This is a genomic window from Streptomyces sp. NPDC046349 (assembly GCF_055587885.1).
The window spans coordinates 1-48,344 of sequence record NZ_JBVJFK010000008.1; the positions used below are offsets into that span (position 1 = coordinate 1).

Sequence of the window (48,344 nt, forward strand, 5' to 3'; positions counted from 1 at the left end):
ATCTCCGATGGGTGGGGGGGGGGGGGGGTTTTTTTTTTTGTTGGTTTTTTTGGGGGGGGGGGGGGGGGGGGGGGGGGGGGGGGGGGTGGGGTCTCCCCCCCCCCCCCACCACCGTTTCGCACGCTGCTACTCCGCGTCCTCCGCACCGAGGCCCAGGCCCGGGAGAAGGCCCGGGAGCAGGGGCGGGAGGGTGATCTCCGGCTTCGGGTCCTCCGCTGTGCCGGCGGAGGGTTGCGGCGACTGTCCCGTGGGCGGGTTGAGCAGGTCGCCCGTACCGCCGAGGAGACCCCCGTCGGCCGGTGGCCGGGTGCTGCCCGAGGGGGACGGCGCCGGGCTGCTGCCGGACGGTGTGCCCGCGGCGGGGGCGGACTGCTTGGCACCGCCTGGCGCGTCCGGCTTGGCGGGCGACCCCGACGAGCCGGTGCCGCGGGACTGCTCGGGCGGCTTGGGGAGCAGGCTCTGCAGCGGCGCCACGTCTTCGTCTATGGCCTGGAAGACCGAGTCCACTTCCCCGCCGACGTCGGTGAGCTGCACGGGGAGCTTCTCGCGCAGCTTGCCCCACGCGTCGCGGTGGGAGCGGGAGAACGACGACAGCGTCTGGATCGGGCCGAGGGAACCGTCCCGGTCGAACGCCGCCTGGAGGAGGCGGTGGCCCTCTTCCGCGTCGTGTTTGACGCCCGAGAGCGCCCGCCGGATCGCGCCCAGGGACTCGTGGTCCAGGGTGCCCGTCCGGCCCCGCTCCATCAGCCTTCGGGCTTCCGACAGACGGTTGGACGCGCGGTCCAGATAGACCTCTCCGCGCTCCGCGTCGTCGTCGGCCATCCCCAGCTTCAGGTCCTCCATGCCCCGTTTCACGGGGTAGAGGTGGTCACCGGGTAGGGCGTCGGAACTGGCAGCGGCCACTCCGCTGAAGGCCCCTGCGGCCACACCCACCGTGAGGCCGCCCGCTGCGATGCCCTTGGACCAGCGGGAGCGGGGCCGCAATTTCCGGAGCGGGGTCGCCCGGTGGGCGCCGCGGCCGGTCCGCTGCTCGGGCACCTGAGGGTCCGAGGCGGCACCGCCCCCGGCCCTCTCCTCCAGCACCATGGCTTCCATGGCGGCAACGAGCTGTGCTCGCTGCACCACCTTCACCTCGGGGTCCAGCACTGGGCGCGGCATTCGTTCGCCGAGCACGCTCGCCAGGGCCAACAACCGGTCGTGGTCAGCAGGTTCGGCAGGTGCCTCGGACTGCTCGGCCGCCGGGTCCGGTTCCGAAAGGTCGGATGGGTTCCGATCCTCCAGGGCCTGGGCGAAGGCGTTCGCCCGCCGGTGCGGGGTCACGTTCGCGATCACTGGCGGCACCTCCTCTCGTCATGACGATCGACTCCCCAAGGTGTCCGGAAGGTTGCCTTCCTTGAGCACATCCACACTTTCGAGTGGGCGGCTTCGGGCAGGGCGTGTCCACAGGGAGCCTGCATTCCGCACAACGAGCGTCGCGGCAGTTGGGTTACGGACGAAGGATGATCGGACCACAGCGTCATCGAGGGGTCACCGGATGTGAGGTCGAGTTGTGTTGTCTGGACGGTCCGTCAGCGGGCGTCTTCGGGGAGGAGGCGGGCCAGGGTTCGGACCGCCCGGTACTGGAGCGTCTTGATGGCGCCCTCGTTCTTCCCCATCACGCGGGCCGTCTCGGCGACCGAGAGGCCCTGCAGGAAGCGCAGTGTCACGCATTCCTGCTGCTGCGGATTCAGCTTCCGTACGGCTTCCAGGAGGGCCGCGTTGGAAAGGGACTCCAGGACGGAGTCCTCGGGGCTGCGCTCCACCTCGTTGGCGTCGAGCATCTCGCCGGTGGTGACCTCCAGCCTGAAGCGGCTGGACTTGAAGTGGTCCGCCACCAGGTTGCGGGCGATCGTCACGAGCCAGGCGCCGAAGTCGCGGCCCTGCCAGGTGAAGGTGGAGATGCGGCGCAGGGCGCGCAGGAAGGTCTCGCTGGTGAGATCCTCCGCGGTCGCCTTGCCGCCGACGCGGTAGTAGATGTAGCGGTAGACCGTGTCGCTGTACTGGTCGTAGAGGCGGCCGAAGGCCTCGGCCTCTCCGGCCTGGGCGCGCTCGACCAGGTCCATCATGCGGGCCTGATCGCTGTCGGCCAGGGGCCGGCGGGGGGCGGCCTGGGTGCCCGTGCCGGCGTTCGAGCCCCCGGAGGCCGAGCGGCCTCGTCTGCCCACCGTCGCCCCGCCGTCGGTCAGGGCGTAGCAGGGACCGGCCGGGCCGAGGCCGGCAGGAACCGCGGCGGCGAAGGCGGGGGCGGTGTACGCGGTGGGGACGAAGCCGCGCAGGTGGTCGAGGACCGTTGCGCGCAGCTGAGCCAGGCCCGAGGCGTCAACCCCGACAGGTGGGTACACGGGACTCCCAGAGGCAGAGCTTCCATCACGTGCAGTGCGGAACCGTTCACCCGTCGTGGCGACAGATGGCCGGTGGCATGCGTTTGAGGAGAATAACGCTTCGTACAGGCAGCGCTACACCCAGTTGCTCAAATCACCGGTTCCGACACTTCTGTTGCGTGTCGAGGGCATATTCGGTCGCGGTTGGTGATCGATTCTTGATCACTTGGGTACGCGGAATGGACGCTTCCAAAGGGGCCCGCGACCGAGTCGGGCAGGGCGGAGTGCCGCGCCCGGAGCGCGGGTAGAGGTGAGCGAATGCCCGTGGCGGGGCCCGGAGGTCGCGCCGGCGGTCGCGGGCGCGGTGTGGCCTGGGCCTGGGCCGGATCCGCTACTTGCGGCGCCGGTGGAGGGCGATGGCGGCGGCCGCGCCGCCCGCGATCGCGCCGACTCCGGCCGCTGCCGGGACGCCGACCTTCACGGCCTTGCGGCCGGTCCGATAGTCGCGCAGCCGCCAGTCGTTCGTCCGGGCATGCTTGCGCAGTTTTGTGTCGGGATTGATCGCGTACGGATGTCCGACCAGTGACAGCATCGGGATGTCGTTGTGCGAATCGCTGTACGCGGCGCAGCGTTCGAGATCGAGGCCCTCGGCGGCGGCCAGGGCGCGGACCGCCTCGGCCTTGGCGGGTCCGTGCAGCGGCTCGCCGACCAGGCGGCCGGTGTAGACCCCGTCGACCGATTCGGCGACGGTGCCCAGGGCGCCGGTCAGGCCCAGCCTGCGGGCGATGATCGTGGCGGTCTCCACGGGTGCGGCGGTGACGAGCCACACCTTCTGCCCGGCGTCGAGGTGGGCCTGGGCGAGGGCGCGGGTGCCCGGCCAGATCCGCTCGGCCATGTACTCGTCGTAGATCTCCTCGCCGATCGCCATCAGCTCGGAGACCTTGTGGCCCTTGACGATGGACAGCGCGCTGTCGCGGGCGTCCTGCATGTGCTCGGGGTCCTCGACCCCGGCGAGCCGGAACCAGGCCTGCTGCCAGGCGAAGCGGGCGAGTTCGCGGCGCCGGAAGAACTCGCGCTTGTAGAGGCCGCGGCCGAAGTGGAAGATCGCGGCGCCCTGCATGACGGTGTTGTCGAGGTCGAAGAAGGCGGCGGCGAGGTCGTCGCCGGCGACCGGGAAGACGGGCTCCGCGGGCCCCTCGGCAGGTTCGCCGGCTTCGAGGAGGTCGAGGCCGGCTTCGTCCGGCTCGGCTCCGGTGAGCTGGTCGGCTCCGGCCTGCGCGGTCTTGCGGGCGGCTTCGGCCGATGCCTCGCCTGCCAGCACGCTGCGTGCGGTGGCGGAGCGCCTGCGAGTGGGGAGCCATCCGAGAGCGGCCATGACGCGAGCATAGCCACTGTGTTCGGGAGTTCCCGAACCGGTGGGAAACGGAGGCGTTAACTCTTCGGGACGCTGGCGGGCCGTGCGGGCGCGGGAGAATGGGGGCATGAGCCCTTTGTTGCGCCGTAAAGAGAAGAAGAGTCCCGGCGAGCGGATGGTGACGCTCATCGGAAAGCCGGGGTGCCACCTGTGCGACGAGGCCGAGGAGGTCGTCGCCAAGGTCTGCGCCGAGACCGGTGCGCAGTGGGAGAAGAAGGACATCTCGCAGGACGAGGAGCTCTACCGGCTCCACTGGGAGCAGATTCCGGTGGTCCTTGTTGACGGCGAGCAGCACACCTTCTGGAGGGTGAACCCCGAGCGGCTGCGGCGGGCCTTGGGGGGCTGACCCCCTCCCCGGTTGCCCTCTTGGGTGATTTGTGGGGTCTGGGGGTGTATCTGTGAGGAGTGTGCGCGGTTTTGCCCCCTTTGGTATTTGAACGGGTTCGGCGTGCCGTCGGTTCCGGGATTGCGTGCCGATGTCGCGTGACCCCGGTCACTTTGGTCGGACAAAACGGACACAATCTTTGTGCACGCGTTCACAAAGGCATAGCCTGCTGTCGACGGGGCGGTCCTGGGACAAGAGGCCGCCTGCAGCCCCGCTCATCCCGCAGGAGCATCGTGGCAACTGGCCGAACTCACCGACCGGCGACCCGCAGCCGAGGTATTCCCGAGGCCACTGTCGCCCGGCTTCCGCTGTACTTGCGTGCCCTGACCGCGCTCTCGGAGCGATCGGTCCCCACGGTGTCCTCCGAGGAGCTCGCGGCCGCCGCCGGAGTCAACTCCGCCAAGCTGCGCAAGGACTTCTCGTACCTGGGTTCCTACGGCACCCGCGGCGTCGGCTACGACGTCGAGTACCTCGTCTACCAGATCTCCCGCGAGCTCGGCCTGACCCAGGACTGGCCGGTCGTCATCGTCGGCATCGGCAACCTCGGCGCCGCCCTCGCCAACTACGGCGGCTTCTCCGCGCGCGGTTTCCGCGTCGCGGCCCTCATCGACGCCGACCCGGCGATGGCCGGCAAGCCGGTCGCCGGCATGGCCGTGCAGCACACCGACGACCTCGAGAAGATCATCGAGGAGAACGGCGTCTCGATCGGCGTCATCGCGACACCCGCCGGCGCCGCCCAGCAGGTCAGCGAGCGGCTGATCGCGGCCGGCGTCACCTCCATCCTGAACTTCGCGCCGACCGTGCTGTCCGTGCCCGACGGCGTGGACGTGCGCAAGGTCGACCTCTCCATCGAGCTCCAGATCCTGGCCTTCCACGAGCAGCGCAAGGCCGGTGAGGAGGCCGCCGCGGCCGCCGCCGAGCCCGGCTCCGCCGTGGGCGGCGCCGCACCCGCCGCGGCCGTCGTGCCGCCGGCCGGGCGTACCACCGCCGAGGCGCGCAAGGGCGGCCCCGAGGGCGACGTGCCGGCGGTGATGCCGGCATGAGCCTGCTCGTCGTCGGGCTGAGCCACCGCAGCGCACCCGTGAGCGTGTTGGAGCGCGCCTCGCTGTCGGCGGACGCCAAGACCAAGCTGCTGCACGACACCCTCGCCGCCGAGCCGGCGACGGAGGCGACGGTGCTCGCCACGTGCAACCGCATCGAGCTGTACGCGGACGTGGACAAGTTCCACGCCGGCGTCGCCGAGCTGTCCACGCTGCTCGCCCAGCACAGCGGTGTCGCGCTTGAGGAGCTCACCCCGTACCTGTACGTGCACTACGAGGACCGGGCGGTCCACCACCTCTTCTCGGTGGCGTGCGGACTCGACTCCATGGTCGTGGGCGAGGGGCAGATCCTCGGCCAGATCAAGGACGCCCTCGCGCTGGGCCAGGAGCTGCACACCGCGGGCCGGCTGATCAACGACCTGTTCCAGCAGGCCCTGCGGGTCGGCAAGCGGGCCCATTCGGAGACCGGCATCGACCGCGCCGGCCAGTCGCTGGTGACCTTCGGCCTGGAGCAGCTCGCGGTGGGCACGCCCGTGGCCGACTGGGCCCGCGGCAAGCGGGCCCTGGTGATCGGCGCCGGGTCGATGTCCTCGCTGGCCGCCGCCACCCTCGCGCGGGTCGGCGTCGCCGAGATCGCCGTGGCGAACCGGACCGCCGAGCGGGCGGAGCGACTCGCGGAGATTCTGGTTGCCTCGGGCACCGGGGTCGCCGCCGTCGCCATCCCGATGGCGGAGGTCGCCGATGAACTGACACGAGTCGACGTGGTGGTGTCCTGCACAGGCGCCACCGGGCTCGTACTGACCGCCGACGACGTGCTGGCCGCCGTGTCCTGGGGCGCCGCCGGCGGGCTCGCGCCGGCGGAACAGGGAGAGGCCGGGACCGCACCCCGGGCCCACCAGGGGTTCCGCCCCCGCACCCCCGCGCCCCGGACTTCCCCGGCCACCGCCGGCGAGGGCCCCAGGGCGGCGCTGGACGTGGCGGGGCTGGACACCGGTGTGCTCGCTCGGCTGGTCGCCGCCGCCGAGGCCGGCGGGCGGCTCGCCGACGCCGGAGCCGCACGGACCATCAGCGCTCCCGCGGACGCCGAGGCCGACGGGTGCCCCGTGGGCCTCGACGGACGCTCCGCGCTGACCGGGGTCGACGCCAACTCCCTCGAACTGCACGGGACCTGGGCCGACCAGGGCGAGGCCGCCGCACAGCGGCAGCCCCGCAGGAGCACCCGTACACAGGCCCACGCCACCGACGTCCGGCTCGCGCTCCTCGACCTGGCCATGCCCAGGGACATCGACGCTGCCGTGCACCGGATCCCGGGCGTCCGGCTCGTGGACATCGAATCCCTCGCCGAGGCGTCCGCCGACGCCCCGATGGCGGCCGACGTCGACGCCGTACGCGGCATCGTGGCCCAGGAGGTCGCCGCCTTCGGCGCGGCTCAGCGGGCCGCCCACATCACGCCCACCGTCGTCGCCCTGCGTGCCATGGCGGCCGAGGTCGTGGCCATGGAAGTGGCCCGCCTCGACGGGCGGCTCCCCGGCCTCGACGAGCGACAGCGCGCCGAGGTCACCCAGACCGTGCGCCGCGTCGTGGACAAGCTCCTCCACGCGCCGACCGTGCGCGTCAAGCAGCTCGCGAGCGAGCCCGGCGGCGCCGGGTACGCCGAGGCGCTGCGCGAACTCTTCGACCTCGACCCTCAGACGGTGGCATCCGTCAGCCGGGCGGACGCGGCCGATCCGAAGAACGACGACGACCCAGGACGGGCATCATGAACACACGTCCCGACCAGCCGCTGCGGCTCGGTACGCGGCGGAGCAAGCTGGCCATGTCCCAGTCGGGGCACGTCGCCGAGGCGGTCCGGGAGATCACCGGCCGGCCCGTCGAACTCGTGGAGATCACGACGTACGGCGACGTCTCGCGCGAGCACCTCGCCCAGATCGGCGGGACCGGCGTGTTCGTCACCGCCCTGCGCGACGCGCTGCTGCGCGGCGAGGTCGACTTCGCCGTGCACTCGTTGAAGGATCTGCCGACCGCACAGCCCGACGACCTCGTCATCGCGGCCATGCCCCGGCGCGAGGACGTCCGCGACGCGCTCGTCGCCCGCGACGGCCTGACCTTCGAGCAGCTGCCCGACGGCGCCCGCATCGGCACCGGCTCGCCCCGCCGCACCGCCCAGCTCAACCACCTGGCGCGCGCGCTCGGCAAGCGGATCGAGACCGTGCCCATCCGCGGCAACGTCGACACCCGCATCGGATTCGTCCACGACGGCGAACTCGACGCCGTCGTCCTGGCGGCCGCCGGCCTGAACCGGATCGGCCGCGGAGACGAGGCCACGGACCTGCTGTCCGTCGACAGCATCCTCCCCGCCCCCGGCCAGGGAGCCCTGGCCGTGGAGTGCCCCGCGTCCTCCACGGACCTCATCGCCGCGCTCAGCAGGCTCGACGACCCGCACACCCGGGCCGCCGTGACCGCGGAGCGTTCTCTGCTCGCCGCCCTGGAGGCCGGCTGCAGCGCACCCGTGGGCGCGTTCGCCGACCTGCTGGCCGACGGACGGATTGTCAATGAAATGCGCCTGCGCGGCGTCGTCGGAACCCTCGACGGCTCGACGCTGGTGCAGCTGTCCACCACCGGTCCCGTGCCCCAGTCGTACGACGAGGCCATGGCGCTCGGCCGCGAACTCGCGGACGAGATGCTGGCCAAGGGCGCGGCCGGTCTGATGGGGGAGCGATCGCTTTGAACCCCTCAATTCCGACCACCTCCGCCTTTCCGGCCGTCGCCGCCCACGGACGCGTCACCTTCCTCGGTGCCGGCCCGGGCGACCCGGGTCTGCTCACGCTGCGCGCCGTCGAGGCGCTCGCCGCCGCGGACGTCCTGATCGCGGAGCCCGAGGTGCTCGAAGTCGTCCGGACGCATGCGCGCGCGGGTGTCGACACGCCGCAGCTGACGGTAGCTGACGAAGTGTCAGCAGCCGCCGGGGTCCCGGTGATCCGGGACGCCGCCAATCTTGTCATGGAGGCCGCACGCTCCGGCAGGCGGGTCGTGCGAGCCGTCACCGGCGACCCCGGACTCGACGGCAACGCCGCCGACGAGATGCTCGCGTGCGCCAACGAGGGGATCCCCTTCGAGGTGGTGCCCGGCGTCGCGACCGCCGTCGGCGTGCCCGCGTACGCCGGTGTCCCGCTGCGTGACAAGCAGGGCGCGGACGTGCGGTTCGTCGACGCGAAGACCGCGTCGGCGCGCTGCTGGAGCGAGGCCGGTACGAGCGACGGGATCCTGGTCGTCTCCGCGACGCTGGAGACGGCCTCGGCCGCCGCCGCCGAGCTGGTGAGCGCCGGGCGCAAGCCCGACACCCCGCTGACCGTGACGGTCTCCGGCACGACGACGCGGCAGCGGACCTGGTCGGCGACCCTGGGCACGATCGCCCAGGTGTTCAAGCAGGGCAAGGTGCTGCCCTCGCCCGAAGGCGCCCGCCCCGTCATATGCGTGGTCGGCGAGCACGGCGCCGCCGCGCGCCGCGAGGACCTGTCGTGGTTCGAGTCGAAGCCGCTGTTCGGCTGGCGGGTCCTCGTGCCGCGGACGAAGGAGCAGGCCGCTTCGCTCTCCGACCAGCTGCGTTCCTACGGCGCGGTGCCGCACGAGGTGCCCACCATCGCCGTGGAGCCGCCGCGCACCCCGCAGCAGATGGAGCGCGCGGTCAAGGGCCTGGTGACGGGCCGCTACGAGTGGATCGCCTTCACCTCGGTCAACGCCGTCAAGGCCGTCCGCGAGAAGTTCGAGGAGTACGGGCTCGACGCGCGCGCCTTCGCGGGCATCAAGGTCGCCGCGGTGGGCGAGCAGACCGCGGCCGCCCTGGTGGAGTTCGGCGTGAAGCCGGACCTGGTGCCCAGCGGCGAGCAGTCCGCCGCCGGACTGCTGGAGGACTGGCCGCCGTACGACCCGGTCTTCGACCCGATCGACCGCGTCTTCCTGCCGCGCGCCGACATCGCCACGGAGACGCTGGTCGCCGGGCTGATCGAACTCGGCTGGGAGGTCGACGACGTCACCGCCTACCGGACCGTGCGCGCGTCGCCGCCGCCGGCGGACACCCGCGAGGCGATCAAGGGCGGCGGCTTCGACGCCGTTCTCTTCACGTCGTCGTCGACCGTCCGCAACCTGGTCGGCATCGCGGGCAAGCCGCACAACGTGACGGTCATCGCGTGCATCGGGCCGGCGACGGCCAAGACCGCCGAGGAGCACGGCCTGCGGGTCGACGTCCTGTCTCCGGAGCCGTCGGTGTCGAAGCTGGCGGAGGCCCTCGCCGAGTACGGCGCGGCGCGCCGCGAGGCGGCCAAGGCGGCCGGCGAGACGGTGTTCCGGCCGAGCGAACGCCGGCCGGGCGCACGTCGTCGCCGTACGACGTGAGCGGCTTAGGCGGCCGGACACGGCCGACGGTACGGGTGAGGGGCCCGGGTGCGGAGCGATTCCGCGCCCGGGCCCCTCGCGCGTAATCCCCTTGTGCGCCGGGCCCCGGCCCGGAAAGGATCACCGCCGGACGAACGGGACACGGGTGAGCGGATGACGGACCGGGACGCACGCCTGGCGGCGGCGGTACGGGCGGGGGACCTCGGAGAGGTCCACGCCCTGTTGGAGTCGGGGAGCAACCCCGACGCGACCGACGAGGACGGCCTGCCGGTGCTGTGCACGGCGGTGGCGGCCTTCGCGCACGAGGTCGCCGAGGCCCTGGTGGAGGCGGGCGCCAACCCCGACCGGGAGCTGCCCGACGGCACGACCCCGCTCCTGCGGGCGATCGAGGGGGGCTCCCCGGCGGTGTTCGAGGCCACCTTGGGCAGCGAGCCACGGCTACGGCTCGCCCCGGAGCGGCGCGAGGAACTGCTGGCGGCAGCCCGCGGCTGGTACGAGGAGGGACCGGCGGCCCGGCTGCGCCACCTGACGGCGGACCCGGACCGGGTGCGTGCGCAGGCCGTCCGTGAGGGCGAGTACAGCACCCTCACGGAGTACACCCTGGGCGGGCGGCGCGTCCGCGACGGCCACGGCGGGATCCTGACCGGCCTGGAATGGGCCTTCCGGATCCTCACACCGCCCGCGGAACTGGTGGCCCGCGCGGTACGGCACGGCGACCCCGAGCACGCCGACCGGTGGGCGTCCGAGTGGATCCTCTCGCAGCGGCGGAGCGCCGAGACCTGGGCCGAGGTGGTGGCCTTCCACCGGCACCCCGACCCGCTGCCCCGCCTCTTCGTCATCGACGTGCTCGTCATGCACGCGCTGACGGGCGCTTCCACCCAGCACGTCGGCTGGTACGACCGCGAACGCCTGAAGCTGCTGGGCACCTGGGTGGACGTGGAGGACGACGCAGTCGTCCTGGCCCGCCTGCTGCGGGCGCTGGTGGACGAGGGCTTCCCCGAAGCGGAAGCCGAGGCCGTCGGCCTGCGTCACGCGGGGCACGCCGACGCCCGCGTCCGCCGCGAGGTGCCGGGCCTGTTCGACCGGCCCCTGACCCCGAGGGCGGCCGAAGCCGTACGCGCCCTGTGCCGGGACCCCGACGCCGACGTACGGGTGGCTGCCGCCGAGGCCCTGGCCGGGGAGGCGCTGCCGGCGGAGGACCGCCCGCTGCTCCTGGCCCTCCTCGCCGACGCCGACCCGCACGTGGCGCGCCGCGCTGCCCACGGCATCGCCGGGGGCGCGGACCGTTCACCGGAGACCACCGAGGCACTGGTGCGCCTCCTCGACGCCGAGGACCAGGACATCCGGCTCAGCGCCGCCTACGGCCTGGCCCTGCGCGACGACCCGCGCACGGTGGAGGCGTACGCGCGCGTGGGCCGACTGGACCGCCCGGAGTACGAGCACGACCACCGGACGGACGGCCTGTGGCGCTGGAAGCTCAGGAACGCACCCAGCCCGTGAGCCCGGCCCAGGCGGCGGGGGCGAGGGCGAGGACGGGCCCGCCGGCGACCTTGGAGTCCCGGACGTGGACGGTGTCGGCGCAGGAGCAGGTGGCGACCTCGACGCAGGCGCCGCCTTCGCTGCCGCTGTAGGAGGACTTCTGCCAGTCGTAGGCAACTTCCAGGCACTGGCCGCCCTCGCTGCCGCTGTAGCTGGACTTGAACCACTTCAGTGGGGTGCTCATGACTCTCCTAGCAACCGGTCCAACAGGCCCCTTGTCTCGGTGACGTTGAGGGCCTGTGACCGCAGCATCGCATACTTCTGGGAGAGGATGCTGACCTCGTTCGGGTCCCTGACGAGGAAGCTGCCGCGCTGGGTTTCGGAGTAGGCGAGGTGCTGGAACTCGGGGGTTTCCAGCAGGATGAAGGGGCCGTCGAGGCCCGCGTGTGCGGTGATGCCCAGGGGGAGCACCTGGAGGGAGACGGTCGGCCGGTCCGCGCAGGCGCGCAGGTGGTGCAGCTGCTCGCGGTAGACCTCCGTGCCGCCGATGCGGTCCCGCAGGGCCGCCTCCCAGACGATGAAGCTGAGGGTCGGGGGGACCGGGCGGGTGAGGATCTTCTGACGCTGGATGCGGTGGGCCGTCTGCCGCTCTATCTTCTCCTCGCCGACGAAGGGGACGCGGCAGCCGAGCACCGCACGGGCGTAGGCCTCCGTCTGGAGCAGGCCCGGCACGGTGAGGGTGTCGTACCAGGACAGGGCGAGGGCCTCCGCCTCGCGCGCCATGTACTCCTCCGCCCAGGCCGGAACCATGTCCACCTCCGGGAGGCGGTTCGCCGCGACCCCCAGCAGGTCGGGCAGACCGAGGACGCGATCCATCTTCTCGGCCACGTTGGGCATCAGGACGCGCCTGCCCTGCTCGATCGAGGCGACGGTCTCGACGTCGACGTGCAGCGCCTCGGCGAGGGCGCGCTGGGTCATTCCCTTGGCGGTGCGGGCCGCGGCGACCAGTGCGCCGACCATCTTCATCGCCGTCTCGTTGGGCCGTGGCCTCTTGCGTGGTGGCATGCCTGTGAACTCCCCCCGTGCGCATGCGAGATACCCGTACCAACCCGTACTCCTCAAGGAGTACGGGTCGCTCGTCTCGCCCACGCTAGTCACGCAACGCGACGATCACCCCGTGAACGTGGAAATCCATCCGGCCCTGCTGCGTGAGCGGTTCTATCCCCGCAGCCGCCAAACCGTCCGCCCCGCCAGGGAGTTCGCGGCAGAAACACTTCACGCGTGGGGTGTTACATGCCGCCGAGACGACGTGTTGCTCTGCGTGAGCGAGCTGGCGACCAACGCCCTGCTGCACGGGGTCCCGCCCGGCCGGGGCTACCGGCTGCGGATGCTGCTCTTCGACGGCATGGTCCGCGTCGAGGTGGCCGACAGCGGCGGCGGCCGGCCCCGCGTCGGGCGCCGGGACCCTGGCGCCGAGGGCGGTCGCGGGTTGCTGCTGGTGGCGGCGGTCGCGGACCGGTGGGGGACCCTGGCGCGGGTGCCGGGCAAGGTGGTGTGGTGCGAATTCGGCCTCGGACCGGGCGCGGCGGGCGGGCCCGCGCACGGGCTCTAGGCTTGGTGCGACTGCTGTCGATGCTCGAAGAGGCGACTGGAACATGAGCACGTACGGATCCTTCCCCGGCTCGCGGCCCCGGCGGCTGCGCACCACCCCGGCGATGCGGCGGATGGTCGCGGAGAACCGGCTGCACCCCTCGGACCTGATCCTCCCGGCGTTCGTGCGCGAGGGCATCAGCGAGCCCCTCGCCATCTCCGCCATGCCGGGCGTGGTCCAGCACACGCGGGACACGCTGCGGAAGGCGGCCGTGGAGGCGGTCGAGGCGGGCGTCGCGGGCATCATGCTCTTCGGCGTCCCGGCGGACGAGAACAAGGACGCGCTGGGCACGGCCGGCACCGAGCCGGACGGCATCCTGCAGGTCGCGATCCGCGACGTGAAGGCCGAGGTCGGCGACGACCTGGTGATCATGTCGGACCTTTGCCTGGACGAGTACACCGACCACGGCCACTGCGGCGTCCTGGACGAGCACGGGCGCGTCGACAACGACGCGACGCTGGAGCGCTACGCCGAGATGGCGCAGGTCCAGGCGGACGCGGGCGTCCACGTGGTCGGCCCCAGCGGAATGATGGACGGGCAGGTCGGCGTCATCCGCGACGCCCTCGACGAGACCGGCCACGAGGACGTCTCGATCCTCGCCTACACGGCGAAGTACACCTCCGCCTTCTACGGTCCCTTCCGCGAGGCCGTCGCATCCTCCCTCCAGGGCGACCGCAAGACGTACCAGCAGGACCCGGCGAACGCCCGCGAGTCCCTGCGGGAGCTGGCTCTCGACCTGGAGGAGGGCGCGGACATGGTGATGGTCAAGCCGGCCGGCCCCTACCTCGACATCCTGTACCGGGTCGCGCAGGCCGTGGACGTACCGGTGGCGGCGTACCAGATCAGCGGCGAGTTCGCGATGATCGAGGCGGCCGCGGAGAAGGGCTGGATCGAGCGGGACCGGGCCATCATGGAGACCCTGCTGGGCATCAAGCGCGCGGGCGCGGACACGATCCTCACCTACTGGGCGACCGAGGTCGCGGGCTGGCTGCGCGAGGCCCGCTGACACTCCTCCCGCGGGCTCCTACGACGGCCAGTCGACGAGGCCGTGGAAGACGATGAGGTCGAGGACGACGGCGGCCGGGGCGATCACGGCCGGCCACACCCTGGCGGCGGCGTAGCGCCGCCGCCACGGCAGCGCCCACGCGGAGAGCAGCACGACCAGGACCACCACCAGGCCGAACCCGAAGACGGGGAAGGCCAGGTGGTACGAGTCGTCGAACCGGTCGCTCACCTCACCCCCGCAGGAGTCGCAGGCCATCGGCGCGAGCCCCACGAAGAAGAACGCGACGGCCGCCATCGGCAGCGTCAGCAGGGTGGAGACGAGCGGCGCGACGAACGCGCGCGGGTGACGGGCGGTGCCGGTGTCCGGGGGCGGGGTCGTGGTCATGCCTCCAGTGAACTCCGCGCGACGTGCCCGAACATGAGTGCCCGTACTCAGGTATGCGGCTGCGCGGTCTGTGAACCTCTCAGGTGTACGTGCGCACTTGGCACGTCGATGCCGAGAGGTTCTGTATGCAGGCTGAACATCCGCTGCCCGTGGTCGACCAGGTGTCCTGGGAGGCTGCGGTACGACACCTCTACGAGGACGCGTTCACGTTCAGTGCGACTGGTGCGCGCCGGCACGAGGACTGGCAGGTTGACGTGCTCGCCGTCATGGCGCGCGCCGTCCCCGACCCACGCGGCTGGGCCGGACTCGACGACACTGCGAACGACCGCTCTCCGGAGCGCCCGGACTTCCCGTTCTGCCGTCCGGCTTTCAGGGACGATCCGGCACGCCCGCTCACCCCGACCGACCTCGGGGAACGGTTGCACGAGATCAACCGTGCGAGTGCCGAGAACCTGCTCCTCGCGCTCACCGACGGCGGCTGCACCCTGCAGAACCTCAAAAGGTTCACCGAGAGCTTCGACGAGCTGCAGGACATGGCCCGCACCATCCTCGCCCGCTACGGGGACGCGTTCACGTGCTACACCAACATCACCGTCGGGGCACGCAAGGACGACACGCTGGAGTTCGGGGCGTCCCACTGGGGCTACACCCCGATGACCTTCTACTGGGAGGACGTCGGCCTGGTCGTCGTCTCCGACACAGAGGTCGGCCTGTTCTGGACGTTCGACTGCTGAACCCTGGGAGGGGAATCCATGTCGACCCGAGCCATTGATGGCGCCACCTGGGACGGTGCACTGCTGCGGCTTCTGGAGGACGTCTACACCTTCGCCAGGTGCGGGCCTCGGCTGCACGAGGACTGGGCCGAGGACGTCCGCGCCGTAATGGAGCGGTCGGTCGCCGACCCGCGGGGCTGGTCCGCCTTGGAATGGCAGATGGATGAGGAGGGACGTCGGAGCTACGGCCCGTCGTACCCGTTCCGTGCCGTTGGAGCCCGAGACCTCCGCGACGGGGTCCGCCCGATCACGGCCGCCGCGGCCGTTGGGCTGCTCGCGTCTTTCGCGCAGGAGTGGTTCTTCGAGGGCAACCCGGTCCGGCTGAGGGAGGACCGGGACGAGGTGCTCGCGGATGCCCGGACCGTGCTGGACCGCTTCGGCCTCGACGCTAAGTTCTGGACCTCCTCCGAGCTCGCCCGCACCTGCGACGCGCCGGACTTCCTGGCGCGGGACCTCGAGGGCGGCCGCCCTTTCACCGGCTACATGATGGACCTCGGCCTCATCGCGGTGTCCGGGGACGAGGTCGGCGTCTTCTGGTCGTTCAACGCGCTGTGATCAGGGGTGGAGCGCAGCGACATCGCGAAGCGACGCGACGAAGGAGCGCCCTTGAGGGACCGGCCCGAACCGGAGAGACGATGGGAGTGACGGGAAACCCCCAGCACATCCCTGATACCGCCCCACGCAGACCCCGCCCCCGAAGCCACCCCGCGCCTCCCACACCCCGGCCCCGCCCCCGCTTTGCCGCGCTCCGCACTCCTCGCGCTCCGCACTCCTCGCGCTCCGCACCCCCGTGCTCCGACCCCGCCGTGCCCCGGGGTGGGCGGGTCTCGGGGGGTTCCGCGCGGGTGGGCGGTCGTATCTCGGTCCCGCTCGCGCCCGCCGGGGCGTAGGCGCACTCTGGAGGGAACAGGTGACCCTGGAGGTGATGCACCATGGCCACGCTCGTCGGGTGGCATGTGGAGCTCGAATTCACCGAGGAGGGCCACCGCACCAGTGCGGCGGCCCTGGTAAGGCTCGGGGACGGCTCCGAGATCAGGGCGCGGGGCTATGCCTTGCGTCACCCCTCCGACCCGGAGCAGATGAGGGTCGGGGAAGAGATCGCGGGCGCTCGTGCGCTCATGGATCTCGCGCAGCAGATGTTGCAGAAGGCCCACTCGGAGATCGACGAGGCGACGGGCCGTCATTCCTATCCGCTCAACCGCTGAGCGGCGGGCGGACCACCGGCCCGCTGGGCGGCTCCTGACGGAGCCGCTCAGCGGGTCCTGCTGCGGAAGAGGACGGCGGCCAGGGACACGGCCATGGCGGTGATGCCCGCGCACCAGGCCAGGGCCGTCCATGGGGCGCTCCCGGCGGGCTGTGCGAGGAGCAGCGCGCGCAGGGATTCGATCACCGGGGTGAGCGGCTGGTGCTCGGCGAAGCCGTGCAGCCAGCCGGGCATGGTCGCGATCGGGACGAAGGCGCTGGACGGGTAGGGCAGGAACATCATCAGGAAGGTGAAGCCGCCCGCCGCCTCCGGCGTCCTGGCGAGCAGTCCGAGCGCGGCGGCCAGCCAGGAGATCGCCGTGATGTACGCCAGCAGCAGGCCGGCCGCGGCGACGAAGGCGGCCGGGCTCGCCTGGGGCCTGAAGCCGATGACGAGGGCGACGGCGAGGACCAGGGTGGTGGAGAGCAGGTTGCGCAGCACGGAGGCCGTGACGTGGCCGGCCAGGATGGGGACGCCGCCGATGTCGAGGGTGCGGAAGCGGTCGATGACGCCGTTGCGCATGTCGTCGGCGACGCTGACGGCGGTGCCGGCCGCGCCGAAGCCCGCGCAGAGCAGCATGGCGCCGGGGACGACGTACGTCACGTACTCCGTCCCGGTGTCGATGGCCCCGCCGAAGAAGTAGACGAAGATCAGCATCAGCATCACGGGCAGCATCAGGGCGGTGATCAGCGCGTCGGGCTGCCGGCTGCTGATGCGCAGGCTGCGGCCGGCCAGGGCGAGGGCGCTCACGGGTGCGGCGGTCATCGGTCGGCTCCCGTCAGGGTGAGGAAGACGTCGTCGAGGGTGGCGGTGCGGACGGCGAAGCGGTCCACGGCGGTGCGGTCCGGGTCGAGTTCGTCGAGCAGGGCGCGGACGTGGGCGGCGCTGCCGTCGGTGGCGACGCCGAGGGTGAGGTCGTCCGGGGCGAGGTGGACGGCGCGTGGGACCAGGGCCTCGTAGGCGGCCTGGGTGGTGAGGGTGAGGTCCAGCCGGTGGCCCGCGACGCGCGCCTTGAGTTCGGCGGGGGTCCCCTCGGCGGCGATCCGTCCGTCGGAGAGCACGGTGACGCGGTCGGCGAGCCGGTCGGCCTCCTCCAGGTACTGGGTGGTGAGCAGCACGGTCGTGCCGTCGGCGCGCAGTTCCCGTACGAGATCCCACAGCTCCTGGCGGCTGCGCGGGTCGAGGCCGGTGGTCGGCTCGTCGAGGAAGATCACCTCGGGACGGGAGACAAGGCTCGCGGCGAGGTCGAGGCGGCGTCGCATGCCGCCCGAGTACGTCTTGGCCGTGCGTGCGGCGGCGTCGGTGAGGCCGAAGCGGGTGAGGAGTTCGTCTGCGCGGGCGCGGGCGGCGCGCGGGGTGAGCCCGCTGAGCCGGCCCATCATGCGGAGCATTTCGGCGCCGGTCTGGAGGTCGTCGACTGCCGCGAACTGTCCTGTGAGGCTGATGCGTTCGCGGACGTGCGCCTGCTGGGTGACGGTGTCGTGCCCGGCGACGCGGGCGGTGCCGGCGTCGGGGGCGGTGAGGGTGGCGAGGATCCGGACGGTGGTGGTCTTCCCGGCGCCGTTGGGGCCCAGGAGGGCGAGGACGCTGCCCCGGGGGACGGTGAGATCGATGCCGTCGAGGACGCGTACGTCGCCGTAGGACTTGGTCAGGCCGGTGGCGTGGATCCCGAGGGCGCCGGAGGCGTGTGTGGTCATGAGGGATGTGCTCCCTTCGCGGGCTTGCTCTTCCATCGCTTCTGCGTATGCCTTACGCTCTTCTGTGTAAGTAATACACAGAACTAGGATGGGGGTCAATCGAGGAGTGGGCGGCCATGGCGGACGAGGACGACGAAGGCGGCGAGGGCGGCGGGACCGGGCTCCCGGCCAGCCTGGAAATGGCCTGGGGGCTGCGCAAACGCCCCGGCAAGGGGCCGCGCCCCGGTCTCACGCTGCCGCGCATCGTGGAGACGGCCGTGACACTGGCCGCCGGTGAGGGGATGGACGCCGTCTCCATGGGCCGGGTGGCCAAGGAGCTGGGCGTCTCGACGATGTCCCTCTACCGGTACGTCACGGCGAAGGAGGAGCTCTACATCCTGATGTCGGACGCGGGCGTCGGAGCCCCTCCGGCGCTGCCGCCGGAGGCGGCGGGGTGGGGCTGGCGCGAGCTGCTGACGCAGTGGGCGTACGCGCAGCGGGCCGTCCTGATGGCCAACTCCTGGATCCTGCGCATCCCGATCACCGGGGCGCCGGTCAGCCCGAACCAGCTGGCCTGGATGGAGCGCGGGCTGGCGGCGATGGCCGACGCGGCGCTGACCGAGGGCGAGAAGATCTCGACGATCATCCTGATCGGCGGCCTGGTCCGCAACGAGGCGACCATGGCCGCGGACATGATGGACGCCATCGTGAAGTCCGGCGTCGCGCCGGACCAGGTGCTGGGCCAGTACGTGCGCACGCTGCGGCTGATGACGGGCCCGGACACGCATCCGGCCGTGACGCGGCTGCTGGAGTCGGACGCGTTCACGGGCTCGGACGAGCCGGACTTCCAGTTCCGCTTCGGCCTGGACCGGATCCTCGACGGGCTCGCGGCGCTGGTCGCGGGGCGGTCGGGGGCGGGACCGGGGTCGGGCGGCGCCTGAGGGGGCGGTGTTTCGGCGGGCCGGTCGGGGGAGCGCCCCACATCGCTACGCGCTCCTGCCCGACGGCGTCAGCAGGCCTCCGTGGCTGGACATAGGCCGCCTCAGCTCGCTACGCGCTTCGCCTGGACCGTTTCCGGCGCTTGTTCGGGCTGAAGGGGCGGAGACCCGGCAGTTCAGACGGGTGGCAGCAGATCGCTCTCGCTGACGGTGTACGTCAGCGGGGGGTAGGTGAAGTCCGTTTCGTTGTTCTCGCGGCGCCGCAGTCGGTAGAACTCGCGCCTCTGCTCGTCGTTCGCCGATGTGAGGCGCGCGCCCTGCGGGAGGTAGGCGTGTCCGTCGCGAAACCGAAGGAAGGTCTTCGACGTGCGAAACGTTACGCCCAGCCATTGGTTGTCCGCCGCCGCGACGGCGTCCAGCACGATCTTGTGCTTGAACCGCCGATTCGACTCGACGGAGAACGCGACCACACTGCTGTGGGCGAGGGGGACCTCGAACCTGCCGGAATCCGATTCCTTCGATTCGAAGATCAGTTTCCTTGGGATCGCTTCGGGGTGCTGGTAGCAGGAGAAGACGGCGATGAAGGATTCGTCGGCCAGATCCAGGGCCTGGTCGGAATGGCTGCCCATGGTTCTGTAGGCGTTCGTGTAGCTCTCGACGAGGGCGTTGTTGAAGCCGACAGGGATCGCCGCATGTTCTTGAATCTGTTGCGCCAGCTGTTCGTGCACCGCGCGGAAACGTTGAGTGGGGGTGCTGTATTGGGTGGTGGTGCGTACGAGAGGCACACCATTCGCCTCATCGACCCTGGTGAGCGTGGAGCCTCGGCGGCCCTTTCCCAGGTCTTCCAAGTGGGCCGACGCGGACAGCTCCGCGAAGAGATCCCGCTCGGTCGGCACACAATGCGACATGATCCTAGGCTCGGGGGGCAACGTAGTCTCCCGTGTTCATGCTGAAGAGAAACCTGCCGCCGTAGTCGATGAAGGACGAGGTCCTGTTCTCCTCGGCGTACAGCCTGCGCAGTTCGTCCATGCCCTCGGGGGTGGGCGGCCCCAGCTTTACCAAGCCTTCTGCCACTTTGAGGAACGTGTGGCCGTTCTTGTGGACGGCTTCGGCGCTCGAACAGCGCACCACGTATCCCAGGCGGGTCGGGAGCATCTCGGCGCCCAGCGTCGAGGGCCGGATTTCGTGCGTGTAGAGGCGGTTGGTGGACAGCGGCATGAAGAACACGGAGCCGGGATAAAGGGTCACGGCGAACTGCTCGGGAAGCGCCACCCCGTCCCGTTCCGGTTCCTTGAGACGGAAGTGGAGTCTGGTCAGCCCGCTGGCGCGCTTCACACCGTAGTCGAAGGCGTCTTCGGCCATCGGATGCAGCTTTTCGAGTCCGTCATAGAACGTGCAGAAAGCCATGATGCCGTTGGCGGGCATGTCCTTGGTCTTGTCGGCGTGGGCCGATATCTTCGCCTTGGACTGCTTGCGCTCGGCCGTGGCCAGGGTGTTGTGGTAGACCTGCGCGAGGACATGATTGAGCGGTGCCTGATTTCGGAACACGGTGGCGGCCTCGCGGTTCAGATCCTCGACCATTCGGGTATCGGTCGGTCGAAACCCCTCGGTCGGCCCCGAGAGATTCGTGGAGCACCGCAGCAGGCGGAAATGCAGCTCGTCACCCTCTTGCGTGACGGGCGTCAGATAGATTCCGCTGCGATGAGCCGTTCCCGGCTTGTTGGACTCCGTCAGCGACTGGAAGGTGTGCTCCGCACAGATCCGCCCGAAGTGGTCGGCGTCGAGGTCGAAGAAGCGGCGGTAGTACACCCCCGCGCCGTGCACCCGGATGGGAACTCGGCCCCCATCGACGACGGTCCAACCTGTGTCGACGTCCTCGCGGTAGCCGTGCGACAGCTCCCGGACGACGAACACCCGCTCTGCCGCCGTCAGCTGACGGCCACTGATCTCGGACAGGTCCCCACACAGGTAGACGCTCTTCTGCGCCAGGTCCGCCGACTCCAGCTCCTCCGGCGTGATCGTGGACCCGAAGAAGTCCCTGATCAAGTCGTCGTCCTGCAACGCCGAGGGTGCGACCAGGATATTGCTCGCATCATCGATGCAGGCCTCTGTCAGCCCTGCCGGGTACATCGAACGGCACCTTCCTTCCGTAGATCCTGATGAATTGAACCGTGGACGAGCACCGGGCGGTCTGCGGACGCGGTCAGGGAGAAGCGCGTAGCGATCGATGGCGGCCTATGCCCAGCCCCTGGCTGCTCGCGGACGCCGTCGGGCAGAAGCGCGTAGCGATGTGCGGCGCACCGGGCTCCGCCCGGGCCTCTCCGACGCCCCGATGGCGTCTTGATCCCCCGGCACATCCCCGACCCCGCCCCGCGCGGGCCCTGTCCCTCTGCCGCGGCTCCGGTTCGCGACGGGCCTGCCTCTGTCCGCCGCTGCTCACCGCGGGCTATCGAGCGAGCCACCCCGTCAGTGCCGTCCAGCTCGCCGGCGCGAGTGCCAGCACCGGGCCGTCCTGGACCTTCGAGTCCCGGACGTGGACCGCGTCCGGACCGGTGGCCGCCTCCAGGCACTGACCGCCGTCGCTGCCGCTGTACGAGGATTTGCGCCAGCCGACGGCGACCTCCAGGCAGGCGTCGCCGTCGCCGCCGCTGTAACTGGACTTGAACCACGTCAGTTCGGTGCTCATAGCTCTCCTAGCAGGCGGTCCAACAGGCCCTGTGTCTGCACGGTGTTGAGGGCCTGAGTCCGCAGCATGGCATATCGGCGAGCCATGATGCTGACCTCGTCGGGGTCTGAGATGAGCCTGCTGCCGCGCTGACTCTCCGAGTATCCGAGATGCTGGTGGGCTGGGGTTTCCAGGAGGATGAAGGGGCCGTCGAGGGCTGCGTGGGCTGACTGGTCCAGCGGCATCACCTGGATGGAGACGTCAGGACGTTCGGTACAGGCGAGCAAGTGCCGCAGCAGTTCCTCGTGTACTTCGCGCCCGCCGATGCGGTGGCGGACTGCTGGCTCTCAGATGACGAAGCTCAGGGTGGGTGGTGTCTTGCGGTGCAGGATCTCCTGCCGCGCCATGCGGCGGATGGTCAAATCCTCAATCGTTTCCTCGGGATGCGCCGGGACCCGGCACTTGAAGAGGGCCCGGGCGTAGCCCTCCGTTTGGAGTAGCCCCGGTACGCGTTGGCCTTCGTACCAAGACAAGGCGATGGCTTTGAACTCAAGGGTCAGGTACTCCTCGGCCCATGGCGGTGTCGTGTCGACGTCGGGTAGTTCACGCGCCGCGACAGTCAGCAGCCCTGGCAACCCCAGGTGTTGGTCCATCAGTTCGGCGACGTTCGGCATCAGGGCCCGCCGCCCCTGTTCGATCGACGCGATCGTCTCCGCGTCCAGGCGGACCAGCTCCCCCAGCTGCCGCTGGGTCAGGTTCTTGGCGACTCGGCCGGCGGCCACCTGCGAGCCGACCATCTTCATGGTCGTCGCGTTCGGCCGTGCGCGTTTCCTCGGTGGCATGACAGCGAACTCCCCACCCGAACATGCGGAATACCCCGTGCGGACCCGTACTCATCGAGGAGTACGGGTCGGCGCTCAGCCACACGCTAGTGACGCAGCGCGACGATCGTCCCGTGAATCCAACTATTCAGGCGGCGCTCGTGCGCGAGCGGCTCTACCTGCGCTCACCTCGGACCGTCGCAGCTGCGCGCCAGTTCACACGTGACACCTTGCAGGCGTGGGGCGTGGACGAACGCCTCGACGACGTGTTGCTCTGCGTGAGCGAGCTGGCGACCAACGCCCTGCGGTACGGCGTCCCGCACGGCCGCGGCTATCTCCTGCGGCTGTTCGGCTTCGAGGACGCGACCGTCCGGGCCGAGGTGCACGACAGTGGGCCCGGGCTGTCGCGGATCACCGGGCGGCCGTACGGGCGGGGTCTCACCCTCGTCCAGGCGCTCGCCGACGAGTGGGGGGTGCTGGCGCGGCGGCCGGGAAAAGTCGTCTGGTGCGAGTTCCGGATCGAATGCCGATGACGCTTTCCCTGAATACGCTTTCATTAAGTCCATAAGCGGAAATGAATTCCACATCCAAGAGATTCGTTTCTCCGTGAATGGTAACGCATGGGATTCGGAAAACGCCGACATGGCAGAGTGGCGCGGCCGAATTCCCGGTATTCGGCGAGTAGTGTTCCCTTGCTCGGATCGCGAACCGATGTGCGGGCTCGTCAAGTCGGGCCTTTCGTGCAGGGGTTCACACCATCTTCACCCCGGAAAGAAGGCAGCCATGGCCATCCCCCTCCCCAATGATGTGACGACGTTCCAGGACAACTGGCGTTTCTGCAACCACTGCTACTGCCTGTGGTGGAACGGCCGCCCCGACAACGGAGCCTGCCCCTCGGGCAACTCTCCGGACGGGCAGCACCACGGTCAGGGGAGCTGGAACTTCTACCTGCCGGCCAATCCCAGTGAGGCCATCTGACCGGACCGCGTGAGGCCGCGGAGTTCCGCGCGCTGTGATTGAGCGAATACCCCCCGACTGCCGAAATCAGTCGGGGGGTATTCGCGTCCGGATCCCTTGCGCCTGCTTGCCGCGCAGGCGGTGGCATCAGGCGCAAGGAGCGGGGAGGGCGCCCCGTTCGGTCAGGCGGGCTGCTCCGGGGCGGTTGCCTTGATCACCGAGAAGGTGCCGCCCTGAGGGTCGGAGAGGACGGCCATGCGTCCCGCCACCATGTCGAAGGCAGGGGCGGTCACGCTGCCTCCGGCGCGCACCGCGGCGGCCTGGATCTCGTCGACGTCGTCGACGTGGAAGTACGGCATCCAGTGCGGCGGCACGCCGGGCGGCAGCTTGGCGAGGTCCATCATCCCGCCGACGGCGCGGTCGCCGACCTTGAACTCGGTGTACTCCCCGGCGTCGGGCATCTCGGACCTGGCCGTGGTGACGGGGAGGATGGCGGTGTAGAAGGCGGCCGCGGCGGGGACGTCGCCGGTGCTCAACTCGTTCCAGATCAGGGCGCCGTGCTCGTTGACGATGCCCGCGCCGTCGAAGGTGCCGGCCTGCCACAGGCCGACGACCGCTCCGGTCGGGTCGGTGATCACGGCCATCCGGCCGAGGTCCATGACGTCCATCGCGCCCATCATGACCGAGCCGCCCGCGTCGGTGACGGACTTGAGGGTGGCGTCGATGGAGTCGGTGGCCAGGTACGTGGTCCACGCGGTCGGCGGCATCGGGTCGGGCACGGTCCCGTCCGGGTTGCTCGCCTTCATGATGCCTGCGACGGGCTTGCCCTTGAGGAGGCAGACCGAGTAGCCGCCCTGCTCGGCCGGACCGACCTCGCCCTGCCAGCCGAACAGGCCGCAGTAGAAGTCCAGGGCCGCCTGCTGGTCGGGAACCGTCAGGTCGATCCAGCACGGGGTGCCGGGCTTGTAGGGGCCGTTCATGTCGGGCACGGATGCCTCCGCTGGTGGATGGGGGGAAGGACGGGCCGTCCCCTACCCGGCCCGTGCGGCCCGAATCGGGCCGCACGGGTGAATCCGGGCGGGCACCAGGGGGTACAGACAGCTACGGGCAGAGGTGGCCGGGGCGCGGGTGGCACTCGCCGGGGTCCGGGTCGACCGGGCCGCCCGGCCGGAAGTTGGACCACCAGATCGGGGTTCCGCCGTAGTAGACGGCGATGTTGCCGCCGTTCTGGATCGCCAGGTGCGCGCCCCAGTGGCGGTCTGTGGCACTGTTCCACAGCGGGCGCATGGCGGCGTCGTACGAGACGAGGTTGCCGTCGGCCTGCATGTAGAAGGTGTTGCCGTAGCCGTAGCTGCCGACGGCCGTCCAGATGGCCCGGCCCTGGTGGTAGAGCACGACGTGGCCGTCCGTCTGCTGCACGAGCATGGTCTGCCGGTCGGGCGAGTACCAGGCCTCGCCCCGGTTCAGCCCGGCAGTTCCCGTGATGATCGTTTCGGTGTCGCTGTTCACAGCGGCCGCCGCGGCGGCAGGGGCGGCATGCGATGCGGCCTGCGCCGCCGTGGCGGCCGGCCCGGTGGCGGCCAGGGCGAGGACCGCGGCAGCGGCCACCAGGTTCGGGCGGATGCGTAATCGGTTCATGCGGACTCCCTGCGGTGTGATCCGGACGGACGCCCGCAGACTCGCAGCGGAACCCCGGCCGCAGCAGGAGGAAACCGGCCGTTTCCTGACACGTCCGGCGCCTGCCTCCGTGCCGTGACGGAACGCGGAAGGCCCCGCCTCCAGGAGGAGACGGGGCCGCCGGCGCACGCGGTGCGTCAGAGCTTCTCGGGGGTGCGGATGCCCAGGAGGGACATGCCCTTCGAGAGGGTGCGGGCCGTCAGCTCGCACAGGAACAGGCGGTTCTCGCCCACGACGAGCTCCGGCTCCGGCTTCACGACCGGGCACTGGTCGTAGAACGTCGTGAACAGCGACGACAGCTGGTAGAGGTACGCCGCCACCTTGTGCGGGGCGTGCTCCGCGGCCGCCTCGGCGATCAGCTCGCCGAAGTGGTCCAGGTGCAGGCCCAGCGCGCGCTCCGCCGGGGCCAGCTCCAGCTCCGGGTGGGCGACCGGCTTGCGGTCACCGGCCCGGCGCAGGATCGACTTGATCCGGGCGTACGCGTACTGGAGGTACACGGACGTGTCGCCGTTCAGCGAGACCATCTGGTCCAGGTCGAACTTGTAGTCCCGGGCGGCGGACGTCGACAGGTCGGCGTACTTCACCGCGCCGATGCCGACGTACTGGCCGTTCTCGACGATCTCCGACTCCGTCAGGCCCACCTTCTCGGCCTTCTCCCGGACCACGGCGGTCGCCCGCTCCACGGCCTCGTCCAGCAGGTCCACCAGCCGGACCGTCTCGCCCTCACGGGTCTTGAACGGCTTGCCGTCCTTGCCGAGGACGGTGCCGAAGGCCAGCTGCACGGCCTTGACGTCGTCGTTCAGCCAGCCCGCCCGGCGTGCCGTCTCGAAGACCATCTTGAAGTGCAGCGACTGCCGCGCGTCGACCACGTAGATCAGCTCGGTCGCGCCCAGGTTGGTGACGCGGTCGCGGATCGCCGACAGGTCGGTGGCCGCGTAGCCGAAGCCGCCGTCCGACTTCTGCACGATCAGCGGGGTCGGGTTGCCGTCCGGGCCCTTGACGTCCTCGAAGAACACGCACAGCGCGCCGTTGGAGCGGACGGCGACGCCCGACTCCTCCAGCAGCTTGCACGTCTCGACCAGCATGTCGTTGTAACCGGACTCGCCGACGACGTCCGCGTCCTGGATGTCCATGTCCAGCTTGTTGAAGACGGAGTAGAAGTAGATCTTCGACTCGTCCACGAACCGCTGCCACAGGGCCAGCGTCTCCGGCTCGCCCGCCTGCAGGTCCACCACTCGCGCCCGGGCCCGCGTCTTGAACTCCTCGTCGGAGTCGAAGAGGGCGCGCGAGGCCTTGTAGAGGCGGTTGAGGTTCGACATGGCCTCCTCGCCGGAAGCCTGCTCGTCGCCGTCCCCGGACTTGTGGTCCAGCTCGTGCGGGTGCTCCAGCAGGTACTGGATGAGCATGCCGAACTGGGTGCCCCAGTCGCCGATGTGGTGGCGCCGGACCACCTTCTCGCCCGTGAACTCCAGGATCTCCACCATCGCCGCGCCGATCACCGCGGACCGCAGGTGCCCGACGTGCATCTCCTTGGCGACGTTCGGCTGTGCGTAGTCGATCACCGTCGTGCCGGCGGAGGGGTTCAGCGGGACGCCGAGCCGGTCGTCCGCGGCGCGTGCCGCCAGCGTCGAGATGATCGCCTCGTCGGAGACGGTGATGTTGAGGAAGCCCGGGCCCGAGACCTCGATCTCCTTGATCAGATCCCCGGCCGGGATGCCCTCGACGACGGTCGTGGCCAGCTCGCGCGGGTTGGCCTTCGCCTTCTTCGCGAGCGCCAGGATGCCGTTGGCCTGGAAGTCGGCCCGGTCGCTTCGTCGCAGCAGCGGGTCGGCGCCACCGGCCTCCGGCAGGGCGGAGGCGAGGGCGTCGGCGACGCGCTGGTTGACGGACGAAGCGAGCGAAGGGACCGAGGCCATGAGCTGCCGTTCCTGTGAGGTTTCGTACTGGGGGTCGTACAGGGGTCGGACTTGGGTCTTCCGACAAGTGCCGAGTATCCCACGGGGGCGCCATCCGTTTCGCGGGATATCACCGGGTGGAAGCAACCCCGGAGTGACCCGTTCCGTCTGGGAGAATGGCCGAAGCCATCATTCGAGATAGAAGGACGTGTCGTGGCTCAGAGCGCGCAGAGCAGCACCGAGACCGACTGGGTCTCCCGTTTCGCGGACGAGGTCATCGCCGAGGCGGAGCGCCGAGCCCCGGGCAAAGCGGTGGTCGTCGCGTCCGGACTCTCCCCCTCCGGCCCGGTCCACCTGGGCAACCTCCGCGAGGTCATGACCCCGCACCTGGTCGCCGACGAGATCCGCCGCCGCGGTCGCGAGGTCCGCCACCTCATCTCCTGGGACGACTACGACCGCTTCCGCAAGGTCCCCAAGGGCATCCCCGGCGTCACCGAGGAGTCGCACGCCCAGCACATCGGGCGCCCGCTGACCGCCGTCCCCGCCCCCGAGGGCTCCGCGTACCCGAACTGGGCCGAGCACTTCAAGGCCGCCATGGCCGAGTCGCTGGCCGAGCTCGGCGTCGAGTACGACCCGATCAGCCAGACCGAGCAGTACACCACCGGCGCCTACCGCGAGCAGATCCTGCATGCGATGAAGCACCGCGGTGACATCGACGCCGTCCTCGCCCAGTACCGCACCAAGGTCAAGCCGGGCGGCAAGAAGCCCCAGCAGAAGCAGGTCGACGAGGCCGAGCTGGAGGCCGCCGAGGGCTCCGGCGCGGCCGCCGAGGACGACGGCAGCGCCGGCGAGGGCGGGTACTTCCCGTACAAGCCGTACTGCGGCCGGTGCGGCAAGGACTTCACCAAGGTCACCTCGTACGACGACGAGACGACCGAGATGACCTACGTCTGCACCGAGGACGAGTTCACCGAGACGGTCAAGCTCAGCGAGTTCAACCGCGGCAAGCTCGTCTGGAAGGTCGACTGGCCGATGCGCTGGGCCTACGAGGGCGTGGTCTTCGAGCCCTCCGGCGTGGACCACTCCTCGCCCGGCTCCTCCTTCCAGGTCGGCGGCCAGATCGTCCACATCTTCGGCGGCGAGCAGCCGATCGGCCCGATGTACGCCTTCGTCGGCATCAGCGGCATGGCCAAGATGTCCTCCAGCAAGGGCGGGGTCTTCACCCCGGGCGACGCCCTGAAGATCATGGAGCCGCAGCTCCTGCGCTGGCTCTACGCCCGCCGCAGGCCCAACCAGTCCTTCAAGATCGCCTTCGACCAGGAGATCCAGCGCCTGTACGACGAGTGGGACAAGCTGGAGGCCAAGGTCGCGGACGGCACCGTGCTGCCCGCCGACGCCGCCGCGCACGCCCGCGCCGTACGCGTCGCCTCCCACGAGCTGCCGCGCACCCCGCGCCCCATGCCCTACCGCACCCTCGCCTCGGTCGTCGACATCACCGCCGGCCACGACGAGCAGACCCTGCGCATCCTCTCCGACCTGGAGCCGGACAAGCCGCTCACCTCCCTCGACGAGGTACGGCCGCGCCTGGACCGCGCCGAGAACTGGATCACCACCCAGGTCCCGGCCGACCAGCGGACCCTCGTGCGCGAGGACGCCGACACCGAGCTCCTGTCGTCGCTGGACGACGAGGGCCGCGAGTCCCTGCGCCTGCTCCTGGAAGGCCTCGACTCGCACTGGTCGCTCGACGGACTGACCACGCTCGTCTACGGCGTCCCGAAGGTCATGGCCGGACTGGAGCCCGACGCCAAGCCGACCCCCGAGCTCAAGGTCGCGCAGCGCACCTTCTTCGCCCTGCTGTACCGGCTCCTCGTGACGCGGGAGACCGGGCCGCGACTGCCCACGCTGCTGCTCGCGGTGGGTGCGGACCGCGTACGCAAGCTGCTCGCCGTCTGACACCCCCGCCGCCGCAGGCGGACATGCGGAAGGGCCCGCACCCCTCGGGGTGCGGGCCCTTCCGCGTACGGGTACCTGCCGGCCCGCTACGCCGGCTCGGCCTCCCGGTCCTTGTGGTGCTGCTGCCGGAACGACGAGATCATCCGCCGCAGGAGAGAGCCACTGCGCGGGTGCGTCACGCCATAGCGGTCCGCCAGCATTATGTCGAGGGCCTCGGCGGTCGGATAGTCCTGCGTCTCCTCGGCCAGCGCACAGAACACCTTGTACGCGATCTGCGCGAACTCGACCTCGTCCGGAGAATCCACCTCCGGCACCTGCTCCGGGAACGGCCCGTCCGGAGCCGCCTCATGACGCGGCTCCGGAGTCGGGAGCTGCGGCTCCTCCGGGCCCATCGGGGGCAGCACCGGGGTCGGCTCCAAGCCCTCGACGTACTGCGGGTTGTAACCGCCCTCGTACGCGGCCTGCGGCGCCTTCGGCGCGGCGAACCAGGCGCTGTTGTGGGCCGCGGGCATCGCCGTCGGGTCCACCGCGAACGCCGGCGGGGCGTGGGCGGCCGCCGCGGGCGCCACCTGCTGGGCCTGGACCGGGTGAGGCTGCTGGGTCTGCTGGGCCGGCCCGTCCCGTTCCGGGGCGCCCGCCGCCCCGGCCGCCGCCTCCAGGGCCGGAGCCGCACCCGCGGCCTGCTGCTCCAGCGGAGGCAGGACCGCCGGATCGATCCCGGTCGCCGCGAGCGCGTCCGGCGTCGTCTGCGAGAGCGGGACTCCGATCCGGGCCAGCTTCAGCGGCATCAGCGCCTCCACCGGCGCCTTCTGCCGCCAGAAACGCCCGTACCGCGCCTGCAGGCGCGCCTGGTAGATCAGCCGGTCCTGCTCCATGCCGATCGCCTGCTCGTACGAGCGCAGCTCCCAGAGCTTCATACGGCGCCACAGCTTGAACGTCGGCACCGGCGAGAGCAGCCACCGCGTGATGCGCACGCCCTCCATGTGCCGGTCCGCGGTGATGTCGGCGATCCGGCCCACCGCGTGCCGGGCGGCCTCCACCGTCACCACGAACAGGATGGGGATCACTGCGTGCATGCCGACACCGAGCGGATCCGGCCACGAGGCCGCGCCGTTGAACGCGATTGTCGCCGCCGTCAGCAGCCACGCCGTCTGGCGCAGCAGGGGGAAGGGGATCCGCATCCAGGTCAGCAGCAGGTCCAGCGCCAGGAGCACGCAGATACCGGCGTCGATGCCTATCGGGAACACCAGGGAGAAGCTGCCGAAGCCCTTCTTCTCCGCGAGCTCGCGCACCGCGGCGTACGAGCCCGCGAAGCCGATGCCCGCGATGACGACGGCTCCGGCGACGACGACACCGATGAGTATTCGGTGCGTACGAGTCAGCTGCATCGCGGCCACCCGCGATCCCCTCCCCTTGTCGAGCACAAACCGAGCGCTTACCGCGCCTTTACGGAGCTGCGGCAGGCACAGCGTACGGGTGACTGGAAGTCAGCGCTCCGGGAGGCCCCGGCCCGCCGCTCCTACTGGGGCTGGGGAGACTGCGGCTGCTGCTCCGCCGGCTTGTTGGCGCCGGCGACCGCGCCCACGGCCTCCTTTGCCGCGGTGATCGCGTCCTGGAGCAGCTTCGCCTGGTCCGGGGCGCCGGCACCCTCGTAGGCCGCACCGTTGTAGTCGAGCGTGACGACCACGTTCTGGGTGCGCGCCACGATCGTCGTGTTGAAGAAGTCGACGTCCTTCTTCACCGAGTAGACGATCGACGTGCCCTGGTCGCCCAGGCCCTCCACGGCCTCGGCCTTCACGTTCTGCGCGCCCTCGGTGGCCTTCGCCGACTCGATCTGCTTGCCGTACTGCTCCTCGGCGCGCTTGTTGGCGCCGCCGAGCGAGGCGTGCGACTCGGTGCGGAAGTAGGAGAGCGACAGCCAGCGGTACTGCGAGCCCTTCAGGCCGTCCTCGTCCAGGCCGTTCCAGGAACAGCTGGCCCGGGTGGCCAGGTCGTTCGACTTGGTCGCCGTGCCGTTCTTGTCCTTCGCCTCCGGGACGAGCGTGTCTATCGTCCCCGCCTGGATCGCCTTGCAGGGATCCGGGAGCGTGGCGAAGGCGGCCTTCTCCAGCTCCGGCTTGGACTTCTCACCGGGCTTCGAAGAGGCGGACGAACCGGACTTCTTGTCGCCCTTCGCGGCCGTTTCCTTGCCCGAGTCGGACGAACACCCGGCCACGGTGAGGATCACCGGGACGGCTGCGCAGGCGAGAACGCGGGTGAGGCGCGAGGCTGATCGGTGCATGGTTCCTTCAGTGCTCTGGGGGTCTTCTTCGGACGCGGGACCCGGTCAACGGTAGCCCGATCGGGTGCCGCACTGCTGTGCGCGCCGTCACGTCGGGGCGTGTCGCGCACCGCTCACTCGTTGAGGCGTTCGGCGAGGGCCTGCGCCAACTGCCGTGCCTTGTCCTGGGTTTCACCGCTCGGCGGGATGATGCCGGGCAGGGTCGGCTGCACGCTGTACTCGACCCTGACGATGACATTCGAGGTACGGAACACAATCCGGACGGTGCGCGACTGCGCGGCCGTGGCCCCGGCGGCGCTCAGCTTGTCGTCCAGGAACGCCTCGGTGCCGAGCCCCTCGAGGACGCGGGAGCCGAGCTCGGGCTGGGGGGACGGGCTGGTGCCGGGGGCGGGCGTTCCCGCGGCCGGTGCCCCGGCCGACGGCGCGCCGCTCACAGGGGGTGAGGCGGGCGGGGGCGTGGAGGCGGCCGGATTGGCCGGGTTGGCCGGATTTGCGGCGCCCGGACTGGGGGTGGTGGCGGGGCCGGGGAAGGGCAGGTGCGCGTCGGTGAGCAGGCGTACGTAGACCTGCTTCGCCTTGTCGTCGTCGCTGGCGGCGCCCCTGTCGTAGGAGACCACGCGCTCGAAGCCGACCGACAGCAGCCGGGTCTCCTCGGGGGTCTGCGCGGTCCAGCGGCAGCCGACGTGCCGGTCGCCGTCGTACGAGGCGTCGGCGACGCCCGCGTACAGCTGTTCGCGCTGTTCGGGGGTGAGGCTGTCCGGCGCGGGGAGCATGGCCTTGAGCTTCTTGCTGTCGGCCGCCGCCCTGCAGGGTGCGGGCAGGCTGCGGTACTTCCCCGGCTGGGCGGGCGCGGCGGAGCTGCCGCCGGCCTTCGAGTCGCTGGTGCTTCCCCCGCCGCTCCCGCCGGTGCACCCGGTCAGGCCGGCCGCACCGGCCGCGAGCGCGGTGAAAATCGCGATGCCGGGCAGGACTCGCCGTACCGCTTTGCGCTGCACGTCCACTGGCTCCCTTCGACCGGCGGGCCCCCGACGGTCAGGAAAATGCGTTGCCGCGACTTGGGCACGGCTGGACACAATGTCTATCGCACACGCTGGTGCCGGCGCCGGTCTCCTGTCGTATTTGGGATCAAGAGCGAGGCTTTTGCGCGTTCTCATCTTTCTGTTGGTTTCGGGGGATTGATTCCTTATGTCGTATGTAGAGGTACCGGGGGCGCAGGTCCCGATCCGGATGTGGACCGACCCGGCGTCGGTCGAGCCCGGCGCGATGCAGCAGCTCCGCAACGTCGCCACCCTTCCGTGGATCAAGGGTCTCGCCGTCATGCCGGACGTCCACTACGGCAAGGGGGCCACGGTCGGCTCGGTGATCGCCATGAAGGACGCGGTCTGCCCGGCGGCGGTCGGTGTGGACATCGGCTGCGGCATGTCGGCGGTGAAGACCTCCCTGACGGCGAACGACCTCCCGGGCGACCTCTCCAAGCTCCGCTCGAAGATCGAGCAGGCGATCCCCGTGGGGATGGGCCTCCACAAGGAGGCGGTGGACCCGTCACGGCTGTACGGCTTCTCGGCGGAGGGATACGAGGACCTGTGGAAGCGGTTCGACGGCATCGCTGATGCGGTGAAGTTCCGTCGGGACAGGGCGCTGAGGCAGACCGGAACACTCGGATCCGGAAATCATTTCATTGAGCTTTCAACTGACGTGTCCGGGGCGGTCTGGCTGATGCTGCACTCCGGGTCGCGGAACATCGGCAATGAGCTCGCGGACTTCCACATCAATGTGGCCCGCGGTCTGGCGCACAACCAGAACCTTGTCGACCGGGACCTGGCGGTCTTCCTCGCGGCGACCCCTGAGATGGAGGCGTACCGCAACGACCTCTTCTGGGCGCAGGAGTACGCGAAGTTCAACCGTGCCGCCATGATGGCCTTGTTCAAGGAGGTTGTCCGGACGGAGTTCCGTAAGGCCAAGGTCTCCTTCGGCCGTGAGATCAGCTGCCACCACAACTACGTGGCGGAGGAGCGGTACGACGGCATGGACCTGCTGGTCACCCGCAAGGGCGCGATCCGCGCCGGCAGCGGTGACTACGGGATCATCCCGGGCTCCATGGGCACGGGCTCGTACATCGTGAAGGGCCTCGGCAACGAGAAGTCCTTCAACTCGGCGTCGCACGGCGCGGGCCGGAAGATGAGCCGGACCGCGGCGAAGAAGAAGTTCTCGACGCGTGACCTGGCGGAGCAGACCAAGGGTGTCGAGTGCCGTAAGGATTCGGGAGTGGTGGACGAGATCCCGGGCGCGTACAAGTCGATCGAGCAGGTCATCGACCAGCAGAGCGACCTCGTCCAGGTGGTGGCCAAGCTGAAGGCGCTCGTCTGCGTCAAGGGCTGAGCTGCGGCTGGGCGGACAGAGCGAAGGCCCGGAACCCGCAACGGGTTCCGGGCCTTTTCCACGTCCGATGGCAGCGTCAGGAGCCGTCGGTGAAGAGGACCGCCTCCTCGTGGCGTCCTGTTCTTGCTGCCAGGGACGGCTTCGTACGGCGCCCTCGGGTGACGCGCCCCCGTCCACTCCGCGTCCGGTGGCGGGCCTGGGGAGGGTCCTGGACGCGGTGACGGCCGCCGGGCGGACTCCGGCGGCCCTGATGCGGCACCTGAGGAGTGCGGGACGCTCCTACAGCTCGCGGTGGACCTTCGTGTTCGAGGCCTGGGCGCGGGGGCGGACCACCAGGAGGTCGATGTTGACGTGGCTGGGGCGGGTCACCGCCCAGGTGATGGTGTCGGCCACGTCGTCGGCGGTCAGGGGCTCGGCGACGCCCGCGTAGACCTTGTCGGCCTTCTCCGCGTCGCCGCGGAAGCGGGTCTTCGCGAACTCCTCCGTCCGGACCATGCCGGGCGCGATCTCGATGACGCGCACGGGCTGGCCGACGATCTCCAGGCGGAGGGTTTCGGCCAGGACGCGGGCGCCGTTCTTGGCGGCGACGTAGCCGGCGCCGCCCTCGTAGGTGGCGTGGCCGGCGGTGGAGGAGAGGACCACGACCGTGCCGTCGCCGGAGGCGGTGAGGGCGGGGAGCAGCGCCTGGGTGACGTTGAGCGTGCCGATGACGTTGACCTCGTACATGGTGCGCCAGTCGGCGGCGTCGCCGGTGGCGACGGGCTCGGCGCCGATGGCGCCGCCCGCGTTGTTGACGAGGACGTCGCAGCGGTCGAGGGAGGCGGCGAGGGCGTCGACGGCGGCGCGGTCGGTGACGTCGAGGGCGTGGGCGGTCGCGGAGTGCCCGGCCCCGGTGAGCTCGGCGGCGAGGGCCTCGATGCGGTCCTTGCGGCGTGCGGTGAGGACGACGTGGTAGCCGGCCGCGGCGAGCTGCCGGGCGGTGGCCGCGCCGATGCCGCTGCTCGCGCCGGTGACTACGGCGGTTCGGTTGGCGGCCGTGCTCATGTGCGGGCTCCTCGGTCGTTCGTACGGGCGATCACCCGCCAGCATAGGCGTGGCGGGGCGGCTCAGCGGCCGCGCGGGGCGTACATGATCACGGCCATTCCGGCGAGGCAGACGAGGGCGCCGACGACGTCCCAGCGGTCGGGGCGGTAGCCGTCGGCGACGGCGCCCCAGGCGAGGGAGCCGGCGACGAAGACACCTCCGTAGGCGGCGAGGACCCGGGCGAAGTCGCCCTGGGGCTGGAGGGTGGCGACGAAGCCGTAGAGGCCGAGGGCGATCACGCCTGCGCCGATCCAGGCCCATCCCCTGTGTTCGCGCACGCCCTGCCAGACGAGCCAGGCGCCGCCGATCTCCAGGAGTGCGGCGAGGGAGAAGAGGGCGGCGGAGCGGACGATCAGCATGGCTCAAAGGTACGCAGGGCAGATGGGGGAGGGCGCGCCCTCATTCGTGTGATGGTCCGACTTTCCGGGGACGCCGCGGGCTAGCCTCCGCGCGAGACGCGAGGAGGTGGTGGCGGTGCGCCGTGTCGCCGTACGGAGTGTGGTGGTGGCGGGGTTGCTGGCGCTCGGGGCGGGTGTGCCCGGGCCGGCGCAGGCGTGGGGTTCGGGCTGGGCCGGGCCGGAGGCCGACGTGTCCTATCACGGCCGGGTGGCCCTGGCCGGGTCGCAGCTGCGGGTCTGGCTGGTTCCGGAGAACGACGGGCCGGCCGCGCTGCCGAACGCGACGCTCCGGGTGCGGTTGTCGGCGGACCTGGCGGACCGGCAGCAGCTGGCCGGGGGATGCGCGCGGGCCGGGCTGCGGGAGGTGGTGTGCGAGACGGGGCCGTTGCCGCTGCACGGGCGGGGCCGGCACGTGGGGCTGGCGCTGGAGTTGCGGGAGCGGGTGCCCGAGGTCGTGGTGCGGGTGGACACGTGGTGGAACGGCGGTGCGACGGACCGGAACCGCGCGAACAACGAGCCCGTGGTGCTGGCCCTGGACACGGGTGACGCCTACGCCTTCTAGGGGCCGATCCGCCGGCCGATCAGCCGACCGATCAGCCGGCTGACCCGCCCGGATCCGGCCGGGGCCCGGCCCGGCTGCGGCTCCGGCTCGGAGGAGGGCGCAGGTCTCGGCTCCGGCCCGGGGCGCGGCGTTCGTCAGGCGGTGCCGAACTCGACGAGCGCCTCGTCGACGATCCGCTCCAGGCGGGCGTGGTGGGCGCCGCGCCAGTAGACGCGCTCGCATGCGGCGCACTGCGCGAAGACGTCGTAGGAGCGGTGCGTGCCGTGTTCCAGGCGGTCGCCGACGCTCTCCTTGTCGGCTTCGTGGAGCGGCCCGTTGCATGCGGTGCAGCGGGTCCACGGGGCCAGGGCTGGCGCGAAGCGACCGAGGACGTCGCGCAGTTGCTCGTCGGGGTTGTCGCTGTAGACGTACGCGCCGGCGAAGATCTCGCGGCGGCGGAGCAGGCCGCGGTCGCGGGAGAGCAGCACGCGCCGTTCGGCGGCGGAGCGGGTGGCGAGGGCGGGGTCGCCGATGTCCTCGTTCTCGTAGGCGGCGTCGACGCCGAGCAGGCGCAGGCGGCGGGCGAGCGTGCCGAGGTGGACGTCGAGGAGGAAGCGGAGCGGGGCGCCTGGGACCTGCTGGGGGCGATCGACCCCGAACACCTCGACGCTCTGGCCGTCTTGGGGCACGTAGGAGACGGGGACCTCGTGGCCGTCGACGAGAAGGCGACCGACCTCGGTGAGCGGGACCCCGGCGGATTCGACGACGTGGCCGAGGCTGGAGGCGCCGTCGGTCGCCGTCGGTACGCGGTCCGCACGCCGGCTGGGCGGGGCGAAGAGGCGCAGTTCGGGGGCGAGGGTGAGCTGAATGCCGGGTCCGTTCACCCTGTCAGCATGCCATTGCGGGGCAGGTGGTCGCGCCTGATTTCAGGAGGCCGCGGCGGCCCGGTCGTAGGTGTCGCGGTGGGCGTTGACCTCGTCGAAGTGGTTCTCGGCCCAGACCTTCACGGAGGAGAGCAGGCAGCCGAGGCTGCTGCCGAGGTCCGTGAGCCGGTAGTCGACGCGGACGGGGACCGTGGGGGTGACGTGGCGGGTGACGAGGCCGTCGCGTTCGAGGGAGCGCAGGGTCTGGGTGAGCATCTTCTGGCTGACGCCGGGGATCTTGCGGCCGAGGTCGCTGTAGCGCATGGATCGGTCGTCGGCCTCGCCGAGGGCGCTGACGACGAGGCCGACCCACTTGTCGCTGATGCGGGCCAGGAGCTGGCTGGTGGGGCACTCCTTGAGGAAGGCGTCGTAGGCGGATCGGGCTTCTTCGCGGCGGGCCGCGGCGGTGCTGGTGGCCATGGGCACCCACTTCCAGGTCCGGTACGCACCTTCGAGTGCGTACTTACGAAAGGAGAGTACCTCTCCGTAGGTTAGTGGTCATCGGAACGAGCGAAGACGACGGAAACGGGGAGAACGATGAGCGAGCGGACGATGCTGGCGGCTGTGGTGAACGGGTTCGGCGGCCCGGAGCGGGTCGAACTGGCCGAGGTGCCGGTGCCCCGACCGGAGGCCGGCCAGGTCAGGATCCGGGTCGCGGCCGCCGGGCTCAACCCGGTGGACGCAGGGGTCCGCGCCGGGATCTTCGGCGGCCCCGGACAGCGGCTCGGCCTCGGCTGGGACGTCGCCGGGGAGATCGACGAGACCGGCCCGGAGGTGACCGGCTGGAGCCGCGGCGACCGGGTGGTGGGCCTGCACTACGGCGCGGTGAAGCCGCTGGGCACGCACGCCGAGTACGTGGTGCTCGACGCCGCCGCAGTGGCCGCCGCGCCGGCCGCGGTGGACGACCTGGCCGCTGCGGCGCTGCCGCTGGCCGGCCTGACCGCCGCCCGCGCCGTGGAGCAGCTGGGGCTCGCCCCCGGCTCCTCGGTGCTGGTCACCGGCGCCGCTGGGATGGTCGGCGGCCTGGCGGTGCAACTCGCCGCGCGGGCCGGACTGGTGGTGACCGCCCTGGCGGGTCCGGGGGACGAGGAGCTCGTACGGTCGCTGGGCGCGGCCGCCTTCGTCCCGCGCGGCGGCGCTCCGGCCGGGCCGGTGGACGGGGTCCTGGACGCGGCGGTCCTGGGTGGGGCCGCGCTGGCCCCGGTCCGCGACGGCGGGGTCTACGTGGGCCTGATCCCGAACCACGCCCCGGCGGCGGAGCGCGGCATCCGGGTGGAGGAGCAGGAGGTCGCCGCGGACGGGGAGCTGCTGGCCCGCCTGGTGTCCCTCGTCGAGGAGGGCGCGCTCACCCTGCGGGTCGGGGACGTCTTCCCGCTCGCCGAGGCGGCGAAGGCCCACGAGCGGCTCGCGACCCCGGGCGTGCGCGGCCGGATCATCCTGACGGCGTGACCTCGGGCCGCGGCCCCACCCGGTAGCGCCAGTCGAGGCTCGGGTGGGGCACTCCGGGCGGATACTCGAAATCGACCTCGCCGAGACATTCGAAGCCGACGCGCCGGCAGACGGCGTTGGAGGCGGGGTGGTCCGTTCCGGGAAAGGCGTGCACGCTGTCGCGGGTGCCGTGGGCCCGTACGTGGGCCAGGAGTTCCGTCAGGGCCGCCACGGCCAGCCCGCGGCCCTGGAACTCGGGCAGGACGCCCCAGCCCGCCTCGTAGACCGGCTCGCCCCGCCAGTGCCGTTCCCAGAAGCCGACGGACCCGACGCTGTCGCCGGAGGCCTCCAGGACCACGCGGAACATGCGGCCGGCGGCCGGCCCCCGTGCGCTCAGGGCCTCGTAGCGCCGCTGGCGGTCTCGGAGCCTCTCGTCGGACTCGGGGCCGCCGAGGTGCTGCGTCATGGCCGGTTCGTTCGTGCGTTCCAGCAGCGGGAAGTCCCGGTCGGACCACGGCTCCAGTCGTATCTGCCTCTTCATCCGCCCACCCTACGGACAGCCGGTCCGGGCCGTGCGCTCGTCGCCGACCGTGCGGAACGCCCGCGCCCGGCCCGTGTCGGCGGCCAGGGCGGGACGTCGTGACGGCGCCTCGGGCCGGGGCCGTTCGCGTGCTGTGACCTCGGTGAACCCTTACGGTCACAGCATGTGACTGCGCTGGAAGAACTCCACCTCCGCGAGGGCGAGGGGGCCCTGCGGGCCCGAGCCGGCGGGTTCCTCCAGGGTCAGCCGGATCGTCGTGGCGTCGCTGATGCCCAGGGGGAACGTCTGGGGTCCGGGCTTGTCACTGAGGACGAGCTTCTTGTGGACCGTGGTGCCGTCCCGGGCCGTGACCTCCATGTCGATGCGCAGTGCCCGTCCCTGCTTCGCGTACTCCTCGGGTGCCGGCGAGGCGCCGTTGGTGATGATCACTGCGACCAGGCGGAACGGCTTGCCGAAGGTGTACGTCGCCGAGGCGCCGGGGCCGGGTGCGCCCCAGTAGCGGTTGCTGAGCCCGTCCGTGCCCTGGCCCACCGGGTGACCGGGGAGCTCGGCGCTCGCCCGGACGCGGGTGGGGGTCACCGCCTTGGCCTTGCCGAGCTTGTCCCGGGTGTCCTCCACCAGGTGCCGTCCGGCGGGCAGCAGCAGGAAACCGGCCGCGCACAGGGCCAGTACGACGGCCAGGACCACCAGGAAGCGGACCATCCGGCCCGAGCCGGCGCGGGTGCGTCGGCGCAGCGGCCAGACCGTGCGCCACCACGGGAGGGGGGTGGTGGCGGTGGGCGGTGTCAGCGGTGTCCCGCAGCGGCGGCAGAAACGGCGGTCGGGCGGGTTGGGCGTGCCGCAGGCCGGGCACGGCACGCCGGCGACGTCGTCGTTCGCCCCGAGGGGACGTACGACGGGCCGCGGCGCGACAGGCACGGCCGGCAGGACAGGGGCGGGGGACGCTGCCGCCGGAGGTTCGGGGGGCCGCGGCGCGGGCGGAGCCGGGGGCGCCGGAGCCACCGGCGCCGGCCCGGCCGAGGGGGCCTCTGCCGCCCGACCGGTCTCCGCCGGGCCCCCTGCGGGCCCCGGGCCCCCTGCAGCCGCGTCCGGCTCCGCCCCGGGGGGCGCGGGCCGACCGGGCCGCATGCCCGGCCGTGGCCACCGCCGGTCCGCGGCGGCGCCGGACTCCGTCCCGGCGGCTGCGGAGGCGGAGGGCCTCCGGCGAAGCCGGGACAACCACCGCTCGGCGGGGCCGGACCAGGGCGCGGCGGACTCCGCCCCGTCGTCCGTCGCACCCCCCCGGGCTGCGTCCTGGCGCGGGGCGCGCCCCTGTGCGGCGGCCTCGTGGCCTGCGCCCTGCCGCGTGTCCTGCCGGGCGGGCCCCGCGCCCAGCGGCGTGCCGGCGGCCCCGCCGCCCGGGGGCGTGCCGGCGGCCCCGCCGCCCGGGGGCGTGCCGGCGGCCCCGCCGCCCGGGGGCGTGCCGGCGGCCCCGCCGCCCGGGGGCGTGCCCGGTTCGGGAGTTCCGCCGTGAAGGGTCCCCTGGTGGGCGGGTCCGTCGTGGTGGTCGGCCCCCTGGGGTGTGGTGGCTCGGGGCGCGCTGGCTTGGGCGGTGTCTTCTCGGGCAGTCCCGGGCTGGGGTGCGCCGCTCGGGGGTGCTGTGTTCGGTGCGGTGTCCTGTCCGTGAGTTCCGCCCTGCGGGGTGGCCTGTTGGGCGGGTGCGCCGTGGGGGATGGCCGCTTGGGGTGTGGTGGCTCGGGGCGCGGTGCGTTGAAGTGTGTCCTGCCGGGGAATGGCGCCGCGGGGTGCGTCGCCCTGGGCGGTGCCGTCCGCAGCGGGGTCGTGGGCTGTGGCCCGTCGGGGGGTGCCGTCGGGGGGCGTGGCCCCATGCCGCGGCGCGCCCTCGGCCGCGCCCTGCCGGGACATGCCACCTCGGTCCGTCCCGCCATGGGGCGTCGCGTCCTGGGCCGTGCCCTGATCGGCGGTGCCGTTTTGGGGCGTTGTGTTCCCGGGGGCGGTCCCCCGGGCAGTGCTTTCCGCGGGCGCTGCGGCCTGGGCGGCCGTCCCGTGCCGGGGCGTGCCCCGCCGGAGCGCCGGAGGGTTGTCCTGGGCCGTGGCGGGCTGGGGGGTGTGCCGGCCGGCGGTGTCGTTCCCTTCGCGGCGTGCCTCGGCCCGGATGGCGTCCTGGGTCGTGTCCCGGGCCGCGCCCTGCCGTGGTGCGGCGGCCTCAGGGGTGGTCCCCCGGGCAGCGCTGTCCCTCGAGGTGCCGGTTTGGCCGCCCATGGCTCCCTGGGCCGGGCCGCTGCGGGGGGTGGCCTCCTGGGCCGTGCCCTGCCCGGTGCGGTCGGCCTCGGAGGTGTCGGGCCGGGCCGGGTCCGTCCGGGGCGGGGTCCGGCGGGGCGTGCCGCCCTCGGGGACGGCCTCCGGGTCGGGGTCAGGGGCCGGTGAGCGGGTGGGGGAGGACCAGTTGAGGTAGGCGCCGCAGTTGGCGCAGAAGTCGTCCGTCGGGGCGTTGGAGGCCCCGCATGCGGGACACGTGCGCATTGCCGTCAGCTCCCTTCGGGCGAGGGGGGACCGGGCAGGATCTCCACCCGGCAGACCGTGTGCACGGGACACAGGGTGCGGACGAGGGCGCGGACCCGCTCGGCGTCCACCCCGTGCGCGGTGTCCGTGCCGCGCGGCCACACCCGTACGAGGACCTCGCCGGCCGCCACGGGGATCGGCTCGGTACCGGCCGTGCGGGACCAGACGGCCCCGCCGTCCCCGCTGACGTCGGCGGACACGCCGAGGACCAGGCGCAGTGCCTCGACGAGGCCGCGCCGGGTACCGCGCCACCGGTGCAGCTCCACCGCGCGGGCCACCGCCTCGCGCCGCAGGGCGGTCGGCCAGTCGGGGTCGTCCGCCCCGCCGACCCAGGAGGCCAGCCAGGACAGGAAGTCGGCCGGTGCCAGTCGGGGGTCGAAGTACGAGGGCAGGTTGTCGAGGGTCGTGAAGACCGGGGCCAGGACCGTGTCCAGGCCCGCCGTGAACCGCTGGGCGAAGTCGTCGTCGGCGTACAGCGCGGGCAGCTGCCCGCCGATCGGGTGCCGGCTCGGCAGGCCGGGTACGGCGGCGCGGCTCATCCGTGTACCTCGGGCTCCGCCACGACGACCTGGTGCTGGTAGGAGAAGACGAGCGTGCCTGCGCCGATGTCGATGCGGTCGACCGGGGCACCGCGCCGCCCCGTGATCGGGTCGGCGGCGAACAACCGGATCTCCTCCACCAGGACGTCCCCGACGGCACGTTGCAGTACGCCGAACACCTCGCCGTACTGCACGGGCCGGCCGAACGGCCAGCCGGTGCCGTCGGGTCCGCCGCGCAGCGGGTCGAGGTGCCGGAACAGTGCGGCGAGCGCCGCGTCGCGCACCCGGTCGGCTTCGGCGGAGGGCGCCGACAGCCGGGCGACGACGGTGACGCCCTGGTAGACGGGGGGTTCCACGACCAGGCCGGTGCCGATCAGGCGCCGTTCGTCGAGGGTCGTGGTGATCGCGGCGAGGACCTGGTCGGACGGGATCAGCTGTTCGAACCGGAGCCGGTCGCCCTCGTCGGCGACCGCGTCGGGCACCACGAGGACGCGTACGGAGCCCGCGCCGCGCCCGCCGTCCGTGGCGGGCAGGCAGCGCACCCGGCGCACCGAGGGCGCCGCCCGGCGGGCGATGATCTCGTAGTCCTCGGCGGTGACCGCGCGTTCCTGCATGCGCAGTGCCTCAGGGGCGCGCAGCTTGGCGTTGTCGACGGTCTCACCGGCGACGCCGCCGCGCGCCGCCTCCCGGTTGGCGACCCGGGCTATGTACGGGACGGAGCTGCGCAGTACGGAGATCGCGCCGCGCGAGACGTTGCCCGCCGGGCCGCCGCCCGTGCGGTAGCGGGCCACGCGGATCCGGGAGCCCTTGGGCGGTACGGCGCCGCAGGCGCGCAGGCTGCCGTCGGCCTCGCGCAGCACCGGCGGGAAGGAGAACTCGCCGGTGGTGGCGTCCAGACGGACGTGCCGGTCGTCGGGCCCGGAGCGGCCGAAGTGCTCGACGACGTCCCAGCGCTGCCAGCCCTCCGGGGAGGACACCTCCACCACCGGGGGTTCCCCGTCGAGGAGGACGGGCGGGCGGCCGAGGCGGAAGCTCTGCCCGGCCACGCCCTCCGACGCGCCGAGCGGTACGTCGCTCACGCGCTCGGCGTGTTCCACGGTCATGGTGCCGCCGACGGTGAAGACGGCCGCCTCGCGCACGGTCGGGGACTCGGAGTAGAACGGCTGGCCGGGCTCGGGTTCGGTGACCCGGCAGCGCAGCCAGCCCGCGCGGGTTCCGCTGATCACCGACGCGGTGTGGCCGGCCGGGACGTAGACGATGATCTCGCCGGGCCGGTTGAGGCCGCCGGTGCTGTCGGAGTCCGTGGCGCAGCGCCGCCACCGGCTGCCGTCCCAGGCCTCCCACACCAGTGGGGGCTGGCGCGGGTCGACCCCGACGCCTTCGACGCGGCTGTCGAGGCGTACCGCGACGACGCAGCGCGGTACCGCCGTGGGCAGGCCGAAGAGCAGGGCGTCGCCGGGTTCGGGCGTCGCCTGGAAGCACCGTATGTCGCGGCCCTCGGCGAGCGCGCCGGTCCGGTCGGCCGGTTCGCCGGTGCGGGGTGCGGTGACCAGCTTCGTCAGCTCGCTGGGCAGGATGCGCAGGTCGTCGGTGGTGGCGAAGACCACGGCCTCCTCGGTGTCGCCGGCCGCGGTGGTCGCCTCGGTGGTCACCTCGGTGCCCGCGGGCAGGGTGACGGTGTCGGACTGGGGGGCCGACAGCCAGAAGTCGACGTCGGCGGCGGCCGCCGAGGGCGGGTACAGCTGGATGCCCAGCAGGTCGAGGAACGCCAGGTAGTTCTTGTCGGGGACCCGGTTGAGCCGGTACAGCAGCTGGTCCACGAGGTAGGCGAACGTCTCGATGAGGGTGACGCCCGGGTCGGAGACGTTGTGGTCGGTCCACTCCGGGGCGCGCTGCTGCACGTACCGCTTCGCCTCGTCGACGAGTTGCTGGAACCGTCGGTCGTCCAGGTTGGGGGAGGGCAGGGCCATCAGTCCGCGACCATTTCCTCGGCCCCCTCCTCGGAGGGGATCGTGTAGAAGGGGAAGACCAGGTTGCGCCGGTCGTTGGTGGTGCGCACCGTGTAGTGCACGTCGATGTAGAGGGTGCCCGCCTCGACGGCGTCGAAGGCGACGACGACGTCGTCGACGCCGATCCGGGGCTCCCAGCGTTCCAGGGCCTCGCGCACCTGCTGGGCGACGCGTCCGGCGGTGTCGCCGTCGCCGGGGGCGAAGACGTACTCGTGTATGCCGCAGCCGAATTCGGGCCGCATGGGCCGTTCGCCGGGCGCGGTGCCCAGGACGAGGCGGATGGCCTCTTCCAGCTCGCGTTCGCGCTCGACCATGGCGATCCCGCCGGTCGGGCCGACCCGCAGGGGGAACGCCCAGCCGCGTCCGATGAAGCGTTCGCTCATCACACGCCTCCGATCAGGACGTCGAGGGCGCCGGTGAGGACCATCGCGCCGCACGAGGTCTGGTCGCGGGCGCGTGCGGCGGGCAGTCCGCCGATGAGGACGGTCCCCGAGGCGAGGGCGGCCGGGTTCGGCATGATCACGTTGGCCGGTCCGAGGGCGGCGTGCGGCGGGACCACGCAGACGTGCAGGCTGCCCACGACGGCGGCGGGCCGGCCGCCGATCAGCACCGTGGCCACCGCCGCGGCGGCGCCGGGCGGTGGCGTGGCGAGCCGGCCACCGTGGTTGGTGGGGTCGCCGGTACGGGCTGCGGCTGGCATCGGATGCTCCTCGGGGACGGCGGTCGTGGCGTAGGGGGGGGCTTGGCGGGCGTCAGTTGATGCGGATCAGGCGGGCCTTGAGGACGGCGAGCAGGCCGCCGTTGACCGTGACGTCCGCGGTTCCGGACACCTTCACCGACCGGCCGCCGATGCTGACCCCGGCGGTGCCGTCGATGTCCACCTGGCGGCCGGACACCTTCACGGTGCCCTGCCGGGCGTCGAGCGTGATGCCGTTCCTGTCCATGAGGACGGAGGTCAGCGGGCGGCCCCGGCCCGCGTACACGGTGAGTTCGATCCGGTCCCGGCGGTCGTCCATGCGTACTTCGAGCCGCTCGTCCCCGGTGACCAGCCGCAACCCGGAGGGGCCCGGTGCCGCCGCGTCCAGCAGTTCCACGCGGTGGCCCGAACGCGACACGACGGAGCGGCGGTTGACCTTGCCGCTCGTCCTGTCGATCAGCGGCACGTCGTGCGGCGAGGGCTGGTCGACGCCGTTGTAGAGGCCGCCGATGACGTACGGGCTGTCGAGCAGGCCCTGCTCGAAGCCTACGAGCACCTCGTCGTTGACCTCGGGACTGACCACGCCGCCGCCGCCCTTGCCGCCCCACTGGACGGTGCGGACCCAGTCGGTGGTGTACGTGTCGTCCAGCCACGGGAACTTCAGCCGGACCGCGCCGCGCTGGGAGCCGTTCGGCTCGCGCACGTCCGTCACCACGCCGATCGCCAGACCGGGGATGCGCGGTCCGCGCCCCGGCGCGTTGGCGCCGGTCACCAGGCCGGTCAGGGAGCGGTCGGGGCTTGCGCTGACCCACACGGTCGTGCGGAAGCCGCCGTGCGGCTCCAGGACGTGCTGGACGGCGGTGGCCGTGTACCGGCCGGAGAACGCCTGCCCGACGTTGCCGAGCGCGACGGGCTTGCCGGCCCGCAGCAGCGGGTTGCCCTCGGCCACCGCCTCCAGTTCGCCGAAGCCGGAGCTGATCTGGGCCGCCGTCGCCTTCGCGACCGCCGTCGTCTCGGCCTGCGTGCGGTAGGGGGTGTCGGTGACGGACACGGACGCCGCCCCGAAACGGGCGGTGGTCTGCGGGCCGAGGCCCGGCACCACCGTGTCGCTGACCACGGACGGCTGCTCGGCGACGAGCGGCCGCTTCGTGGTCACGTCCCAGCCGCGCACCTGCACCTTCGAGGCGCCGTCGGCGGCCGACAGGGCGGCCCGCAGGGCGAGGAGGTTGCGCCCGTACTCCAGGACCATCGGGTCGCGTACCGCCGACGTCGACGGGGCGGGCGCCCCGGATGCCTTCACGGGCCGGGTGAACTGCAGCAGCCCCTTGTCGTCGACGCGTACCTGTGCGCCGCTCTCGCCGGCGAGGTACTGCAGGAAGTCCCAGTCGGAGACGTTCGCCTGGGACAGCTGCTTGTACGTGACCGGGGCGGCCTCCACCTTGCCGACGGCCAGACCCGCTCCGGCGGCCACCTTGCGGACGATGGCGGCGGCCGTCATGTTCCGGTAGGCGACGACCTTGCGGCCGCGCTGGAGGCGGTGCGCCTTGGAGTAGGCGCGTACGACGGTGAACGAGCCGGTACGGTCCCGGTCGATCTCCAGGGCCGTGACCTCGCCGTTGAACAGCCGCTCCCGGGCCTGCCCCTTCACCGTCGCCACCGATACCCGCAGCGGGGTGCCGATGGTGATGCCGGTGGCGCGCAGGAACTCGTGGTCGGGGTCGCGGTAGGTGAGCAGCGCGGTGTCGGGCAGGCCCACGTTCTCGTCGACGACACAGGAGACCAGTTGCGCCGCCCAGATCTGCGGCAGTTCACCGGGGGCTTCCACGATGGGGTCGGCCGCGAACGACCGGCCTCCGGGCTCGGACCCGCTCACCGCTGTTCCTCCTCGCCGTGCTGGTCCCGCGTGCCCGGCACCACGATCTCGGTGCCGGGGACGAGTGCCATCGGGTCGTCCATGCCGTTGGCCTCCGCGATGACCCGCCAGGCCGTCGCGTCGCCGTATTCGCGCCAGGCCAGCATGGCCAGGCTGTCGCCGGCCACCACGGTGTGCGTGCTGCGGGCGGTGCGGGAGCCGGAGGTCGGGTTCTGGCCGGGCGGGTCGACGCTCGCCTCCTCGATGGACAGCGAGCAGGTGGCCCGCAGCGGCTTGCCGTCCACGTCGAAGAGCGTGTACGACACGGACAGGTTCGACAGGACCCCGTCGAACGACGTCGTCCGCGCACTGCCCCATTCGAAGCGCACCCAGGGGCTCGCGGGTTTCTTGCGGCCCAGGCTGGCCGGCGTCGGCACGCACGCCTTCATCAGCTTCTCCACCGCCTGCTCCACCGAGTTGTCGTGGGTGGCGGTGGCGTCCAGGAACACGTCCAGGCTCAGGGTGCGGGGGCCGCTGCCGACGAACTCGGGCAGCGCCGACTGGCCTGCCATCCTGGACGGGGAGCGCCGCCACTCGGTGGTCTTCCCCAACTGCAGGGTCGAGGGGTTGAACTGCAGGTCGAGCCGGGCGATCGTCCCGCCGGGCTTGGCTCCGACGGAGGCCGGGGGCTCCTTGAGAGTGAGCTGGGCCCGGGCGCGGCTGGCGCGTGCCGAAGAGGCCATGCCGTGGACTTCCTTCCGGGGCGGTGGGACGGGGACGGATGGGGACGGGGACGGATGGGGACTAGGACGGATGGGGACGGGCGGTCAGGAGGGCAGCAGCCCCTGGTGGGCGATCTCCAACGTCTCGACCGCCGCGGCGGAGTTGGCGGGGTCGAAGGACGGGCCCTGCCAGCGCACCGGGACGATCCCGAACACCTGCCAGCTGATGATCCGGCTCAGGTCGGGGCGCAGCGCCACGATCTCGCCGTCCTTGGGCTCGACCCGGCGCAGCGTCTCGTCCAGCCAGCGGCCGATCTTCGCCGTGTCCGCGGTGACGGGCCGGGTGAGGGTGATGTTCGACCAGGTCACACGGCCGGGCAGCTGCCACGTGAAGCCGTTGTTGCCGCCCTCGGCGTAGCTCTCCATCTCGACCTCGGCGCCCATGCCCGAGCAGGTGTGGAAGGCGCCCAGGTCGTTGCCGCCGATCGCCAGCCGGAAGAACACGCTGGTCGCGAAGATGTTGTCCGTCATCGGTCCGTCGTCGTCCGTTTCTCGTTCGTACGTGTTCTCAGCGGCGCCCGTCGAAGGGCCTGCCCGCGCGTTCCCGGCCGCGCCGCAACTCGGTGCGCAGGAGGCGCGCGACCGGGTCGAGCAGGCGCCGCGCCAGGTCGTCCAGGTCGAGGTCGCCACCGCCCTGGGGCGCGGCGTCTCGGCCGCCCTCGGTCCGGCGAGCCGCGGTGACGGGGTGGGCCGGGCCGGGACCGGTCCGACCGGCCCGACCCGTGTCGCGCTGTACGGGCGGCGGCGGGCCGCTCGGCGGCGGTACGGGGCCGGGCGGGACCGGGACGGCGGCGGGAGCCGACGCCCTGGGGCGCACGACCGGTACGGACCCGGAGGCCGGGGCGGCGGGGGCCGGCTGGACCACGAGCGGTGGCGTGTACGGGCCGGTCACCGGCAGAGGGGCAGCCGCCGCGGCGGGGGCCGCGGCCGACGCGGGCGCCGGGCGCACGGCGCGTGCGGGGCGCGTGGCGGGGGCGCGGGTGGCGGGCGCCGAGGCTCGTCGGATCGGCTGCGGTGCGGCGGCGGACGGGGCGGACCAGCGCGCCGGGACCACGGGCCGACCGGCCGGGCGGGGTGCGGCGGCGGGCGCGCCGTCCGTACCCGCCCCATTGCGGGTACCGAGGGCCAGGGGCCGTGCGGCCAGCAGCTGGAGGGAGGGGGGAGCGTCCGGCGCGGCGGCCGTCCCGCCGCTGACGGCGCGGGCGGCGACGAGCGGGACCGGGCCCGAGCGTCGGGGGCCGGCGGTGGCGGTGGCCCGCTGGACCGGTGGGGCGGCGGTACGGCGGTGTGCGTCGCCCGCGCCGCCCAGCAAGGGTGTCTGCACGGCCGGGGCCTGCAGCCGCGCGTGTGGTCTGGCCGTGGGCACGGCGGCGCTCGGCGGCAACGAGGACATGGGCTCCCCCAGCCCCGAACGCACGCGCGGCGCGGCCCGCTGCGCGGGTTCCGTCAGGCGCTGCCCGGCGGGGGTGGTTGCCGGGCCGCTCGCGGCGGGTTCTGCCCGGCGCTGCACGGTGGGCATGGCCGGGGTTGCCGGTGCGGTTGCCGGTGCCGGGTCGGTGGCGGTGGGCTGGGTCTGCCGTTGCACGGCCGGTGTGGCGCTGGCTGTGGCCGGCAGGTCGG

Annotated in this window: 48 protein-coding genes and 2 pseudogenes; 18 read left to right on the plus strand and 32 right to left on the minus strand. The window is 72.0% G+C overall.

Annotated features, from left to right (window positions below):
- Positions 1-126: 126 nt before the first annotated feature.
- The 3 genes from ACZ6JS_RS19370 to ACZ6JS_RS19380 all read right to left on the minus strand — a co-directional run bounded on the left by ACZ6JS_RS19370 (position 127) and on the right by ACZ6JS_RS19380 (position 3,735).
- Positions 127-1,332, minus strand: coding sequence for a DUF5667 domain-containing protein (locus ACZ6JS_RS19370; protein WP_469299420.1), 1,206 nt, complete (start codon positions 1,330-1,332; stop codon positions 127-129).
- 236 nt (positions 1,333-1,568) lie between these two features.
- Positions 1,569-2,381: an ECF subfamily RNA polymerase sigma factor, BldN family gene (locus ACZ6JS_RS19375; RefSeq protein ID WP_469299422.1), complete on the minus strand. Its 813-nt coding sequence runs from the start codon at positions 2,379-2,381 to the stop codon at positions 1,569-1,571.
- Positions 2,382-2,751: 370 nt separating this feature from the next.
- Positions 2,752-3,735, minus strand: a complete 984-nt coding sequence (locus tag ACZ6JS_RS19380; RefSeq protein ID WP_469299424.1) for an HAD family hydrolase — start codon at positions 3,733-3,735, stop codon at positions 2,752-2,754.
- Positions 3,736-3,841: 106 nt separating this feature from the next.
- Here ACZ6JS_RS19380 and ACZ6JS_RS19385 point away from each other — a divergent pair, with 106 nt between their 5' ends.
- From ACZ6JS_RS19385 to ACZ6JS_RS19410, 6 genes are all read left to right on the plus strand, one after another.
- Positions 3,842-4,120 carry a glutaredoxin family protein gene (locus ACZ6JS_RS19385; RefSeq protein ID WP_469299426.1) on the plus strand — a complete coding sequence of 93 codons (279 nt, stop codon included), beginning with the start codon at positions 3,842-3,844 and terminating at the stop codon, positions 4,118-4,120.
- Positions 4,121-4,392: 272 nt separating this feature from the next.
- Positions 4,393-5,202 (plus strand): redox-sensing transcriptional repressor Rex, encoded by an 810-nt coding sequence (locus ACZ6JS_RS19390; RefSeq protein ID WP_469299428.1) that lies wholly within the window; start codon positions 4,393-4,395, stop codon positions 5,200-5,202.
- Positions 5,199-6,962, plus strand: coding sequence for a glutamyl-tRNA reductase (locus ACZ6JS_RS19395; protein ID WP_469299429.1), 1,764 nt, complete (start codon positions 5,199-5,201; stop codon positions 6,960-6,962). Before ACZ6JS_RS19390 ends, ACZ6JS_RS19395 begins: the two co-directional genes overlap by 4 nt.
- Positions 6,959-7,927 carry a hydroxymethylbilane synthase gene (hemC, locus tag ACZ6JS_RS19400; protein ID WP_469299431.1) on the plus strand — a complete coding sequence of 323 codons (969 nt, stop codon included), beginning with the start codon at positions 6,959-6,961 and terminating at the stop codon, positions 7,925-7,927. Before ACZ6JS_RS19395 ends, hemC begins: the two co-directional genes overlap by 4 nt.
- Positions 7,924-9,591 (plus strand): bifunctional uroporphyrinogen-III C-methyltransferase/uroporphyrinogen-III synthase, encoded by a 1,668-nt coding sequence (locus ACZ6JS_RS19405; protein ID WP_469299433.1) that lies wholly within the window; start codon positions 7,924-7,926, stop codon positions 9,589-9,591. The genes hemC and ACZ6JS_RS19405 overlap by 4 nt, the downstream gene beginning before the upstream one ends.
- Before the next feature lie 153 nt (positions 9,592-9,744).
- A complete protein-coding gene (locus ACZ6JS_RS19410; RefSeq protein ID WP_030772529.1) occupies positions 9,745-11,091 on the plus strand; it encodes a HEAT repeat domain-containing protein in 1,347 nt (448 codons plus the stop codon).
- Here ACZ6JS_RS19410 and ACZ6JS_RS19415 read toward each other — a convergent pair.
- Together ACZ6JS_RS19415 and ACZ6JS_RS19420 are read right to left on the minus strand one after the other, a co-directional pair.
- Complete coding sequence (locus tag ACZ6JS_RS19415; protein ID WP_030772532.1) at positions 11,069-11,314, minus strand: DUF397 domain-containing protein; 246 nt, start codon at positions 11,312-11,314, stop codon at positions 11,069-11,071. The two genes, ACZ6JS_RS19410 and ACZ6JS_RS19415, sit on opposite strands and share 23 nt — an antisense overlap.
- A complete protein-coding gene (locus ACZ6JS_RS19420) occupies positions 11,311-12,135 on the minus strand; it encodes a helix-turn-helix domain-containing protein (RefSeq protein WP_469299435.1) in 825 nt (274 codons plus the stop codon). Before ACZ6JS_RS19420 ends, ACZ6JS_RS19415 begins: the two co-directional genes overlap by 4 nt.
- Between ACZ6JS_RS19420 and ACZ6JS_RS19425 the strand changes: the two genes are divergently transcribed.
- Both ACZ6JS_RS19425 and hemB read left to right on the plus strand, forming a co-directional pair.
- On the plus strand, positions 12,134-12,682 hold the full coding sequence (locus tag ACZ6JS_RS19425; RefSeq protein ID WP_469299436.1) for an ATP-binding protein: 549 nt from the start codon (positions 12,134-12,136) through the stop codon (positions 12,680-12,682). The two genes, ACZ6JS_RS19420 and ACZ6JS_RS19425, sit on opposite strands and share 2 nt — an antisense overlap.
- A 43-nt stretch (positions 12,683-12,725) precedes the next feature.
- Positions 12,726-13,727 (plus strand): porphobilinogen synthase, encoded by a 1,002-nt coding sequence (gene hemB, locus ACZ6JS_RS19430; RefSeq protein WP_469299438.1) that lies wholly within the window; start codon positions 12,726-12,728, stop codon positions 13,725-13,727.
- A gap of 18 nt (positions 13,728-13,745) precedes the next feature.
- Here the strand turns inward: hemB and ACZ6JS_RS19435 are convergent, their stop codons facing one another.
- Positions 13,746-14,111 carry a hypothetical protein gene (locus tag ACZ6JS_RS19435; RefSeq protein WP_469299439.1) on the minus strand — a complete coding sequence of 122 codons (366 nt, stop codon included), beginning with the start codon at positions 14,109-14,111 and terminating at the stop codon, positions 13,746-13,748.
- 125 nt (positions 14,112-14,236) lie between these two features.
- Between ACZ6JS_RS19435 and ACZ6JS_RS19440 the strand changes: the two genes are divergently transcribed.
- The 3 genes from ACZ6JS_RS19440 (at position 14,237) to ACZ6JS_RS19450 (ending at position 16,089) form a co-directional block, all read left to right on the plus strand.
- Positions 14,237-14,845 (plus strand): hypothetical protein, encoded by a 609-nt coding sequence (locus tag ACZ6JS_RS19440; RefSeq protein ID WP_469299441.1) that lies wholly within the window; start codon positions 14,237-14,239, stop codon positions 14,843-14,845.
- 18 nt (positions 14,846-14,863) lie between these two features.
- Positions 14,864-15,439 (plus strand): hypothetical protein, encoded by a 576-nt coding sequence (locus ACZ6JS_RS19445; RefSeq protein WP_469299442.1) that lies wholly within the window; start codon positions 14,864-14,866, stop codon positions 15,437-15,439.
- 377 nt (positions 15,440-15,816) lie between these two features.
- Positions 15,817-16,089: a DUF1876 domain-containing protein gene (locus ACZ6JS_RS19450; protein ID WP_030027023.1), complete on the plus strand. Its 273-nt coding sequence runs from the start codon at positions 15,817-15,819 to the stop codon at positions 16,087-16,089.
- Between the two features lie 47 nt (positions 16,090-16,136).
- Here the strand turns inward: ACZ6JS_RS19450 and ACZ6JS_RS19455 are convergent, their stop codons facing one another.
- Both ACZ6JS_RS19455 and ACZ6JS_RS19460 read right to left on the minus strand, forming a co-directional pair.
- A complete protein-coding gene (locus ACZ6JS_RS19455) occupies positions 16,137-16,892 on the minus strand; it encodes an ABC transporter permease (RefSeq protein ID WP_469299444.1) in 756 nt (251 codons plus the stop codon).
- On the minus strand, positions 16,889-17,824 hold the full coding sequence (locus ACZ6JS_RS19460) for an ATP-binding cassette domain-containing protein (RefSeq protein WP_469299445.1): 936 nt from the start codon (positions 17,822-17,824) through the stop codon (positions 16,889-16,891). Before ACZ6JS_RS19460 ends, ACZ6JS_RS19455 begins: the two co-directional genes overlap by 4 nt.
- Positions 17,825-17,940: 116 nt before the next feature.
- On the opposite strand from ACZ6JS_RS19460, the gene ACZ6JS_RS19465 reads away from it, so the two are divergent.
- Positions 17,941-18,744, plus strand: coding sequence for a TetR/AcrR family transcriptional regulator (locus tag ACZ6JS_RS19465; RefSeq protein ID WP_469299447.1), 804 nt, complete (start codon positions 17,941-17,943; stop codon positions 18,742-18,744).
- 173 nt (positions 18,745-18,917) lie between these two features.
- On the opposite strand, the gene ACZ6JS_RS19470 is transcribed toward ACZ6JS_RS19465, so the two are convergent.
- From ACZ6JS_RS19470 to ACZ6JS_RS19485, 4 genes and pseudogenes are all read right to left on the minus strand, one after another.
- Positions 18,918-19,649, minus strand: a complete 732-nt coding sequence (locus tag ACZ6JS_RS19470) for an alpha-ketoglutarate-dependent dioxygenase AlkB (protein ID WP_469299449.1) — start codon at positions 19,647-19,649, stop codon at positions 18,918-18,920.
- A 4-nt stretch (positions 19,650-19,653) separates the two neighbouring features.
- Positions 19,654-20,871 carry a hypothetical protein gene (locus tag ACZ6JS_RS19475; RefSeq protein WP_469299451.1) on the minus strand — a complete coding sequence of 406 codons (1,218 nt, stop codon included), beginning with the start codon at positions 20,869-20,871 and terminating at the stop codon, positions 19,654-19,656.
- Positions 20,872-21,187: 316 nt separating this feature from the next.
- Positions 21,188-21,427, minus strand: a complete 240-nt coding sequence (locus tag ACZ6JS_RS19480; RefSeq protein WP_469299453.1) for a DUF397 domain-containing protein — start codon at positions 21,425-21,427, stop codon at positions 21,188-21,190.
- Positions 21,424-22,248: pseudogene (locus ACZ6JS_RS19485) on the minus strand (helix-turn-helix domain-containing protein). The gene ACZ6JS_RS19480 and the pseudogene ACZ6JS_RS19485 overlap by 4 nt, the downstream one beginning before the upstream one ends.
- A gap of 113 nt (positions 22,249-22,361) precedes the next feature.
- Here ACZ6JS_RS19485 and ACZ6JS_RS19490 point away from each other — a divergent pair.
- Entirely contained in the window at positions 22,362-22,760 is a 399-nt protein-coding gene (locus ACZ6JS_RS19490; protein ID WP_469299454.1) for an ATP-binding protein, read from the plus strand.
- A 250-nt stretch (positions 22,761-23,010) separates the two neighbouring features.
- A complete protein-coding gene (locus tag ACZ6JS_RS19495; protein ID WP_400745567.1) occupies positions 23,011-23,205 on the plus strand; it encodes a hypothetical protein in 195 nt (64 codons plus the stop codon).
- 161 nt (positions 23,206-23,366) lie between these two features.
- Here the strand turns inward: ACZ6JS_RS19495 and ACZ6JS_RS19500 are convergent, their stop codons facing one another.
- From ACZ6JS_RS19500 to argS, 3 genes are all read right to left on the minus strand, one after another.
- On the minus strand, positions 23,367-24,164 hold the full coding sequence (locus ACZ6JS_RS19500; RefSeq protein ID WP_469299903.1) for a VOC family protein: 798 nt from the start codon (positions 24,162-24,164) through the stop codon (positions 23,367-23,369).
- A gap of 121 nt (positions 24,165-24,285) precedes the next feature.
- Complete coding sequence (locus ACZ6JS_RS19505; protein ID WP_469299456.1) at positions 24,286-24,822, minus strand: hypothetical protein; 537 nt, start codon at positions 24,820-24,822, stop codon at positions 24,286-24,288.
- A gap of 176 nt (positions 24,823-24,998) precedes the next feature.
- Positions 24,999-26,777 (minus strand): arginine--tRNA ligase, encoded by a 1,779-nt coding sequence (argS, locus tag ACZ6JS_RS19510; RefSeq protein ID WP_469299458.1) that lies wholly within the window; start codon positions 26,775-26,777, stop codon positions 24,999-25,001.
- A gap of 192 nt (positions 26,778-26,969) precedes the next feature.
- Between argS and lysS the strand changes: the two genes are divergently transcribed.
- The gene (gene lysS / locus ACZ6JS_RS19515) at positions 26,970-28,709 is read left to right on the plus strand and encodes a lysine--tRNA ligase (RefSeq protein ID WP_469299459.1); all 1,740 of its coding nucleotides are present in this window, start codon (positions 26,970-26,972) and stop codon (positions 28,707-28,709) included.
- Between the two features lie 86 nt (positions 28,710-28,795).
- Here the strand turns inward: lysS and ACZ6JS_RS19520 are convergent, their stop codons facing one another.
- The 3 genes from ACZ6JS_RS19520 to ACZ6JS_RS19530 form a co-directional block, all read right to left on the minus strand.
- Positions 28,796-30,106, minus strand: coding sequence for a DUF2637 domain-containing protein (locus tag ACZ6JS_RS19520; protein ID WP_469299461.1), 1,311 nt, complete (start codon positions 30,104-30,106; stop codon positions 28,796-28,798).
- Positions 30,107-30,228: 122 nt separating this feature from the next.
- Positions 30,229-30,990: a DUF3558 family protein gene (locus ACZ6JS_RS19525; RefSeq protein ID WP_469299462.1), complete on the minus strand. Its 762-nt coding sequence runs from the start codon at positions 30,988-30,990 to the stop codon at positions 30,229-30,231.
- Between the two features lie 113 nt (positions 30,991-31,103).
- Complete coding sequence (locus ACZ6JS_RS19530) at positions 31,104-31,985, minus strand: DUF3558 domain-containing protein (protein WP_469299463.1); 882 nt, start codon at positions 31,983-31,985, stop codon at positions 31,104-31,106.
- Positions 31,986-32,175: 190 nt separating this feature from the next.
- Between ACZ6JS_RS19530 and ACZ6JS_RS19535 the strand changes: the two genes are divergently transcribed.
- Entirely contained in the window at positions 32,176-33,369 is a 1,194-nt protein-coding gene (locus ACZ6JS_RS19535; RefSeq protein ID WP_469299465.1) for an RtcB family protein, read from the plus strand.
- A 279-nt stretch (positions 33,370-33,648) separates the two neighbouring features.
- On the opposite strand, the gene ACZ6JS_RS19540 is transcribed toward ACZ6JS_RS19535, so the two are convergent.
- Positions 33,649-34,413, minus strand: coding sequence for an SDR family NAD(P)-dependent oxidoreductase (locus ACZ6JS_RS19540; RefSeq protein ID WP_469299466.1), 765 nt, complete (start codon positions 34,411-34,413; stop codon positions 33,649-33,651).
- Between the two features lie 62 nt (positions 34,414-34,475).
- Positions 34,476-34,811 (minus strand): YnfA family protein, encoded by a 336-nt coding sequence (locus ACZ6JS_RS19545; RefSeq protein WP_469299468.1) that lies wholly within the window; start codon positions 34,809-34,811, stop codon positions 34,476-34,478.
- A 115-nt stretch (positions 34,812-34,926) separates the two neighbouring features.
- Between ACZ6JS_RS19545 and ACZ6JS_RS19550 the strand changes: the two genes are divergently transcribed.
- Positions 34,927-35,412, plus strand: a complete 486-nt coding sequence (locus ACZ6JS_RS19550) for a hypothetical protein (RefSeq protein ID WP_469299470.1) — start codon at positions 34,927-34,929, stop codon at positions 35,410-35,412.
- A gap of 134 nt (positions 35,413-35,546) precedes the next feature.
- Here the strand turns inward: ACZ6JS_RS19550 and ACZ6JS_RS19555 are convergent, their stop codons facing one another.
- Positions 35,547-36,275: a Mut7-C RNAse domain-containing protein gene (locus ACZ6JS_RS19555; protein WP_469299472.1), complete on the minus strand. Its 729-nt coding sequence runs from the start codon at positions 36,273-36,275 to the stop codon at positions 35,547-35,549.
- A gap of 42 nt (positions 36,276-36,317) precedes the next feature.
- Positions 36,318-36,734, minus strand: coding sequence for a winged helix-turn-helix transcriptional regulator (locus ACZ6JS_RS19560; RefSeq protein ID WP_469299474.1), 417 nt, complete (start codon positions 36,732-36,734; stop codon positions 36,318-36,320).
- Between the two features lie 132 nt (positions 36,735-36,866).
- On the opposite strand from ACZ6JS_RS19560, the gene ACZ6JS_RS19565 reads away from it, so the two are divergent.
- On the plus strand, positions 36,867-37,763 hold the full coding sequence (locus ACZ6JS_RS19565; protein ID WP_469299905.1) for an NADP-dependent oxidoreductase: 897 nt from the start codon (positions 36,867-36,869) through the stop codon (positions 37,761-37,763).
- Here the strand turns inward: ACZ6JS_RS19565 and ACZ6JS_RS19570 are convergent.
- From ACZ6JS_RS19570 to ACZ6JS_RS19615, 10 genes and pseudogenes are all read right to left on the minus strand, one after another.
- Positions 37,747-38,283, minus strand: coding sequence for a GNAT family N-acetyltransferase (locus ACZ6JS_RS19570; RefSeq protein WP_469299476.1), 537 nt, complete (start codon positions 38,281-38,283; stop codon positions 37,747-37,749). The two genes, ACZ6JS_RS19565 and ACZ6JS_RS19570, sit on opposite strands and share 17 nt — an antisense overlap.
- Before the next feature lie 156 nt (positions 38,284-38,439).
- On the minus strand, positions 38,440-39,201 hold the full coding sequence (locus tag ACZ6JS_RS19575) for an NADase-type glycan-binding domain-containing protein (RefSeq protein ID WP_469299477.1): 762 nt from the start codon (positions 39,199-39,201) through the stop codon (positions 38,440-38,442).
- A 1,610-nt stretch (positions 39,202-40,811) separates the two neighbouring features.
- Positions 40,812-41,384: a phage tail protein gene (locus ACZ6JS_RS19580; RefSeq protein WP_469299479.1), complete on the minus strand. Its 573-nt coding sequence runs from the start codon at positions 41,382-41,384 to the stop codon at positions 40,812-40,814.
- Positions 41,381-43,354, minus strand: coding sequence for a putative baseplate assembly protein (locus tag ACZ6JS_RS19585; RefSeq protein WP_469299481.1), 1,974 nt, complete (start codon positions 43,352-43,354; stop codon positions 41,381-41,383). Before ACZ6JS_RS19585 ends, ACZ6JS_RS19580 begins: the two co-directional genes overlap by 4 nt.
- Complete coding sequence (locus tag ACZ6JS_RS19590) at positions 43,354-43,776, minus strand: GPW/gp25 family protein (RefSeq protein ID WP_469299482.1); 423 nt, start codon at positions 43,774-43,776, stop codon at positions 43,354-43,356. The genes ACZ6JS_RS19585 and ACZ6JS_RS19590 overlap by 1 nt, the downstream gene beginning before the upstream one ends.
- Positions 43,776-44,093 carry a PAAR domain-containing protein gene (locus ACZ6JS_RS19595; RefSeq protein ID WP_469299484.1) on the minus strand — a complete coding sequence of 106 codons (318 nt, stop codon included), beginning with the start codon at positions 44,091-44,093 and terminating at the stop codon, positions 43,776-43,778. Before ACZ6JS_RS19595 ends, ACZ6JS_RS19590 begins: the two co-directional genes overlap by 1 nt.
- A 52-nt stretch (positions 44,094-44,145) precedes the next feature.
- Entirely contained in the window at positions 44,146-45,963 is a 1,818-nt protein-coding gene (locus tag ACZ6JS_RS19600) for a VgrG-related protein (protein ID WP_469299485.1), read from the minus strand.
- Positions 45,960-46,685, minus strand: coding sequence for a CIS tube protein (locus ACZ6JS_RS19605; protein ID WP_469299486.1), 726 nt, complete (start codon positions 46,683-46,685; stop codon positions 45,960-45,962). The genes ACZ6JS_RS19600 and ACZ6JS_RS19605 overlap by 4 nt, the downstream gene beginning before the upstream one ends.
- Positions 46,686-46,769: 84 nt before the next feature.
- On the minus strand, positions 46,770-47,195 hold the full coding sequence (locus ACZ6JS_RS19610) for a phage tail protein (protein WP_030710062.1): 426 nt from the start codon (positions 47,193-47,195) through the stop codon (positions 46,770-46,772).
- 37 nt (positions 47,196-47,232) lie between these two features.
- Positions 47,233-48,344 (minus strand): annotated as a pseudogene (locus ACZ6JS_RS19615) (hypothetical protein); the annotation flags it as partial.

Coding starts and splice junctions, on each gene's coding strand:
- ACZ6JS_RS19380 (WP_469299424.1), bottom strand. CDS start 3,735: ATGGCCGCTCTCGGATGGCTCCCCACTCGCAGGCGCTCCGCCACCGCA.
- ACZ6JS_RS19385 (WP_469299426.1), top strand. CDS start 3,842: ATGAGCCCTTTGTTGCGCCGTAAAGAGAAGAAGAGTCCCGGCGAGCGG.
- ACZ6JS_RS19395 (WP_469299429.1), top strand. CDS start 5,199: ATGAGCCTGCTCGTCGTCGGGCTGAGCCACCGCAGCGCACCCGTGAGC.
- hemC (WP_469299431.1), top strand. CDS start 6,959: ATGAACACACGTCCCGACCAGCCGCTGCGGCTCGGTACGCGGCGGAGC.
- ACZ6JS_RS19410 (WP_030772529.1), top strand. CDS start 9,745: ATGACGGACCGGGACGCACGCCTGGCGGCGGCGGTACGGGCGGGGGAC.
- ACZ6JS_RS19415 (WP_030772532.1), bottom strand. CDS start 11,314: ATGAGCACCCCACTGAAGTGGTTCAAGTCCAGCTACAGCGGCAGCGAG.
- ACZ6JS_RS19425 (WP_469299436.1), top strand. CDS start 12,134: ATGCCTGTGAACTCCCCCCGTGCGCATGCGAGATACCCGTACCAACCC.
- ACZ6JS_RS19420 (WP_469299435.1), bottom strand. CDS start 12,135: ATGCCACCACGCAAGAGGCCACGGCCCAACGAGACGGCGATGAAGATG.
- hemB (WP_469299438.1), top strand. CDS start 12,726: ATGAGCACGTACGGATCCTTCCCCGGCTCGCGGCCCCGGCGGCTGCGC.
- ACZ6JS_RS19435 (WP_469299439.1), bottom strand. CDS start 14,111: ATGACCACGACCCCGCCCCCGGACACCGGCACCGCCCGTCACCCGCGC.
- ACZ6JS_RS19440 (WP_469299441.1), top strand. CDS start 14,237: ATGCAGGCTGAACATCCGCTGCCCGTGGTCGACCAGGTGTCCTGGGAG.
- ACZ6JS_RS19445 (WP_469299442.1), top strand. CDS start 14,864: ATGTCGACCCGAGCCATTGATGGCGCCACCTGGGACGGTGCACTGCTG.
- ACZ6JS_RS19450 (WP_030027023.1), top strand. CDS start 15,817: ATGGCCACGCTCGTCGGGTGGCATGTGGAGCTCGAATTCACCGAGGAG.
- ACZ6JS_RS19455 (WP_469299444.1), bottom strand. CDS start 16,892: ATGACCGCCGCACCCGTGAGCGCCCTCGCCCTGGCCGGCCGCAGCCTG.
- ACZ6JS_RS19460 (WP_469299445.1), bottom strand. CDS start 17,824: ATGACCACACACGCCTCCGGCGCCCTCGGGATCCACGCCACCGGCCTG.
- ACZ6JS_RS19465 (WP_469299447.1), top strand. CDS start 17,941: ATGGCGGACGAGGACGACGAAGGCGGCGAGGGCGGCGGGACCGGGCTC.
- ACZ6JS_RS19470 (WP_469299449.1), bottom strand. CDS start 19,649: ATGTCGCATTGTGTGCCGACCGAGCGGGATCTCTTCGCGGAGCTGTCC.
- ACZ6JS_RS19475 (WP_469299451.1), bottom strand. CDS start 20,871: ATGTACCCGGCAGGGCTGACAGAGGCCTGCATCGATGATGCGAGCAAT.
- ACZ6JS_RS19480 (WP_469299453.1), bottom strand. CDS start 21,427: ATGAGCACCGAACTGACGTGGTTCAAGTCCAGTTACAGCGGCGGCGAC.
- ACZ6JS_RS19495 (WP_400745567.1), top strand. CDS start 23,011: ATGGCCATCCCCCTCCCCAATGATGTGACGACGTTCCAGGACAACTGG.
- ACZ6JS_RS19500 (WP_469299903.1), bottom strand. CDS start 24,164: ATGAACGGCCCCTACAAGCCCGGCACCCCGTGCTGGATCGACCTGACG.
- ACZ6JS_RS19505 (WP_469299456.1), bottom strand. CDS start 24,822: ATGAACCGATTACGCATCCGCCCGAACCTGGTGGCCGCTGCCGCGGTC.
- argS (WP_469299458.1), bottom strand. CDS start 26,777: ATGGCCTCGGTCCCTTCGCTCGCTTCGTCCGTCAACCAGCGCGTCGCC.
- ACZ6JS_RS19525 (WP_469299462.1), bottom strand. CDS start 30,990: ATGCACCGATCAGCCTCGCGCCTCACCCGCGTTCTCGCCTGCGCAGCC.
- ACZ6JS_RS19535 (WP_469299465.1), top strand. CDS start 32,176: ATGTCGTATGTAGAGGTACCGGGGGCGCAGGTCCCGATCCGGATGTGG.
- ACZ6JS_RS19540 (WP_469299466.1), bottom strand. CDS start 34,413: ATGAGCACGGCCGCCAACCGAACCGCCGTAGTCACCGGCGCGAGCAGC.
- ACZ6JS_RS19545 (WP_469299468.1), bottom strand. CDS start 34,811: ATGCTGATCGTCCGCTCCGCCGCCCTCTTCTCCCTCGCCGCACTCCTG.
- ACZ6JS_RS19560 (WP_469299474.1), bottom strand. CDS start 36,734: ATGGCCACCAGCACCGCCGCGGCCCGCCGCGAAGAAGCCCGATCCGCC.
- ACZ6JS_RS19565 (WP_469299905.1), top strand. CDS start 36,867: ATGCTGGCGGCTGTGGTGAACGGGTTCGGCGGCCCGGAGCGGGTCGAA.
- ACZ6JS_RS19570 (WP_469299476.1), bottom strand. CDS start 38,283: ATGAAGAGGCAGATACGACTGGAGCCGTGGTCCGACCGGGACTTCCCG.
- ACZ6JS_RS19580 (WP_469299479.1), bottom strand. CDS start 41,384: ATGAGCCGCGCCGCCGTACCCGGCCTGCCGAGCCGGCACCCGATCGGC.
- ACZ6JS_RS19585 (WP_469299481.1), bottom strand. CDS start 43,354: ATGGCCCTGCCCTCCCCCAACCTGGACGACCGACGGTTCCAGCAACTC.
- ACZ6JS_RS19590 (WP_469299482.1), bottom strand. CDS start 43,776: ATGAGCGAACGCTTCATCGGACGCGGCTGGGCGTTCCCCCTGCGGGTC.
- ACZ6JS_RS19595 (WP_469299484.1), bottom strand. CDS start 44,093: ATGCCAGCCGCAGCCCGTACCGGCGACCCCACCAACCACGGTGGCCGG.
- ACZ6JS_RS19605 (WP_469299486.1), bottom strand. CDS start 46,685: ATGGCCTCTTCGGCACGCGCCAGCCGCGCCCGGGCCCAGCTCACTCTC.
- ACZ6JS_RS19610 (WP_030710062.1), bottom strand. CDS start 47,195: ATGACGGACAACATCTTCGCGACCAGCGTGTTCTTCCGGCTGGCGATC.